48 protein-coding genes and 1 tRNA gene (1 of these 49 running past the window's edge) are annotated in these 57,671 nt (G+C 46.0%); 12 read left to right on the top strand and 37 right to left on the bottom strand.

Annotated elements, in window-relative coordinates:
• The 13 genes from flgL to CWI78_RS09870 form a co-directional block, all read right to left on the bottom strand.
• Window positions 1–523, bottom strand: partial view of a flagellar hook-associated protein FlgL gene (gene flgL / locus CWI78_RS09930; protein ID WP_126782650.1) — the 5' portion only. Its footprint begins 689 nt before the window's first position; 523 of the gene's 1,212 nt are visible here — the first part of the coding sequence; it begins with the start codon at window positions 521–523; its stop codon lies beyond the left edge, outside the window.
• Between the two features lie 5 nt (window positions 524–528).
• The gene (gene flgK / locus CWI78_RS09925; protein ID WP_126782649.1) at window positions 529–2,544 is read right to left on the bottom strand and encodes a flagellar hook-associated protein FlgK; all 2,016 of its coding nucleotides are present in this window, start codon (window positions 2,542–2,544) and stop codon (window positions 529–531) included.
• An 89-nt stretch (window positions 2,545–2,633) separates the two neighbouring features.
• Window positions 2,634–3,611 carry a flagellar assembly peptidoglycan hydrolase FlgJ gene (flgJ, locus tag CWI78_RS09920; protein ID WP_126782648.1) on the bottom strand — a complete coding sequence of 326 codons (978 nt, stop codon included), beginning with the start codon at window positions 3,609–3,611 and terminating at the stop codon, window positions 2,634–2,636.
• A 14-nt stretch (window positions 3,612–3,625) separates the two neighbouring features.
• Entirely contained in the window at window positions 3,626–4,726 is a 1,101-nt protein-coding gene (locus CWI78_RS09915; RefSeq protein ID WP_126782647.1) for a flagellar basal body P-ring protein FlgI, read from the bottom strand.
• Between the two features lie 10 nt (window positions 4,727–4,736).
• On the bottom strand, window positions 4,737–5,411 hold the full coding sequence (gene flgH / locus CWI78_RS09910) for a flagellar basal body L-ring protein FlgH (protein ID WP_126782646.1): 675 nt from the start codon (window positions 5,409–5,411) through the stop codon (window positions 4,737–4,739).
• Window positions 5,412–5,434: 23 nt separating this feature from the next.
• Window positions 5,435–6,223: a flagellar basal-body rod protein FlgG gene (flgG, locus tag CWI78_RS09905; protein ID WP_126782645.1), complete on the bottom strand. Its 789-nt coding sequence runs from the start codon at window positions 6,221–6,223 to the stop codon at window positions 5,435–5,437.
• A gap of 22 nt (window positions 6,224–6,245) precedes the next feature.
• Window positions 6,246–6,989, bottom strand: coding sequence for a flagellar basal-body rod protein FlgF (gene flgF, locus CWI78_RS09900; RefSeq protein ID WP_126782644.1), 744 nt, complete (start codon window positions 6,987–6,989; stop codon window positions 6,246–6,248).
• A 109-nt stretch (window positions 6,990–7,098) separates the two neighbouring features.
• Window positions 7,099–8,445 carry a flagellar hook protein FlgE gene (gene flgE, locus CWI78_RS09895; RefSeq protein WP_126782643.1) on the bottom strand — a complete coding sequence of 449 codons (1,347 nt, stop codon included), beginning with the start codon at window positions 8,443–8,445 and terminating at the stop codon, window positions 7,099–7,101.
• Window positions 8,446–8,460: 15 nt separating this feature from the next.
• On the bottom strand, window positions 8,461–9,144 hold the full coding sequence (flgD, locus tag CWI78_RS09890; protein WP_126782642.1) for a flagellar hook assembly protein FlgD: 684 nt from the start codon (window positions 9,142–9,144) through the stop codon (window positions 8,461–8,463).
• 14 nt (window positions 9,145–9,158) lie between these two features.
• Window positions 9,159–9,611 (bottom strand): flagellar basal body rod protein FlgC, encoded by a 453-nt coding sequence (gene flgC, locus CWI78_RS09885; protein WP_126782641.1) that lies wholly within the window; start codon window positions 9,609–9,611, stop codon window positions 9,159–9,161.
• Between the two features lie 6 nt (window positions 9,612–9,617).
• The gene (flgB, locus tag CWI78_RS09880) at window positions 9,618–10,022 is read right to left on the bottom strand and encodes a flagellar basal body rod protein FlgB (RefSeq protein WP_126782640.1); all 405 of its coding nucleotides are present in this window, start codon (window positions 10,020–10,022) and stop codon (window positions 9,618–9,620) included.
• Between the two features lie 101 nt (window positions 10,023–10,123).
• The gene (locus CWI78_RS09875) at window positions 10,124–10,960 is read right to left on the bottom strand and encodes a CheR family methyltransferase (protein ID WP_126782639.1); all 837 of its coding nucleotides are present in this window, start codon (window positions 10,958–10,960) and stop codon (window positions 10,124–10,126) included.
• 13 nt (window positions 10,961–10,973) lie between these two features.
• Window positions 10,974–11,915, bottom strand: coding sequence for a chemotaxis protein CheV (locus tag CWI78_RS09870; protein WP_126782638.1), 942 nt, complete (start codon window positions 11,913–11,915; stop codon window positions 10,974–10,976).
• 162 nt (window positions 11,916–12,077) lie between these two features.
• On the opposite strand from CWI78_RS09870, the gene flgA reads away from it, so the two are divergent.
• From flgA to CWI78_RS09840, 6 genes are all read left to right on the top strand, one after another.
• Window positions 12,078–12,809, top strand: a complete 732-nt coding sequence (gene flgA / locus CWI78_RS09865; protein ID WP_126782637.1) for a flagellar basal body P-ring formation chaperone FlgA — start codon at window positions 12,078–12,080, stop codon at window positions 12,807–12,809.
• A gap of 92 nt (window positions 12,810–12,901) precedes the next feature.
• A complete protein-coding gene (gene flgM / locus CWI78_RS09860; RefSeq protein ID WP_126782636.1) occupies window positions 12,902–13,225 on the top strand; it encodes a flagellar biosynthesis anti-sigma factor FlgM in 324 nt (107 codons plus the stop codon).
• Complete coding sequence (flgN, locus tag CWI78_RS09855; protein ID WP_126782635.1) at window positions 13,225–13,626, top strand: flagellar export chaperone FlgN; 402 nt, start codon at window positions 13,225–13,227, stop codon at window positions 13,624–13,626. Before flgM ends, flgN begins: the two co-directional genes overlap by 1 nt.
• 57 nt (window positions 13,627–13,683) lie before the next feature.
• Window positions 13,684–14,163 carry an LPP20 family lipoprotein gene (locus tag CWI78_RS09850; RefSeq protein ID WP_126782634.1) on the top strand — a complete coding sequence of 160 codons (480 nt, stop codon included), beginning with the start codon at window positions 13,684–13,686 and terminating at the stop codon, window positions 14,161–14,163.
• Between the two features lie 94 nt (window positions 14,164–14,257).
• The gene (locus CWI78_RS09845) at window positions 14,258–15,421 is read left to right on the top strand and encodes a flagellar assembly protein FlgT (RefSeq protein WP_126782633.1); all 1,164 of its coding nucleotides are present in this window, start codon (window positions 14,258–14,260) and stop codon (window positions 15,419–15,421) included.
• 40 nt (window positions 15,422–15,461) lie between these two features.
• Window positions 15,462–15,535: transfer RNA gene (locus CWI78_RS09840), tRNA-Arg, on the top strand.
• Here the strand turns inward: CWI78_RS09840 and CWI78_RS13040 are convergent.
• The 11 genes from CWI78_RS13040 to CWI78_RS09775 all read right to left on the bottom strand — a co-directional run bounded on the left by CWI78_RS13040 (window position 15,497) and on the right by CWI78_RS09775 (window position 30,983).
• On the bottom strand, window positions 15,497–17,944 hold the full coding sequence (locus tag CWI78_RS13040) for an EAL domain-containing protein (protein ID WP_420809844.1): 2,448 nt from the start codon (window positions 17,942–17,944) through the stop codon (window positions 15,497–15,499). The two genes, CWI78_RS09840 and CWI78_RS13040, sit on opposite strands and share 39 nt — an antisense overlap.
• A 19-nt stretch (window positions 17,945–17,963) precedes the next feature.
• Window positions 17,964–19,625, bottom strand: coding sequence for a sensor histidine kinase (locus CWI78_RS09820; RefSeq protein WP_167468607.1), 1,662 nt, complete (start codon window positions 19,623–19,625; stop codon window positions 17,964–17,966).
• Window positions 19,615–20,859 carry a sensor histidine kinase gene (locus tag CWI78_RS09815; protein WP_126782631.1) on the bottom strand — a complete coding sequence of 415 codons (1,245 nt, stop codon included), beginning with the start codon at window positions 20,857–20,859 and terminating at the stop codon, window positions 19,615–19,617. The genes CWI78_RS09820 and CWI78_RS09815 overlap by 11 nt, the downstream gene beginning before the upstream one ends.
• 12 nt (window positions 20,860–20,871) lie before the next feature.
• Window positions 20,872–21,672, bottom strand: coding sequence for an alpha/beta fold hydrolase (locus CWI78_RS09810; RefSeq protein WP_126782630.1), 801 nt, complete (start codon window positions 21,670–21,672; stop codon window positions 20,872–20,874).
• Between the two features lie 83 nt (window positions 21,673–21,755).
• Window positions 21,756–22,559 (bottom strand): sterol desaturase family protein, encoded by an 804-nt coding sequence (locus tag CWI78_RS09805; RefSeq protein WP_126782629.1) that lies wholly within the window; start codon window positions 22,557–22,559, stop codon window positions 21,756–21,758.
• A complete protein-coding gene (locus tag CWI78_RS09800; protein WP_126782628.1) occupies window positions 22,552–23,187 on the bottom strand; it encodes a CDP-alcohol phosphatidyltransferase family protein in 636 nt (211 codons plus the stop codon). The genes CWI78_RS09805 and CWI78_RS09800 overlap by 8 nt, the downstream gene beginning before the upstream one ends.
• Entirely contained in the window at window positions 23,180–23,848 is a 669-nt protein-coding gene (locus CWI78_RS09795) for an ATP-binding cassette domain-containing protein (RefSeq protein WP_126782627.1), read from the bottom strand. Before CWI78_RS09795 ends, CWI78_RS09800 begins: the two co-directional genes overlap by 8 nt.
• Complete coding sequence (locus tag CWI78_RS09790; protein ID WP_126782626.1) at window positions 23,832–25,451, bottom strand: ABC transporter permease family protein; 1,620 nt, start codon at window positions 25,449–25,451, stop codon at window positions 23,832–23,834. Before CWI78_RS09790 ends, CWI78_RS09795 begins: the two co-directional genes overlap by 17 nt.
• Window positions 25,430–26,509 carry an ABC transporter substrate-binding protein gene (locus tag CWI78_RS09785; RefSeq protein WP_126782625.1) on the bottom strand — a complete coding sequence of 360 codons (1,080 nt, stop codon included), beginning with the start codon at window positions 26,507–26,509 and terminating at the stop codon, window positions 25,430–25,432. The genes CWI78_RS09790 and CWI78_RS09785 overlap by 22 nt, the downstream gene beginning before the upstream one ends.
• Before the next feature lies 1 nt (window position 26,510).
• Entirely contained in the window at window positions 26,511–28,664 is a 2,154-nt protein-coding gene (locus CWI78_RS09780) for an FAD-dependent oxidoreductase (RefSeq protein ID WP_126782624.1), read from the bottom strand.
• Window positions 28,665–28,673: 9 nt separating this feature from the next.
• A complete protein-coding gene (locus tag CWI78_RS09775; RefSeq protein WP_126782623.1) occupies window positions 28,674–30,983 on the bottom strand; it encodes a TonB-dependent receptor in 2,310 nt (769 codons plus the stop codon).
• Between the two features lie 206 nt (window positions 30,984–31,189).
• Here CWI78_RS09775 and CWI78_RS09770 point away from each other — a divergent pair, with 206 nt between their 5' ends.
• From CWI78_RS09770 to CWI78_RS09755, 4 genes are all read left to right on the top strand, one after another.
• Window positions 31,190–32,113 (top strand): AraC family transcriptional regulator, encoded by a 924-nt coding sequence (locus CWI78_RS09770; RefSeq protein ID WP_126782622.1) that lies wholly within the window; start codon window positions 31,190–31,192, stop codon window positions 32,111–32,113.
• A 130-nt stretch (window positions 32,114–32,243) separates the two neighbouring features.
• Complete coding sequence (locus tag CWI78_RS09765; protein ID WP_126782621.1) at window positions 32,244–32,783, top strand: carboxymuconolactone decarboxylase family protein; 540 nt, start codon at window positions 32,244–32,246, stop codon at window positions 32,781–32,783.
• A gap of 9 nt (window positions 32,784–32,792) precedes the next feature.
• A complete protein-coding gene (locus CWI78_RS09760) occupies window positions 32,793–33,191 on the top strand; it encodes a hypothetical protein (protein WP_126782620.1) in 399 nt (132 codons plus the stop codon).
• Between the two features lie 12 nt (window positions 33,192–33,203).
• Window positions 33,204–33,992, top strand: coding sequence for a DUF547 domain-containing protein (locus CWI78_RS09755; RefSeq protein ID WP_126782619.1), 789 nt, complete (start codon window positions 33,204–33,206; stop codon window positions 33,990–33,992).
• A gap of 207 nt (window positions 33,993–34,199) precedes the next feature.
• Here the strand turns inward: CWI78_RS09755 and CWI78_RS09750 are convergent, their stop codons facing one another.
• Window positions 34,200–37,163, bottom strand: coding sequence for a TonB-dependent receptor plug domain-containing protein (locus CWI78_RS09750; protein ID WP_126782618.1), 2,964 nt, complete (start codon window positions 37,161–37,163; stop codon window positions 34,200–34,202).
• A 394-nt stretch (window positions 37,164–37,557) separates the two neighbouring features.
• Complete coding sequence (locus CWI78_RS09745; RefSeq protein ID WP_126782617.1) at window positions 37,558–38,394, bottom strand: hypothetical protein; 837 nt, start codon at window positions 38,392–38,394, stop codon at window positions 37,558–37,560.
• A 260-nt stretch (window positions 38,395–38,654) separates the two neighbouring features.
• Between CWI78_RS09745 and CWI78_RS09740 the strand changes: the two genes are divergently transcribed.
• Window positions 38,655–39,377 carry a DUF1499 domain-containing protein gene (locus CWI78_RS09740; protein WP_126782616.1) on the top strand — a complete coding sequence of 241 codons (723 nt, stop codon included), beginning with the start codon at window positions 38,655–38,657 and terminating at the stop codon, window positions 39,375–39,377.
• A gap of 39 nt (window positions 39,378–39,416) precedes the next feature.
• Here CWI78_RS09740 and CWI78_RS09735 read toward each other — a convergent pair whose 3' ends face one another.
• The 3 genes from CWI78_RS09735 to CWI78_RS09725 all read right to left on the bottom strand — a co-directional run bounded on the left by CWI78_RS09735 (window position 39,417) and on the right by CWI78_RS09725 (window position 41,357).
• Window positions 39,417–40,001 (bottom strand): FlgO family outer membrane protein, encoded by a 585-nt coding sequence (locus CWI78_RS09735; RefSeq protein WP_244213111.1) that lies wholly within the window; start codon window positions 39,999–40,001, stop codon window positions 39,417–39,419.
• 9 nt (window positions 40,002–40,010) lie between these two features.
• Window positions 40,011–40,577, bottom strand: coding sequence for a FlgO family outer membrane protein (locus CWI78_RS09730; protein ID WP_126782615.1), 567 nt, complete (start codon window positions 40,575–40,577; stop codon window positions 40,011–40,013).
• 72 nt (window positions 40,578–40,649) lie between these two features.
• Window positions 40,650–41,357, bottom strand: coding sequence for a LytR/AlgR family response regulator transcription factor (locus CWI78_RS09725; RefSeq protein ID WP_157982705.1), 708 nt, complete (start codon window positions 41,355–41,357; stop codon window positions 40,650–40,652).
• A gap of 308 nt (window positions 41,358–41,665) precedes the next feature.
• Between CWI78_RS09725 and CWI78_RS09720 the strand changes: the two genes are divergently transcribed.
• A complete protein-coding gene (locus CWI78_RS09720; RefSeq protein WP_126782613.1) occupies window positions 41,666–42,640 on the top strand; it encodes a class I SAM-dependent methyltransferase in 975 nt (324 codons plus the stop codon).
• Window positions 42,641–42,715: 75 nt separating this feature from the next.
• Here the strand turns inward: CWI78_RS09720 and CWI78_RS09715 are convergent, their stop codons facing one another.
• From CWI78_RS09715 to CWI78_RS09680, 8 genes are all read right to left on the bottom strand, one after another.
• Window positions 42,716–45,442, bottom strand: coding sequence for a TonB-dependent receptor plug domain-containing protein (locus CWI78_RS09715; protein ID WP_126782612.1), 2,727 nt, complete (start codon window positions 45,440–45,442; stop codon window positions 42,716–42,718).
• A 218-nt stretch (window positions 45,443–45,660) separates the two neighbouring features.
• Window positions 45,661–46,575: an SAM-dependent methyltransferase gene (locus tag CWI78_RS09710; RefSeq protein ID WP_126782611.1), complete on the bottom strand. Its 915-nt coding sequence runs from the start codon at window positions 46,573–46,575 to the stop codon at window positions 45,661–45,663.
• A gap of 156 nt (window positions 46,576–46,731) precedes the next feature.
• Entirely contained in the window at window positions 46,732–49,545 is a 2,814-nt protein-coding gene (locus tag CWI78_RS09705) for a TonB-dependent receptor plug domain-containing protein (RefSeq protein ID WP_126782610.1), read from the bottom strand.
• A gap of 315 nt (window positions 49,546–49,860) precedes the next feature.
• Entirely contained in the window at window positions 49,861–52,770 is a 2,910-nt protein-coding gene (locus CWI78_RS09700; RefSeq protein ID WP_126782609.1) for a TonB-dependent receptor plug domain-containing protein, read from the bottom strand.
• 177 nt (window positions 52,771–52,947) lie between these two features.
• Complete coding sequence (locus CWI78_RS09695) at window positions 52,948–53,580, bottom strand: 3'-5' exonuclease (protein WP_126782608.1); 633 nt, start codon at window positions 53,578–53,580, stop codon at window positions 52,948–52,950.
• 2 nt (window positions 53,581–53,582) lie between these two features.
• Window positions 53,583–55,415 carry a DUF294 nucleotidyltransferase-like domain-containing protein gene (locus tag CWI78_RS09690; protein WP_126782607.1) on the bottom strand — a complete coding sequence of 611 codons (1,833 nt, stop codon included), beginning with the start codon at window positions 55,413–55,415 and terminating at the stop codon, window positions 53,583–53,585.
• Window positions 55,416–55,526: 111 nt separating this feature from the next.
• The gene (locus CWI78_RS09685; RefSeq protein ID WP_126782606.1) at window positions 55,527–57,242 is read right to left on the bottom strand and encodes a sodium:solute symporter family protein; all 1,716 of its coding nucleotides are present in this window, start codon (window positions 57,240–57,242) and stop codon (window positions 55,527–55,529) included.
• 6 nt (window positions 57,243–57,248) lie between these two features.
• Window positions 57,249–57,515, bottom strand: coding sequence for a DUF4212 domain-containing protein (locus CWI78_RS09680; RefSeq protein ID WP_126782604.1), 267 nt, complete (start codon window positions 57,513–57,515; stop codon window positions 57,249–57,251).
• Window positions 57,516–57,671: the final 156 nt, after the last annotated feature.

Below are 57,671 nucleotides of genomic sequence, written 5' to 3'. Positions count from 1 at the left end.
GCAGGTATAAGGTCGGTGACAACTGAATAGTTCGCTGCCCCTGGTCGCCTACATATTGATATGACTGCGTGGCGTCATCAAACTCCATCGGTTGCGTACGGTTTTGGTACCCGGCAAAAATATACTCCCCGGACTCATCTTGTGCATTGGTTAAGTCAAAGATCGAGGTTTCAATATTTCGCAACTCTGAGGCTATCGCTTTTCGGTTGGTTTGATCATAACTTCCGTTACCCGCTTGCACAGCCAGACTACGTGCTTTCTGAATCGCATCAGTAATACTACTTAAAACGCTTTCTTCCCGGCGTAAATTGTTTTCAAGCGTTACCGAGTTACGTTCAAACTGTTCGTTCTGGCCAATTTTTTCATTCAGTGCCAGCACCTGGGAGTTACCAATTGGGTCATCCGCAGGACTTAAAATTTTGGTTTGCTTAGTCAGCATTTGCTGAATTTTATCCAGCTGACCTTGAGAGGTTTGCAGACTGTCCAGACCACGCTGGAAAAATAAGTTGGTACTTAAGCGCATAATAATTACCTCAGTGAATTCAGCAGCGTGTCAAAAACAGTTTGCGACGTGGTGATAATTCTGGCCGACGCCGTATACGCTTGTTGGTACTGAATTAGGTTCGCAGCCTCTTCTTCCAGGTTCACTCCGGCTTGTGAGTCATACAGCGCCTCGGTTTGTGATTTAATGGCTTCAGCTGAATCACGTAACACACGGTTTTGACTCACCCGACTGCCAACATCCGATACCAGACGACCGTAACTTTCGTTAAAAGTCATAGTCGGCTCTGCTTCTTCCCCACCAGAGCGGCGGACCAACTGCTGACGTTGCAAGTCAGCCATAGACTGTCCGTTACTGTTGTCATCAAAACCGTTGGTGTTGTATTCAATCAAATACTCATCACCTACAGCTGGTTCGCCATTAATGTCAACTTCGTAGTCTGGGTTGGCTAAGCTGGCTTGATCTAAAATACCGTTTAAATCGGTCGTGCCGGTAATAGTTCCTAAGCTGGTTCCGTCTTTAGCAAAGACCTCCAGGTCATAAGCATTACCTGTCTGCCCTGTTACTTCGATACGGGCGGGAGCACTGTCTAACAGTGTGTTGTTAGTAGTATCATAATAACTATCTGGCGTATTAATAGCCGCTATTTCAATGGCGGCTGCGCCTTGGTTATCCATACCGTCTTTAACCCGAATAGGGTTTGCTAATGCAATATCTTCCGGGCGGCGAATGGCCAAACTGATTTCTGACGCAGCACTTTCCGCTGGTTTTGCTAAGAACTGATCCCCCGCATTAGCAGTACCGGTTAAGTCGAGAGAAATACCCAGCTCCACAATATCAACCGTACCCGGGGATGCCTGAGTAACCGTAATGGTATCGGCACCACTGACAACCGTACCGTCACTGTTTATGGGTACAATTTCATATTCATCAGGGTTTCCGGTTTTAGTAATACGCAGGTTTTCTGACGGAAACGACTTACTATCGCCTTCTAAAACACTTACGCTAATTTCTCCAGTGCCACCGTTATCAGAATAAGGAATAGCTTCCGACTCGGTTTTAGTCAGATCAAAAATTTTCCGGCCTAACTGATTGTCTAAGTCCATACCTTTTTGGTTCTGCGTATTCATTGAATCCGCGATGCGTATAGCCAATTGCCCTAAACGCTTTTGCGTTGGCATTAACACTTCGTCCCGATACTCGAGATAACCACCCACAGAACCACCGACTTCATCCGTTGGCACATAAAACTCACTTTTCTTACCGTCGCCATGCTCTTTTTGAAGCACCATTTCTAAACGCTCGGTATCAGGATTACTTTTTACCGCAACCGCATTAAACCGACCGTCTTCTAAAACCAATGGTTGCCCATTTTTTAAGTTAACCGTAACAGCACCACTTTTCTGCTCAACCGTGCTGAACTGAACCAACTCTGCTAGTTGACGCAATTGTTCATCACGTTTATTCAGTAAAGCGTTGATATCGCCGTTATCACTGTTCTTACCTGCTGAGGACTGAATTTTTGAATTCAATTCAGCTAAATTTTCCGAAATAGAATTTATACGATCAGTCGATAATGTCAGACGATCATTAATAATATCTTTTTGCTGATCTAAGTATTGGGAAAAGTCATTAAACTTAGTCGTCATGGCATCAGCTTCAGCCAAAACCAACTGGCGAGCAGTGACCGATCCAGGATCATTATTCGCATCTTGCAGCGTATTGAAGAAACTTTCTACGGAAGACGCCACATTGGTCGTGCTATCACCTAATAAAGTATCTAACTGTTCAGCTTGCTGCAGATTCGCTTCGTAATAGCTGACTTTTGAAATATCAGTACGTAACTGACGATTGGAGAATTCATCGATCATCCGCTGCACACGAACACGCTCAAGCCCGCCATAGGACGATTCGAAGTATTCGGTGCGCTCACGAACGTAACTGTCCGTGTTCGTATTATTAATATTCTTACCGGTTGTCTGCAGGCTTTGCTGGTGTGCCAGTATCCCGTTCTTACCGATATTTAATAAGTCGAAACTCATCGATGATTCTCCAGTTACTCTGTGACTGTTATCGGCACCGAGCGAATATTATTTAGCCAGCCGGCAATTTTTTGCCGCCTGCCGCATCCCTACATTTCTTTATCAACAAAAGCCGGGTTATTTAATACCGACTGAACCTTTTGTGCATAATGAGGATCCGTTGCGTAACCAGCGTCCTGCAAAGCTTGCATATACTGTTTCGGGTCATCAGCGACTTTCAGTGCCTGCTGGTAACGCGGGTGCTCTTTTATAAAACTCACGTAGTCCTGCAAGCTCTGTTCCACATTAGCGTAGGAACGAAACGCTGCGCGTTCTTTGCGGGCTACCTCACCATCAAATTCCAGGGTGCTGACATGCGATTTATCGCCGTCCCAACGCGTATCGGCTTTAATGTTGAACAGGTTATTGCTGGAACCACCATGGCGCCCTGGTACAAGGCGCTTACCCCAGCCGGTTTCCAGTGCCGCCTGCGCCATCAGTACATCCGGGTTTAAACCGGCTTCTTTCGCTACTTTCTCAGCATGAGGCTTCAATGCCGTAATAAAGCTTTGCGGGGAGTTAAAGGTGGCATCACCATCGCTCAGCTTAGCCGTATTGACCCGCTGATTACCGTAGTACAGACCGGCATCAATACCGCCCTGATCACTCACTTTCTGCGAGGCATTGTTCATATCCACGCGGTTTTTCATACGCGGGTCGTCAAGGTTCGCGCCATTGCGATTCATTGATGCAGGAACGTAGCTGTCGTCCCCACCTAACTGCTTTACCATCAGCTCAGCCAAACCGAGGCTTCCCTGACTGGATAGCTCTGAGGTCAGTTGCTGGTCATACATATCGCGGTACATATTGGTGTAACGGTTATCCAGCAAGTTATCTTTTTCAAACACGGCGTTGGCTTTACGCATGCTGCCCATCACCATATTCAGAAATATGGCTTCAAACTGCTGCGCGGCTTCCATCAGCGCTTCTTTGTCATCAGGTTTAAACGCACGCTTCCGCAACCCATCCAGGCTATGGGTATCCATCGCGTGTTGCGCTTGTTTTAGATGCGAGTCTGAAACCGTCATAGCTTAAGCTGCCGTTAAATGACTATTAACTCACCGGATAACGCACCGGCTTGCTTTAGTGCTTCCAACACAGCAATCATATCGCTGGGAGCAGCCCCAATTTGATTCACCGCGCGAACCAAATCATTCAATGTGGTACCTGGCTGAAAAACAAACATACGTGCATCATCCTGGTCTATATCCACTATCGATTGCGTTGTAATTGCCGTTTCCCCTTCACCGAAAGGGTTTGGCTGATCCACATTCACGTCCTCAGCAATGGTGACCTGCATATTGCCATGCGCCACCGCTGCCGGACGCAGCTCGACATTCTGTCCAACCACTATGGTTCCGGTGCGGGAGTTCACAATAATCTTAGCCGCCGCCGATGCTTGTTGTACTTCCAAGTTTTCCAGCGTGGACATGTAACTCACGCGCTGGCTCATATCCCGCGGAGCTCGTACCCGAACAGAGGTGGCATCAACCGCTTCAGCCGCGCCTTCGCCCACTAAGTTATTTATGGTCTCGGCCATCCGTTTAGCCGTTGTGAAGTCGGACTGGTGCAGGTTAAAGGTAAAGTAATCTGACGAACCAAAGCCGGAGCGAACCTCGCGTTCAACAACCCCGCCATTAGGAATTCTTCCAACCGTCGGCGTATTAATCACGATACGTGAACCGTCATTGCCTTCGGCCCCTAAACCACCAACGACCAGGCTTCCTTGCGCGACGGCGTAGACTTCACCATTGGCGCCTTTCAAAAAGGTTTGCAGTAAGGTACCGCCGGTCAAGCTATCTGCACTACCTACAGAAGAAACCGTCACATCAATCTTTTGCCCGGGTTTAGCAAAAGCCGGTAAGTCGGCATGCACGGCAACCGCCGCCACGTTATCAATTTTAGGACGCTCATTCGCCGGAATATTAATCCCGAAGTTGCCCAGCATGGTACGGAAGGTTTGATCGGTAAATGGCGTTTGTTCACCCGTTCCGGGTAAGCCGACGACCAAACCATAGCCAATAAGCTGGTTATCGCGAATGCCCTGTACCGAGGCAATATCTTTTATACGCGAAGCTTGCACTGGCGCTACCAGCATTGAGAATAAACTCAGTAACAGCGCCAAAAGTTTAACCGTTCTCATACCATACTCCTTAGAATGGCCATATCGGGCTGTTAAAGAAACGGGTTAACCAACCCTGTTCCTGAACTTGCGCCAAACTGCCGGTACCCGAGTATTCAATGCGTGCATTAGCAACACGATTTGACGGGATTTGGTTAGCTGCGGTGATGTCCTGTGGACGGATCATGCCGGTTAGACGAATGTATTCATCACCCGTATTAATGCGCATCCATTTTTCACCACGAACAATTAGGTTACCGTTTGGTAAAACTTTGATGACCGTTACGGTAATTTCACCATTGAGTTGATTGCTTTGATCGGAGCTACCATCACCACTGAATTCTCTGGTGCCATTAACCCCGGCAGATAAAGGATTGCCACCGACGGTAATGTCACGTCCGAACATCGTTGGGGCACCAAGCTCCGCCGAACTCTCTTTAGAGGTTTCAGTGGTTGCGGTTTTACTGGCCGTTGTTTGTTCCTGCAAGGTCACCGTAATAATGTCACCCAACCGACGCGCTTTTATATCGGAATACATATTGTCCGCGTAGGCGTCTTGAAATAGGGACCCGGTTGGTACAACGGGTTGCGCACGCTCTTCCGGTAATACGGGTGCGTAATATGGGTCATTTGGCATCGGTTTATGCGGCGTTTGTGCACAACCAATCAAAACCAATGCTGTTAAGGAAAAAAGTAAGAAACGCATAAACTCACCCGCCATTAATTCAATTAAAGCTGCTGATTCACATAGCTCAGCATCTGGTCCACGGACGAAATCACTTTAGAGTTCATCTCGTAACCACGCTGACTTTCAATCAAATTCACCAACTCTTCAGTTACATTCACATTTGACGTTTCCAGTGCACCCTGAATGGTATTACCCATTCCATCAACACCAGGAACCGCTTCTAGAGGCGCACCACTCACGGCCGTCTCTTTATACAAATTCTGACCCATAGGTTGTAACCCGGCCGGATTAATGAAGTTCACCAGGTTTAACTGTCCAACAACGACGTTATCCGGGTTTCCAGGCTGGGTGACCGTCACTTCACCTTCTTGCGAAATGCTTACCGACATAGCGTCTTCCGGAATCTGAATAGCCGGTTCTATGGTATAGCCGTTACCTGACGTCACCATTTCACCTTCTTCATTCAGTGAAAACTGGCCGTTGCGGGTATAGGAAATATTGCCATCCGGCATCAACACCTGGAAAAAGCCTTTGCCATCAATCATCACATCCAGCGAGTTGTCCGTTGTCTGAACATTACCCTGAGTATGCGCTTTTTGCGTAGCGACGACTTTAGTACCGGCACCGAGCATCAAACCGTTTGGTAACTCAGTATCCTGTGCCGACTGCCCGCCAGGTTGGTTTATATTCTGGTACAGCAAGTCTTCAAATACGGCACGACTCTTCTTAAAACCAACCGTACTGGAGTTCGCCAGGTTGTTGGAAATGACTGAAATATCGCGTTGTTGCGCATCCAGTCCGGTTTTACTTATCCATAATGCTGGGTTCATGCTATTTCTCCTCGGGCTCGGATTAGCTCATTCTCATCAGCGATTCAGAACGCTGGGCGTTCTCATCTGCTGTTTTCATTAGTTTGACGTTCATTTCGTACTGCCGCTGCAGCGCAATCATATGCGTCATTTCTTCGACACTGTTCACATTGCTGCTTTCCAGCGCACCAATTTGTAGTTTCACATTGGCGTCAGCAAAAGCCTGTTGATCATCTTTTAATTTAAACAGACCATCATTACCTTTCTCTATATTGCCGTTCGGCGGGTTAACTAACTTGATCCGATCAATCACTTCCATTGCGTCAGCCGGAGCCCCCATAGGACGTATGGATACATTGCCGTTAGAGCCTATGACCAGATTATCGATTGGCATGGGCACAAAAATCGGTCCATTGTCACCCAAAACCGTTTGTCCATTGGAGTTCTTCAACATGCCATCGGTGCCAACTTCCAGACTGCCGTTTCGGGTGTAGCGCTCATTGCCATTACCGTCATCGACCGCAATCCAGCCCTGATCCTTAATAGCAACATCCAAGTTGCGTCCGGTCGTCTGTATTGCCCCACTGGCAAAGTTTTGCCCTGGGCTTTCTGTCATAGAAAAAACACGGGTCGGCAACCCTTCACCAAAGGCCTGCATTGCCCGCGCTTGTTGCAAGTCGGCTTTAAACGCCGTGGTATTGGCGTTAGCTAAGTTATTGGCACGTACGGCAACGGAGTTCATATTCTCCTTTGCGCCGCTCATCGCTACCCACAGCATCTTGTCCATAGCTGACCTCCAGCCAAAATTTTGTCATCTGGGTTTGATAATGCAGATTTCATGCCAGAAACAAAAAAAGACGCCCGGAGGCGTCTTTTTAATCGACAGATAAAAACGATTAACGAATCTGAAGAATGGTCTGATTAATGGTGTTATTAACTTCTAGTGAACGGGAGTTCGCCTGGAAGTTACGCTGTGCAGAAATCAAATCAACCAGCTCTTTGGTCAGGTTTACGTTTGAGTTTTCAAGCGCAGAGGCTTCAATGGCGCCAAAAGTGCCCGTATTCGCTTCGCCAGCCAAAGGTTCACCAGAGTCAATACTTTCACGCCACTTGGTACCACCAATTTGCGTCAGGCCCTGTTCGTTGGCAAAGCGTACTGTCGCAACCTGCCCTAAATACTGTACATCACCGTTAGAGTAAGTTGCTGCAATAAGGCCATCTTTCTCGATATCAACGTTGGTCAAACGACCAACCGTGCTACCATCCTGATCCAGGTTAGTGACTTCAAAGTCGGAGGCGAACTGTGTTGGGCTCGTGGTGCCAGTCAGATCCTGAAAGTTAAATTGTACGGTTTGGGCGTCAGCTCCATTATCTAAATACGGACCATCTTCACCACTACCGGATAAATCAATTGAGCCAGGATCAAATGTTAATTGACCAGCCCCTACTGCTGGGTCACCACTGCCTTCAAACTCTAACTCTAGGCCACTGTAACCGTTTACAGAGTTAGTTGCCGAAGCCGTACCACCGCCAGTCGTGTCCATATCAATCTCTTGACCATCGAAGGTTGAATAAACATCCCACTGGTTACTGCCTCGTTTCACATAATAAGTCGACAAAGTGTGAGACTCCCCAAGAGAGTCATAAACGGTTGCAGAAGTTGAGCTGTGATAAGTGCTTGGAGTCTCTGGATCAAACGGATTTGCTGCACCATCAATAGGTGAACGACGTGCGTCAACATTAAATGCTGTAAACACGTTATCAGTACTTTGTGGGGCACCCGCAACGTCCGGAACCCGAATTGGCTGTGTTGTTGCCAGGGCTGTCGAAGACGTTGTCCCACTATTGCGATCAACCTGGTAACCTTGCAGGTAGTTTCCTTGATTATCGACAATAAATTTATCGTCATTTAACTTGAACGCTCCTGAACGCGTATATGTCATATCCCGCGACCCCAAACCATCGGTCGTTGCAAAAAAGCCATTACCTGAAATAGCCATATCGAGTGAGTTTTCAGTAAAGTCCAGAGTTCCCTGACTAAATTGTTGCGCAACACTCGAAGTTAGAACACCGTCACCTACTTTACTATTACCGGCATTAAAAATGCTGCTGGCATAAACGTCCGCAAACTCCGCGCGAGACTGTTTAAAACCCGTTGTTTTCACGTTTGAAATGTTATTCGCGGTTGTATCCAGATCTTTCTGCGATGCATTGATTCCGCTGAGTGCAATATTAAATGACATAAGTCACCTCACCTGTTAGCTAATTTCAGAGACATCAGAAAGCTTGATGCCGCCTAAACCTTTAAGATTCAAAACCACACCGCGGTCACCGCCGGTGCTGACGCTTTGCACGCGAGCGTGCATCTGTATCGGTAACTCTTCAGTCTGACCGCCCACATTGGCGTTTACTGAAAAGCTATAGTTTCCGGCAGGCGCTTCTTCGCCGTTAGACATCACGCCGTCCCACTCAAACTCTTTTGTTCCCTGAGCCATATCACCGACATCAATGGTCTTAACCGTTGCGCCCGTTGAGTCTTTAATACTAATTTTGACATTTTGTGCCGTCTGCGGTGTCGCGATCATGCCAGTGACTCCAGCCCCGGTCTCCAGGTTAGCCTGGTCAGTCGGTACCAGCACTTTGCGCCCCACCATAGTTGAAGCCTGCAAAGCCTGGTTTGATGTCATGTCTGTCGCAAATTGATCGAACCGATCTGACAAGCCGCTAATGCCTTCCGCCATAGTGAAGCTAGTCATCTGAGCAATCATCTGATCATTCTCGACCGGCTTCGAAGGGTCCTGCATGTTCAGTTGTTCCGTTAGCAGCTTGAAAAAATCTTCCTGCTCTAACTTTCCCTGCTCCTCTGGATCAACATACTCTGCGCCCTCATCTTTCTTCCATTTCATGCCGTCGATGTAGGAATTATTGCTTACGCCTTCCATTTGTTATCTCCTGCTTACCCTTGACCCAGACGCAATAAACGCTGTGTCATTGTTTTGGCAGTGTCCGCTACCTGCACATTTGTCTGGTAGGAACGCGAAGCCGAAATCATATTAGCCATTTCTTCCATTGTGTTGACGTTTGGACGGTAGATATAACCGCTCTCGTCAGCCATTGGATGATTTGGCGCATACTCAATTTGCAACGGGTCCTGGCTTTCAACGATGCCCATTACTTTAACGCCCGCTTCCTGCCCTGCCTGAGTCTGGTTGGTCAGGCTGTTGCCTCGGTAATCACCCTTTGCGTCAGCTAAAGCTGTTGCAAATACCGGATTTCTGGCTCGGTAGGTTTCATCAATACTGCTACTGACCGAGTTGGCATTCGCCAGGTTGCTTGCCGTTGTGTTCAGTCGTACTGACTGCGCACTCATGGCAGAACCGGTCACATTAAAGATATTAAATAGACTCATGACGTGTTATCTCCCTTGTCCACCCAAGGCTTTCTTCACTCCGCTGATGCGGCCATCAAGAAAGTTCATGGTCATTTCATATTCCAGTGCATTTTGTGCATACAAGTTTTGTTCCAACTGCACATCAACGGTATTACCGTCACCGGTATCCGGTTGCGATGGAGTACGAAACTTCTCAGTTCCCTGCGGTTTTATTTCAACACTGAAGTGTTTTTCGTGAGTACGTGCCATTTTATGATTTTCCATACCGCGCTGCGCTTGTTGCAAGGCTTGCTGGAAGTCCAGACCTTTAGCTTTGTAACCCGGAGTGTCGGCGTTGGCGATGTTATTGGCAATAAGCTCCGCGCGCTGGGTGCGTACGCCCAACGTGTGTTGCTGTATTCCCATAAGCTTGTCCATGGAAAGTGCCATATTTTTGTCTCCACAGTGTTCGATGGTGAAGACAATGCAGGAAGCGTGCCAGTTTAAATGAGCGGATTATTCAACAGGAGCAGATTATTTTCTTCGGAGAGCTACTTTCTTCTATAAATAATGCCGGGCTGGCAGCGGATCATCTCGAAATCGTCGGTGAGTCCGGAGATAGACTCTGAGGCACCGAGAAAAAGATAACCACCCGGGTTTAGTGATTGCCGGAATTGGGCAATAATTTTCCGCTTCACTTCCGGGGCAAAATAAATAAGGACATTGCGGCAAAAAATAACATCAAACTTACCCAACAACGAATAGCTGTCCAGTAAATTCAAATGACGAAAATGAATGAACTGCTTAAGCTCATCTTTGATTTTCATCGAGCCTGCTTTACTGGCGGCATCGGTGAAGAACTTCTTTCGCCGTTCCGCGGATAAACCACGAGCCAAAGCAAGACTGTCGTATTCACCAGTGGCGCACTGTTCCAGAACCTTATTTGAAATATCCGTTGCAGTGACTTTTATACCAGCCCTGAGCACGCCCGGGTTTTTCGCCTTATGCTCTAAATACGTCATTGCAATAGAGTATGGCTCTTGCCCGGATGAACATGCTGCAGACCATATTTTCAAAGGTCCCGGGTGTTTTTTGTATTCGGGGAGAATTCGATCATTCAAAATTTCAAACGGGTAGGTGTCGCGAAACCACAACGTTTCGTTGGTCGTCATCGCATCAATAACTGCAGCACGTAAAGCTCGCTCACTAATTTTCATTGAGCGTTTCACAAGCTCAGCCAAAGAGTCGACATTAAACCGTCCCATTAGAGGACTCAGCCGACTCTTAACCAGGTAGAGCTTACTCTCACCCAGTACAATTCCGCACTGATGTTCCAGGAACTGACGAAACTCTTGATATTCCGATAAACTTAATTCGCGATTCAACACGTTATATAAACAACTACTCTTTGATGGTTATTTCTGTATTAAGCCATTTTTGAACAGCTGTCGCTAGTTCATCTGGATGAAATTTTGCAATAAAATCATCGGCTCCAACTTTCTTCACCATAGCCTGATTAAAGACCCCACTCAATGATGTATGCAAAATAACGTGAATATCACGTAAATTAGGATCAGCCTTTATCTCGGCGGTTAAGGTATATCCATCCATCACCGGCATCTCAACATCCGAAACTAACACAGGGACATGAGGATGAACCAGACCATCGACTTCTTTAGATTTCTCTTTCAGATAATCTAAAGCTTCTTTGCCATTCTTCTTTACTTCCAGAGTAATTCCCAAAGACTGCAAAGCCCGCTTTATTTGGTTGCGGGCAACAGAGGAGTCATCGGTAATTAGAATGGTTAGGTCTTCTTTTGCAACGTTGATGGGTGCGTTGGCAACTTCTTCACTCACATCCATGTTGGCAGGCATAATATCAGCTAAGATTCTTTCAACATCGATAATTTCAACCAGCTCATTCTCAATCTGGGTGACCGCAGTCAAATACGCCCCCCGCCCTGTACCCTTCGGCGGCGGCATCACGTCCTCCCAGTTAATGTTCATAATGCGGTCAACGCCACCGACTAAAAATCCCTGAATAGTCCGGTTGTATTCGGCAATAATCACAAAGCGATTTTCAATACCCGTAAGCTCAGGTCCGCCAGTCGCCATGCTGAGATCAATAATAGAAATGGCTTGCCCCCGAATATGAGCAACACCACGAATAAGGGGGTTTCGCCGAGGCATGGAAGTCAGTTTGGGACAAGGCAACACCTCACGTACTTTAAACACGTTAATCCCAAAGCGTTGTCTACCGTTTAGCTGAAATAACAATAGTTCCAGTCGGTTTTGTCCGACCATTTGTGTGCGCTGATTCACTGAATCAAGAATGCTGGCCATTGTTCACTCCTGTTATATGGCAGGCTACCTCTACTTCGGCACGGTATTTGCTTATTCCAACAATAACCATACTGAAACTATCGAACTGCCGAACTTTTGACGTTATACCTTTTTTTTCGGCACTCGACCAGAGAACCTTAACGGATTACATCAGGATATTTTATGATAGTACGTAAATCGCTACTGATCAGTTCGCTTTTTTTTGTCGGTGTATTTTTTTCCAGTATTAATGTCGTTAACGCCAATTCGAACAAGCAAGATGACAGCTTACGCTTTAATTACAAAGCATTACAGGAAATGGCCCATAACTATGTGGAGCAGCGCGTTTCAGCACCCGACAACGGCCGCGTAGAGGTGGTTGCCAATAACCTTGATCCTCGAATGGCGCCCAAAATGTGCTCGCAACGACCCAAAGTTGAACTGGCGACGAACGCAACTCTCGACAGTTATACCACCATAGAGATTGAGTGTTCAGCCGCCTCTGGCTGGCGCACCTATGTGCCCGTCCGCATCTACCGTTACAAAAATGTCGTCGCAGCGGCGGGGCCGATGTCCCCCGGGCAAATGATTGGCGAAAGCGACTTAGTGTTTTCTGAAGTTGATCTCAATCGTGTCCGCTCCAATGTATTCACAGATATGAGCGTCTTAGTGGGGGCCCGTATAAAAAAACGCATTGCAGCTGGTCAGGCAATTAGCGCCAGCGATACTTGTCTTGTATGTGAAGGACAAAGCGTTACAATAGTCGCCCAAGATAAAACATTGCGAATTACTGCTGCCGGAAGGGCATTGGCTGATGGTCTCAAAGGTGAATCGGTTGTTGTTGAGAACGAGCGTTCGAACAAATCATTGCAAGCCGTTGTCACAGGACTGAATGAAGTGACCGTCAATTTATAAAAACTTTTATAAAATTCTGAAATTTTTTCTTAAGTTTATTCAGATATGGTCGATAAGTAACCGAGACATACTATCTAGCGAGGCTAAAAACAATGCCAATTAACATTAACAATACCGGCCTGAAAAACGCCAACATTGACAGCAAATCCAGTAATCGCCAAGTACAAGGTGAGACTCAGCAAAAACCTGCGTCTGTATCGCAAAAAGGCGGAGACGCTGTTTCTCTGACAAGCGAAGCGCAACAGCTTGGCGGCTTACAGGAAAAAGCGATGAACAGCAGCGGTATTGACCAAGCCAAAGTTGACAAAATCAAAGCAGATATCGAAAGCGGCTCTTACAAAATTAATGTTGAGCAGCTGGCAAATAAACTGGCTCAGTTCGAGTCTGATTTATTCAGCAACGGTAATAACGAGTAATGACCGTGTTGGCGCCTGTCAATGACCTGTTGCAGGAAATGGCGGACTCGCTAGATACTCTTGCGTTGTTACAACAACGTGAGCTAAACGCCATAGTTGACCGCCAACACGCCGATGTTAACCTTATTACAGCGGATAAAGATAAAGTTCTGACTCGCATTAATGAGCTTGATCAGCAGCTTAATCAACACCCTGATAAAGAACAGTTAAAAGACGATCCAGAATTGTCCGAAGCGGTTGCTGTCATTCAAAAAAACCTGAAAGAAGTTCAACACCAAAGTCAGGTTAATGAACACGTCGTTCAATCGACTTTGAATAGCATTGAGCAATTGAAACAGACCATTTTACAGTCCGCACGAAAAGATAGCCTCACCTACAATAGCAAAGGCAAAATCCGCTAAAGATTTTGACAGTTCAGCCGCTATAACCATAAGTACTTTGTTCAATCAGAGGTCATTATGGCTAAGCATCTACTCTCTTTCGCTTTACTCGCATCTACACTGTTATTAAGCGGCTGTAGTGCCTACAACAACTTAGCGTATGATCAAAAGCACGTTGAGTGGGAAACTCAGACCCCAGACGAATTTCCGGTTTTGAATGCGGTTGGCTACGCCCCTATTGAAACTCAACAAGGCGAAAACTCAAAACTAAAAGACTTGAACGCGATGCGCGCCTCCAAACTGGCTGCGTACCGGGAGCTTGCCGAACAAGTCTATGGCCAGCGCATTGCCGGCGGCAGTTCAGTTGAAGACTGGGCATTAAACCAGGATAGCTTCCAGGCTTCTGTTGACGGTGTGATCCGTGGCGCAGAAGTTGTCAAAACCTACACGGTTGGTGATTACTATGCTACCGAGCTACGACTTGATTTCGAGAAAGTACACCGCTTGTATCAAAGCACCAACCGCCAGCAAAAAGTAAAACGTGTTGTTTATTACTAAGTCAAAATTTTTTAGATAAACATGGCAGGGTTTTTGCAGTTAATCTCAATAGTAACGTAACGACGAAACACTGACACTTGGGATGCATGACACCATGAACTGGAAAATCCTGCTGCTAATCACCTCTGTTTTCTTTATCGCTATGCCAAGCGAAGCACGTTGGGTGGAAGCTCAAGGCACCGCACGCATCATCAATGGCGATATCGATAAAGCACGCCAAAAAGCGATAGAAAATGCTTTGCAGCAAGCACTGCTAACGTCCGGTGGAAACATTTCCAGCATTCAACAAGTAGTTGATGGCGTTCTACAAAATACTGAAACCCAATGGAACAGTCAGGGTAATGTTGATCAAGTCACTATTGTTCGAGAAGAAGTTCGTGACGACCGCGTCATCGTCCGGCTCCGTGCCGATATATGGAATCGTGAGGGCGACTGCACCCGCAGCAGTTACAAAAATTCAGTCACGGTTATTCCATTTGAATTACGCGATAGAGCCCACGGTACCTGGGGACAAATCTGGGAAATTGGTGAGGTCGCATCAGAACGTCTTGCACGTGAATTGGGGGGCGTTGGCAGCCAGTTGCATATTGCCCACACTTTACAGCGTCATGCCGGCTTAAATAACGCGCTCAGTGGTCTGAATCTGGAAGAACTAGGCCGCATGGCTCGTAGCCTTGGTTTAGCGAATGACAGTCAGTTTGTTATTTTTGGTATGTTTGACGACTTGGCCATGATGGACACCAGCTCTAACTGGTTTTGGTCCAGCGACCCGAACCGCCATTACGCTTTAACACTTTACCTTCTTGATGCAACCACAGGACAACTGGTTACCAGAGCCAGAGTTGAAGACACCCAGCCCTGGACTTTTGGTCGCACGACAGACGTAGATGTGGCAACGGCACAGTTCTGGAATGAGCCTTTCGGCGCGGCACTTGATAGTGGCTTGCGAGACTTAGCGTCCGGAGTAAAAGAACAGGTTGTCTGCAAACCTGTACGAGCCAGAATAATAGCGGTCGATGAGAACACGGTTCAGTTCAATTTAGGTGAAAAGCACGGTGTTAACAGAGGCGACAAGCTTAAAATTGTTCAACCCAGTCATTTTACTGATGACCAGGGTCGTTACCGTCAAAAGTGGCAGGTCAGTGAGTTTGAGGTGGAAGTTTCTCAAGTACAGCAATCTACAGCTGTCGCTGAGCTGACCAAAGGAAATATGTTACACAATATTCAGGTGAACGACTGGGTGGTGCCGGTTAACTGAGGGTGAAACCCGCGTCAGCTTCTGGCATAATCGCGGGCACGTCCTCGTAGCTCAGCTGGATAGAGCATTCGCCTCCTAAGTGAAAGGTCGCAGGTTCGACTCCTGCCGGGGACGCAAACTGTTTCTCACCGTTTGCCGCAAGACCTCATCATCCCAGGGCTTATCTAAAAATCGATACACTTCACTTTCGTTAATTGCCTGAGTCAGATTCTCTTCATTACGATAAGCCGTTAGTACAATTCGTGCCGCGTCCGGGTACATTGAACGCACATTGGATAAAAACTCCAGTCCTTGCATGTTACGCATCCGTTGATCAGAAATAACCACATCCACCGGTTGATGTGCCAGCACATTAAATGCTTCGTCGGCATTGGTCGCGGTAAAAATATGATAACCGTCACGCCTCAGCAGGCGTTTCAACGACTTCAGTACATTTTCTTCATCATCAACAATAAGAACCACCTGATGCTCTTGCTGATTAAGATTTTCATTTATGGTGCTGCGATAATCACTCAGAAAACTCAGTGCTTGCTCTTTCGGCATTGGTTTAGCGAGTAAGAAGCCTTGCATCGCATCACAATGACAGCGACGTAAGTATTCTTGTTGCGCTGTCGTTTCGACCCCTTCAGCCAATACTTTCAGGCCCAGATGATGAGCCATAGAAATAATGCCTTCAATAATGGCTGAGTCATGGCTGTTTGAGACCATGTCACTCACAAAGCTTCGATCGATTTTTAGTAAATGTACCGGTAAGTTTTTCAAATAACTTAAGCTTGAATAACCCGTTCCAAAATCATCTAAAGCAATCTTAACACCGAGCTCAGAGAGTTCATGAAGTTTGCTAATCGCAACCTCCGGGTTACGCATGAACACCGATTCCGTAATTTCTAAAACCAGTTGGGCGGGTTTAATTCCAGTTTCATTAATCACGTCACGCACCGTATCAACAAACTCAGCTCGCAGAATATGCAGCGTAGAGATATTCACAGACACCGTGGTGAGAGTTTCTCTTTTCGCTGACAACACAAGGAAATCTTTACAGGCCTGCCGAAGTATCCAGCCACTTAACGGCACAATTTGACCGGTGTTCTCAGCCACTTTAATAAAGTCGCCGGGTGAAACCATACCCAACTCAGGATGATTCCAACGAATGAGAGCTTCAACTCCCGTCATTTCACCATTATTGAGATAAAACTGTGGCTGATAAAACAGTTCAAATTCTTTCTTTTCTATGCCGGCTTGCAACGAGTTCCGTATTTTTAGATCCTTTGAAACTTGGTTGTCCAACTTTTGATCAAACCACTGGTAACTCCCTATGCCAAAGCGCTTGGCTTCATACATCGCAATATCAGCCTGCTGAACAAGCTTAAGCGGGTCGTCCTTGTAGCTGCTGGTAATGGTAAGCCCTGCTGTTGCTGACAGGTGTAATTCAGTATCATCAATGACAAAAGGATTTTGTATTGCTTTTATTAAGCGCTCCGCCACTACCACAGCGTCACTTGAATGGGTAAGCTCAGGCAGAACCGCAACAAATTCATCGCCGTCCATACGGGCCAGCGTGTCTCCCGGACGTAAACACTCGTTTAATCGCTCTGCTGCAGTCTGTAGCAGTTTATCACCAACCTTGTGTCCAATGGTGTCATTAATGGGTTTAAAACCATCAAGACCGATAAACACCACGGCCAGTTCAACGTCGTTACGCCGACATAAAGTGAGACTTTGTTGCAGCCGGTCAGCAAGAAGAACTCGGTTAGGCAGTCCCGTCAACGTGTCGTGGTTAGCAAAAAACGCCACCTTTTGCTCAAGTTCAATGCGATTGGTTATGTCTTCAAAATGCACTAAACGAACCGCCTGACCCTGCCAGTGAGTTTGAATGCTGTAGTGACGTACGAGTTTTTGTTTACCGTCAGGCAAATTTAAAGTGGCTTCATGGCTAAAGGCATAATTACTACTGTATTCTAACGGCAACTTACGTCCGCGCAGTTCTGCGTTGGTTTGCAAAAGAAGCTTTTCAGCCGCCGGGTTGGCATACATAATCACCCGTTTTTGATCGGCCAAAATAACCGGCTGTAAGCTGTCTTCAAGTAAATATTCAAACGTCAGCTGGCTATCTAATAAGTCTCGCTGATAATTACGCCGCTCCAGTGTGTAATAAATACTTTTCTTTAATGCCGACGGAGTGACTTCTGATTTCTCCAGATAATCCTCAGCTCCCAGCTGAATCGCTCTTTTACTCAAGTCATCCGTGCCCTGCCCCGTCAGAAATATAACTGGGGTTTCAACATGGTGCTCTCGTAAGTACTTTATGATGGTTTGTCCGTCATCCGCGCCCAAATGGAAATCACATAAAATAAGATCGAAGTCTTCTTGCCTTACCTTATCCAAAGCTTCTTGTTTCGATTTTACCCAACTGAGCTGGTACTCAGGCGCACCTTTGAGCAAGAGATCCCGAGTCAAAATGTAGTCGTCTGCGTCATCTTCAATCAGCAGAATATTCAATGCTTCTGTTACTGATAAATTCATAGGTATCCCAGCGCAAAAGTTACTTCGGTAAAACCAACTTAAAGGTTGAACCCTGGCCAATATGACTCGTTAAACTGACTTCGCCGTGATGTAAATCGACGATTTTCTTAATAATAGCTAATCCCATTCCGGTGCCGGATACTTCGCTGCGTGAATGCAGCCGCTTGAATGGGCGGAAAACGGCTTGATGATAAGTTGCTTCAATACCAATACCGTTGTCTGAACATGCAATCGTCACTCTATCGGCAGCCGTTGAACTGGAGTTTAACTCTATTTTCAACTTTCTGTCTTTCCGTGCGTACTTCATTGCGTTTGTCAGCAAGTTTTCAAACACTCTGGCAAGCAATTTAGCATCTGCTGTTAGTTCATGCCTAAGATTTATTTCAACCTGGGCCCCCATAGCAGAGAGTTTCGCTTGATGCTCGCCCAGCACTTGACTGGCAATTTTTTGCAAATCAACGGGTTCCAGCTGTAAGGAGTCCCGCCCTAATTTTGCCAGCTCGAGTACCTCTGCAATGAGTTGCTGCATACGACGTGAGGCTGAAACCATCCGCTCCAGATAATCTCTTTCCTGCTCTTTTAAGTGAGACTGCTTTAGTAACTCACCAAAGCTGACAATTTTCCTCAACGGTTCCTGTAAGTCATGCGAAGCAACGGTTGCAAAATTTTCTAATTCATCGTTAACCTGTTCCAGTTCATGATAGGTTTGCTTAATTGCCGTAATATCCTGAGCTATACCGAATACACCAACCACTTTGCCATCTTCTTGCATTGGAATATTACTGACACTTAAGTTGAGTCTTTCGCCAGAGTGCCGTTGTATGATGGTTTCATAATGCATTGGCTCGCCCTTTAAGGCTTTGTCAAAAAACAACGCGACACGAGGCAATTCATTTGAAACCAGCACATTCTCGTAATGCTGGCCTATCACTTTATCTTTTTTTCTTTCCAGAAAGGTTTCGCCCGACTTATTTAAGTCGGTAAAACGGCCGGATAAATCCAGCGAAAAAGCAGCATTGGGGTTATGATCGAACAAGGAACGATAGTGTTGCTCTGAACGGTGGAGCCCTTCTAACGCTTTATCACGCTGTGTTGTCAGCTCATGGAAGTCCAAAATAACATCTCGACTGATGTACAACAGGGTTAACATGACAAAGTGTCCGACCAGAATGATCCCGGGCACTGAATTCTGTAAAATGCTCATGCCGTGCAAAGGCTGATTTAAGGCGTATAGCCACCAAATACCAGCCAGGATATAGAGCAACAACATAATCCATAACCCGTTGCCGTCGTTCTTCTGACTGTTAGAAACGGTGAAAAAAGGCAGACAAATGAGTCCGGTTCCTGTTACTGCGGCTAAAACACCGGGGAAAATGTACAAATCGGTTTGAAAAGCAAAGTACAGTTGCCAACCACTTAAGAGAAAACACGCCAAAGCCACTAACCAGCAAAGTGCCTGCTGACGATTAATAAGAAGACGCAGACGACGATGATACAAGAGTACAGCGCCCAAAGCACCGACGCCAAATGAAAATAAAGCGTCCACTAACGACATACGGAAACTCACGCTGACCAAACCCACACTAATAACGAAGCAGCCGATACTCCCCCACAACAAGCACGCCAGAGTTAAAGAGCGCCAATAGCTGCGGGCAACCAGACGTAACCAACTATATTCCATTCTCATTCTCTAAGTTATTTACTGGTACGGGAAAGGTCAGATAAATTCGAGTTCCCTCGCCTAACTGGCTGGATATCGTCAAATTTCCGCCAAGGCTTATCATAATGCTGTAACTAATTGACAAACCGAGACCCGTTCCCTCTCCCTCTGCCTTTGTAGTATAAAAAGGTTCAAGTGATTTTTTTACGGTCTCTTTGCTCATGCCACAACCGTTGTCTTCAATAATCACTTCAACTTGTTCGTGATTGTATTTTGTGGTTATGCGAATAACGCCAAAACGCTCAATTGCATCTATAGCGTTTAGCAGGACATTCATCAGAACCTGATTGACCTTGGCGGGGTCACAATACACAAGCGGTAAATCCGGAAGATAGTTTCGGTTAACATCCACTTTACTCCGTAGCTCGCCACGCATGACTTGTAACGTCGTATCAATTTGCTTGTGAATGTCACACCAGTCCTGTAGCCCTGAACTGCGCGTAAACTGAGTAAGGGCTTTGGTTATCTGAGTAATGCGTTGCACGCCTTCACTGGTTTCATTGAGTAAAGACCGCAAATCTTGCTGTAAAAAAGACAAATTAGCAGACGCTCTTTGCTCATCGGTAATAACCGGGTTCTCATTCACTAATTCCAATAGTTGCTGGCTATACTGACTTAACGTGTTCAGATTTGAGCGTATATAGCCAATAGGGTTGTTAATCTCATGAGCAATACCGGCCGCTAACTGACCCAAAGCAGCCAGTTTCTCCGTTTGCAATAACTCCGAACTGACCGATTCCATTCGGCTTAGCAACTCGGATTTACGCTCCCTTTGCTCCAGCAGTTCTTTTTCTCTACGCTCCAATTCCCGGTTAAGTTCTTGCGTCTGATCACGCTCAAGAATCAGTTGCCTTTCTAAGGTTAAGTGTCGGTCGGCCTGAACTAAAATAAGAGAAAAACGGTTTCCATTACCGGCAACCGCATTTACTATAAACATGCAGGAGCCTCCGGCCGCTTTTAAGTAGAGCGTCACTTGTTCGCAGTCTTTGCCCCGCCTTAGATTAGGTTCAATTGCGGCTAGAAAGTAGAGCTTTGATGCCGGCGTTAATAATTCATCCAGCGCTTTGCCGACCATATCTTTCGGAGTGAGCTGAAGGCACAGGCAAAGTCGCTCAGTAACCTCTGTAACAATAAGCTGCTCAAGTTTGCATTCCAATGCCAAAACCGGCCACTGCCCCTTTCCATAGTCCGCCATTCCATCTACCGTCTAAACAAATTCATTAATGTGCTGCGCCACTAATTGCGGTGCGCTAAGTTGTGGGTAATGCCCACGAGCATCCATAACCACAAGCTTAGCTAAAGACAGCTTTTTCGCCATATACTCTGATACTTGCAGTGGTACAACAATATCCGCTTTAGCTTGTAAAATGAGTATCGGACATTTGAGGTTGGGTAAGGTATCCCGCACATCAGAATAGAACGTTGCTTTAGCAAAATTACGGGTTAACTGGGCATCACCGGCAATAAAGTAATTTTCTAAAGTATCAGCCAGTTTTGGGTTATCATTGTTCTCCATAACCTTAGGGCTCATATATTCAGCCCATTGAAAAAAGTTCTGCTCCATCAAAACCATAAGCTCATCAACATCGCTGCGACTAAAGCCACTCTCATAAGAGGGTAAATCATGAATGTAGCGCGGGGACGGATTTAACATGACAATTTTTGTGACTTTTTCGGCAAGCTCCGGGTAAGCGAGAGAGGCGATGCTTCCACTAACCGAGTGTGCAATCAAAGTAATATCAGTTAGACCAAGGGTTTGGACAATTTCAATAAGGTCTTGTGCGTAACCTTCAAGTGATTGATACCGTTTACTGAGGTAATTGCTGAAGTCAGACTCCCCACAGCCGACATAATCAAAGGTCACTATCTTGTAACCTTCCGGAAGTGCTTTAATAACCGGCTCCCAAATACGCTGCTCACAGCCGAAGCCATGAGCAAAGAGTAGTGTCTTACTCCCATCTCCGCGGATCCGAACGTTATTTCGAATCGCTATTTGTCGCCGATCCATAATCTTCACAATCTCTTAACATACAGTGTAAGCGTTGATAGCAAAGTTTATTGGGTAAGGCAAGGTAAGTCTGAAGCCGCAGGCTAGTTACGGAAAGGAATTTTTAACAGCCCCCAGAGTCTGGTCGTGATACTGGCATCTCGGTACTCTGTTAAACCAATGTCTATTTGGTCAGAACCCGATCGGGGTTTTGCGGTAAAACTGCCAAACAGATGATCCCACCAACTGACACTAAAGCCGTAGTTGCTGTTGGTCTCTTCCTTCTCCACACTGTGATGAATTCGGTGTAACTCCTGGGTAATCAGCACCTTACGGACAGCTCGCTCCAGAGGTTTCGGCAATGCGACATTGCCATGATTAAACAAGGAGCAGGCGTTGAGAATTACTTCGAACACAACAACCGCCAGTGCCGGTGCACCTAACGCGAGAATGGCTGCGGCTTTGATAAAAAAGCTGAGAACAATTTCTGCAGGATGAAAGCGTAAACCCGTGGTCACATCAAAATCGGGGTCGGCATGGTGCACCCGATGCATCCGCCATAAAACAGGAATGCGATGAAACAGTCGGTGTTGCCAATAAAGAACAATGTCCAGCACCACAAGGCTTGCCAGAAAAACTAACCCAAACGGCAGTTCATTGTCTGTTGCCCTGCTGAAATAATGAAACAGCCCCCACTCCTTTTCGCTCGCCCACACGGCAACTCCCGTTAGACCGATAGGTGCAATCATTCTCAGCAACACGGTATCAACCGCAACAATAGCCAGATTAGCAGGCCAACGTTGTTTACGACTGTACCGGGGCTTTCGTTTTGGAGAAAGAAACTCCCACAAAGCCATAACCAGTAAAACACCAATAAAGACGCTTAGACGCCATGTGACTTCAGACATTTGAGCGCCCCGATGTCACCGGCTGTTTCAGTGTTCGGTAACCGGCGATGATACGTGTTATCGCCGTAATCCAGCATGCCACAGCAAAGACATAAGCCAGAACAGCAAAGTGCTGCGGCCACAGACAAAACACCACAAACGCCAGAATGGTTTCAAAACCCTCAGTTAAACCACCCATATAATGCAGAGATTTATTAGGGTACGCCGGATTTTCAATGCCACGCTTGCCGGCCACACTAGCAAAAGCCAAAAAGGTCGCACCGGTTCCCATAAAAGTAACAAGCAAGACCCCGGCCGCTATTGCATTTTGCTCTGGCGCAGCCAGTAAAAAACCGAAGGCTACAGCGCTATAAAAAATAAAGTCGAGCACAATATCAAGGAAGCCACCAGCATCGGTTAATTGCGTGCGCCTCGCCACTGCTCCGTCCAGACCGTCTGCTAAACGATTCAGTAAAATAACGACCAATGCCGCCGTGTAGTATTCAAGTGCCAACAAAGGCACAGCCAGCAAACCGATAAGAAAACCCGCTACAGTAACCTGATCTGCACTAACCCCCAAACGAACCAAAAAGCGAGCCGGAATATCCACGACTTTGCGGGTTATCGGTAGCAGCTTAGGATCAAACATTCTCAGTTTCTCCTGTTACCTCAGAATCTTTCACTTCGAGTACCCGCCCAAAAGCATCCGCACGATCATGAGTCACTAACAAGGTCGGTACCTCTTTTCTTTGTAACTGTGCAAAAGTCCACTGCCTGACCTCTTCACGCAAACTGGCATCTAAGGATGAGAACGGCTCATCTAACAGCATCGCCCGTGGCTCTGCCAACAATGAGCACAACAAGGCCGTTCGGGCATATTGCCCGCCACTTAAACTCTCCGGATACGCTGTCCATTTATCTTCCAGGCCCAAGGCTTTTAGCATTTCCAGGGCTTTTTCTTTTTGTTGTTTACGGGTTAATGCTGATCTTGGCTTTTGTGCAAAATAACAGTTTTCCTCTATGGTTAAATGAGGGAACAAACCACCTTTTTGAAACAACATCCCTAATTGGCGCTTGGCAATTGAGTGCTCACTGATATCCTCACCGTTTAAGCCTAACTGCCCCTGAATACGAAAGTTCGGCAATGATTCACCTAAAAGCCACCGCAGGAAAGTTGATTTACCCGTCCCGCTTGGACCCATTAACGTCACAATTTCGGACTTCTTTATTGTCAACTCTTTCAGGCTGAGCAGTGGCTCTGCACCGCCACCGGTTAACCTTTCAATAGTCAGGTTACGAATATTCAGCATAGCTTTTTGTCCTGATCAGTCCGACCAAAATGAACACCACCAATGGCAGCAACGTCTGTAACAAGGCATAAAGGCTCCCCATACGCCAATCGCCACCACTGGCAACACTAACAGCTTCAGTGGTTAAAGTGGGTGTTAAGCCCTGCCCCAACCATTGCGTTGTCAGATACTGGGCGATACTGACTGAAAAAGCGACCGCAAAAGCCACGGCTATAGGTTGCTTTAACATTGGCAGCATAACTCTCCACCAGGCTCCCCGTGCAGAGTAGCCGAGGCTTTGAGCGCGAACTAACCATTGACCGTTGAAGCGGGTATACGCTCCGTGCAAAACCAAATACGCATAAGGCAGTGTATAAACTGTGTGGGACCAACAGACCCACCACAACAGCCAACCATCTGTGAGCTGCTCTCCAAGCGCCTGTTGCCAACCCAATACCAGAGGCACCTGCGGAACAAATAAAGCCATCAGCACAGGCCAGTAAAAAGACTGTCTCGCTTTTTGTCTCTGTCTTTGCAGTAAAACAATGGCAGCCACGGTACCGATAACAGCACTGAGTATAGCCAACCATAAACTATGAGTAGCAGGCTCAAATAAATAATGCGACTCTGTTTGCCAGCGCTCCAGGCTCAAAGACGCAGGCCAAAGAGACGGATAAAACCAATGCGATGACAGACTCTGCAAAATTAGAACAACAAGAACCCCTAATGAGAGGGCCGCCAGAATCAGCCAAGCATAACCTCCGGCTCTCGTCGAATTGAATCTTCCCGGCCTAATCACTTTTTTATTCAGTGCCAGCCGACGATAAAGTGCAGAATGGCCAGAGTTCATTAGCAATAACAGCAAAGCCATTGCCAGTAAAATCCAGGCACCGGTTATCGCTTTAACCTGACTCTCGACGGAGAACTGAAAAGTCCATTCATACACCCTCTGTGCCAGCAAACCCGGCGTGTTATTACCAACCAGAAGCGGAATGTCTACCACAGATAATGAGTAGATGATGACTGCCGCCATCGGAAGTGTCAGTCGCCGCAGTAATTCCGGCGTAACGATACGCCACCAGGCCTGACGGTTGCTATAACCATAACTTTGCGCTCGGATCAGCCAGGAGTTAACGGGTAACTGTTTTAACTGAGCCGATATCATCAGTAACAAAAACGGCAACTCTTTTACTATCAAAACCACCATCACGGTCACTAACGACTTTTCTGGTAAAGGCCAGCCTGCCGGAGGCGTCGGGAAAAGTCCGGTCATGGTCTCAACCAACCGAATCAGCCATCCGGAAGGGCTCATTAACAACATAAAGCCAACCGCAAAAGCTACATGCGGAATAGACAATAAAGGAGACAAAAGCTGCTGCAAACGCGGCTTCCGTAATAGCCCGGGAGCCATCCACAGTGCCAGATAGCAGGCTACCAGAGGCGCCACAATTGCCAGCAAAAAGCTCGACAGTATCGATTCGTAATCCAGTAATAGGTCACTAAAGACCGCTAAGCTAACCCCTGCTTTCGTATCAAATGATGTCAACAACAGAACAAGCACACCGCTGCCAACCGGCAGAAGAATCAGCAATAACCAGACTGTTATTGATAACGTGCGGACCATTCCTGCTCCAGGTAACTCTGCCAGCTGGCATGAAAATCATCGGTAGGCGCTAATAAAGCAGAGCTTTTATCACCTTTTTGCGTGCGTTTTAAAACGGACGGATCGCCCCAGCGGTTGGTATCGGCTTTTCTTTGCTGAGCTTTTTCAGACAGCAGGAATTCGATAACGGCTTTTGCGGCTTCGGCATTATTCGAGCTGACCGGAATGGCCAGATAATGGTTATTGGTTATGGCTTTATCTGACAATGTATGGCGCTGAACGCCCGCTGGCAAGCGCCCATGGTTTACCAGGGTTTTGTAATCATTGGGATTAAAACTGACGGCCATCAGTAGTTGCCCATTTGCCAGATAAGAAATTTGTTCACCGGCTGACGACGGGAAGCTTTCACCCTGCTGCCATAATAAGGGATGCAGTTTGTTCAGATAGTCCCATAATGGCTCAGTCAGCTTTTTTGCATTGGCTGTCTTCACGGGCTGCTGAAAAACTTCACTCTGTTGTGGATGCAATGACAACAACAGTGATTTTAAGAAGGTGGTGCCATGAAAGTCCGGCGGTTTAGGATAGCTGATACGGCCTTTATTTTCCCACGCAGCGTCCAGTAAAGCCTCGGCACTCACTGCTTTTTGGCTGAAAAGCCCAGGGCGGCTAATAAGATTAAACTGCCCGACACCCCAGGGCACTTCCAGTCCATCAACCGGTTCGCCAAAGTCACTCTGCCAGTTAAGTTCAGGGCTGATGTTATTTAGCGCTTTAATTTCATCGGCGATGGGACGTAAGGCTCCGGCTTTTTTCAACGCGTGAAAGTTCTCGCCGTTTACCCAGATAATGTCAGCATTGGAGCGTCCATCAATTAATTGCTTAACCACTTCAGATGCATCGGCCACTTTATTGTGGCGAAGTTGAATGCCTTCAGCTCTGAGTTCTTTCTGAGCCCAACGTAAGTAATTGTTTACTTCCGGCGAGCCACCCCAGGCATAAAAGTTCACCTCACTCGCTTTTAGCGGTAAGGCAAAACAAAGGGTCGCTAACAATAAACTGATGGCTGCTATAAAACGCATTTCAACTCCGGCGCCAGCGATGAAACTTCTCAACCCATGTTAGCAGCTTCTGCGGGGCGTTGGCGCGCTTCCACTCTCCGGCAACGTATTTATTGGCTTCTGCCAGTGTCGGATAGCTGTGTATCGTTCCCAGTATTTTATTCAGGCCAATGCCGTGTTTCATTGCCAGCACATATTCTGCCAGCAACTCTCCGGCTTGCGGTCCGACGATGTTCACACCCAGCAATTGATCTTTACCAGGTTTGGTCAGCACTTTCACCCGACCAAAAGCATTATCATCAGCAATAGCACGGTCCAAATCGCCAATGTCGTATTCAGTCACCTCGTACGCCGTACCGGCTTTCTCGGCCTGCTGCTCAGTTAGGCCCACATTGGCTACCTGAGGTGACGTATAAGTCACCCAGGGGATAACAGAATAGTCAGCACGGAATGTCTTAAAGGGGTCAAATAACGCGTTCACTGAAGCATACCAGGCCTGATGCGATGCCACATGGGTAAACTGGTAAGGCCCGGCAACATCACCACAGGCGTATATGTTTGGGAAGTTAGTCTGAAGCAGTTCATTGGTACTGACTGTTTTATTGGTCTGTACCCCCAGTTCCTCTAACCCAAAGCCGGAGATATTAGGTTGCCGACCCAGTGCAATAATCACTTTGTCGAACGGCAACTGAGTCTCCTGCCCCTCATGCTCAGCAATTAGAATCGATTCGCCATCGTGTTGCTCGAATCGTAGCGCCTTATGGTTCAATTTAATATCGATACCTTCAGCATTTAAACGCTCGCTCAGCAGTCTGGCTGTATCGTCGTCTTCCGGACCCATAAGCCGATCAGCCATTTCCACCTGAGTGACTTGAGAGCCTAAACGCTGAAACGCTTGTGACAATTCGCAGCCAATGGGCCCGCCCCCCAGTACCAATAAGCGTTTAGGCAGCTCTTCTAACTCCCATAGCGTATCCGACGTTAAATAATCAACTTTATCCAAGCCTTCAAATTTGGGTACTAACGGCTTAGCTCCAGTCGCAATAATAATACTGCGGGTGGTAATACGCTTTGTTTCTTTCTTACCGTCGACATCGCTGGTTACGTCGACTTCCCAGGGCGAGACAATGCGTGCTTCTCCTTGCTCGACATCCACACCCAGCTTGGTATAACGTTCAACCGAGTCGTGCGGTTCAATGTCCTTAATGACCGACTTCACTTGCTGCATCACTTGTTTAAAATCGACCGACACCTCGCCAACATTCACACCGACACGAGAGGCATTGCGTGCGTTGTGAGCGAGCTCCGCTACGTGCAACAAAGCCTTGGAGGGCACACACCCGGTATTAAGGCAGTCGCCGCCCATTTTATGCTTTTCTATTAACGTAACCTTTGCTTTTACCGCTGACGCTATGTAAGCACTGACTAACCCAGCTGAACCGGCACCAATAACCACCATGTTGTTGTCAAAAGAGCTGGGCTTTTTATAACCTTTAAATGCCTTACGACGTTTCAAAAAGGCCAGTACAGCTTTAGCAATTAGCGGGAATATGCCCAGTAAAACAAAGGCACCAATTAAGTCTGCAGAAACAACATCCCCCAGACTGGATATCTGGGCCAGTTGGGTTCCTGCATTAACGTACACAGCAGTACCCAGTAGCATGCCCACTTGACTGACCCAGTAAAAAGTCCACGCCTTGATTTTGGTCAGGCCCATAACCAGATTAATAACGAAGAACGGGAACAGCGGAACCAGACGCAGACTCAGTAAGTAAAACGCGCCGTCTCGCTCCATTCCGCGGTTGATAGCGGTTAGACGATCACCGAATCTTTCCTGCACCCAGTCATGCAAAATAAAGCGGGCGCTTAAAAAAGCCAGAAAGGCACCAAAAGACGCAGCAAAACTTGCCAGAAGTAAGCCCCAGCCGAGCCCGAATATAGCACCAGCCCCCAGCGTCAAAATAGTCGCGCCGGGCAGTGATAACGCCGTTGTCACCACATAAATAACAAAATAAATTGCAAAGACAGTAAAGGGGTAATCAACGAAAAGCTGATTAAGCTGCTGCTGCTTTTCTTTTAATACGTCCAGTGACAAATATTGCGTTAAGTCGAACGCAAATGCACTGACAAACAGCGTAATAATAACGAGTAATAGCAACAGCTTCTTGGCTGACATAAGGCTTCCTTAAAATCTGTAATTAACGCTTAAACGGGCATGTCTTGGCTGCGATGGAAACGCCAGGGTTGCACCAAAATAGCCGCCTTCAAATACCGGAGACCAGTTATCCTGATCGGTTGCATTAAACACATCAATACGTGCGCTTAACTGCGGGGTAAACCGATACCGCGCGTTCAGGTTTAAGGTATGCTGATCACGTATAAATACGGTCTGTAGATAATCCAACGGATAGTGCTTGGTATAGCTGAAATCGCCTCCAACTGACCACTTAGACGTAATTTGCCAGCCGGCAACAGCCGACGCCTGCACTTCCGGAATACCCTGCAATTGCTGATTAGAAGCCGGGAACAAAGTAAAGCTCGGAGAGCCTACCCCCGTACCATCTATAATATCGGGCCGAGAGTCGTCAAACACATCGGCAACCTGACCTGTTCCCTGTGAGGCAGCCGAATCGTCCCAGCGCGCATCAATATAGCTAGCCGCGAGAGTTAACCAGTAACCCGCTTCATGACTGTAATGCCACTGAGTTTCAAAACCCTCGGTGCGAATACCGCTATTAGAGCCATCGCGATTTCGCAGACTGCGTTTTTGGTCAAAAACCACGGCGTCGGCGTACCAGCGCGTATCACTCGGAGCGTATTTCACGCCCAGTTCATAAAGCGAATTCTCTGTCGCGAAGTTTTGCGCGTCAATGTCGCCGGAAGCATTAAGCACAGTGCCTCCGGCCATCGAGTTTGATGTCGAGTCACTTTCATAAGCTGTAGCATAAAACGTAAGCTCAGGCGTCCAGTTGTACTGAGTTGATAAACTAACTGCCGTCAACCAGTCAGTATAGGTATCATTAGCCGCTTCAACACCCTGCGGAGCGATAGGATCTTCAGCTTCTACATCATAGTAATCGGCTCTTACTCCACCGGTAATGCGCCACTTGTCTGTAATCTCCAACTCGTGTTGAGCGAAAACGCCCCATTGGTAACTGGTTGAATCGGTGGTGTCCGACAAATTGAAGTCACCGGCTCCATCACCGTCAAGATCGTACTGTCCACCCGGCGACACAAATAACCCGGGTCGTAGCTCAATTAAACGCGCTTGCTGCTCACTGGTTAAAGGGATTCGGCGGTTACTGAGCGGTCCGGTTAAGTCTATAGGGTTATCCGCCTCAGTCGTAAACTGGCTATAACCAAGCACATCGTTAACGCGTAAATTCACACCCACCACTGTTTTCTTATTAATGTGAAGTTCGGTACGGTTTTCGAAAGTATGCGCGTCATCAATAATCTCGACAAAACTATTCTGGTTAATGCCTTCGCGAGTCAGGTATTGGTAGTAGGTTCGGTTAACCAGAACCATATCGTCGTTCAGCCAATGCTGAAGTTTCGCATGCAGTAACGTTGTTTCAGCGGTATTCGTATCCTGAGGATCGGTCAGTGTGGTGCTGCGATCAATTTCCACCTCTCCGGTTGGACTGACAACCGCGCCGGCCCCCGGAACCCGGGAACCATTAGGCTGAACACCCTGCCCGGTAATGTATAAGTTATTGTCTATGAGATTCTGCGTTGGCCGGTTGATACCGGCATTATCCGTCCACTCGACATCGTAGTACTCGAGCGAGACATCCAACTGTGTGTCATCGTTCGGGGCAAATTTATAAGCCACCAGAATATCGTCACTGCGATGATGGTGGTAATCGTAAAAGCTGTCTTCCTCCACATACTCAGCGCTAATGCGCAGACCCTGTTCGTTGTCTTCTAACACCCAGTTGTGATCAAGCTGCAAGCGGTGCTGACTCCATTCGCCAAACTGTGCTTTTAATGTCGAGTCTGACTCCGTCACGCGGGCGGTCTTAGGCTGCAGATTCACAAAGCCTCCGACACGTTGCGAAGTACCCAGCATAACCGGCGGCGCGCCTTTAACCACAGCGATACTTTCAATGGCGTTAAATGACATAGGAATTCCCAGGCCATTATTGCCGGCCTGACGGCGCATACCGGCTTCATAGAGCTCACCCAGCTGACCACGGATTGTGGGTAATGATGGGTTACCAAAGCCAGCGGCGGCAAAACTGTTGGGTGCGAAACGCGCAATATCATGTAAGTCATTAATTGCGGCTTCTTCCATTAAGGAACCACTAATTGCGGTGGCAGCGCGCGGAATGTCCTGCAAGCTTTCGGCCAGACCGAATAAACCGTCGGTTTCTTCTTCCGACGGTAAGACCACGCTACCGTCATCGCGACCAATCACCTCAATTACTTCCATGGGCTTTTCTTGTGCAACCGCCGTTAAAGGTAACAACCCGAGCCACAACCATTTTTTCATTCTTGTTTTCCTTATTAACACAGTGTCTTTAGCAAACAGTACGAAAAGCTTTTTATTAGCCGCGCCAGTCGATTACGCCTTTAATTAACAATAAGATCGTTTTTTCTCTATTAAGTCACCAGAATCAATAGCAAAACCGCTAAATGTTTACTCCTGGCGGCCATTAAGCATAATAGTTAGTATCAACTAATTGAATTGATAACGGAATGACAAAAACAACAGAACACACAACTCAAACAACGAAAGCCCTAAACGAACTACTAGAGCAAGTCGCACAAGGTACCGAGCTTCACTTCGAATCTGGTCTTTGCGGAGACTGGACTTTGATGGCAAAAAGCCCTGAAAAAGTTGCGTTCCATATTGTGACCAAGGGCGTCTGCTGGTTTGGAGTTCCGGACTCTTCTATTGCACCAATAAAATTAAATACGTCCGACATTATCTTTGTTAACAAAGGCGTTTCGCATTTTTTAAGTGAAACCCAAATACCATCCGATGTTAATCAGTCTGACATCCCTAAATACTGTCAGCAACGTCATCAGCAAGCGGGTGTTGTTTGTTATGATGTCAATTCAGCGCCCGGCGCAAACGATACCTTATTTCAGTTACTTCCAAGCTGGCTGGTTCTGAAACAAGGAAACCAGTCTCAGCAACTCTCTCACATCATTGAACTCATTAGGGCAGAAACAACAGAACAGTCCCCAGGTTACCAAACCGTCATTAGTCGATTAAGTGATGTACTTGCGCTTCATTTACTAAGGCAGGTTATCGGTCAGGGTGAGAAGCTCAGCGGCCCTCTCGCCGCACTTAACGACAAACAGCTGCGCTCCGTTGTTATTGCCGTCATTGCAGATCCTGGGGCAGATTGGTCAGTAGAACACCTAGCCGAACAGGCTTATTTGTCCGTCAGTGCCTTTGCCGAACGATGCATAAAGAAAACCGGTCTAACACCCAAAAAGCTGATCGACCAACTTCGACTTCAAAGAGCGTGTAAGCTGCTCAATGAGTCACAGCTAGCGCTAGATTTAATTGCAGATCAACTCGGTTATCAATCAGCTACAGCCTTCAGCCGATTCTTCAAAAAGAATACAGGAGTTTCTCCTGCTAATTATCGTAGCAAAAATCATTCGTAGCCTACCGTGCATCACCACACAACAAAACACCTGTCCTTATTACCAAAACAGGGGAGTTGCCGTTACTCGCTTTTATTTTTGAGTTTTTATTCTATATTAAAAATCACAACTTTAACGGACAGGAGCCACTATGAGCGATTTTAAACTGCATGATAAAGAGTCAGCACCGGAGAGCAGTAAAAAGCTGCTAGACGCGTCGGAAAAAGCCTTCGGTATGGTACCGAACTTACACGCCGTTATGGCCGAAGCCCCTGGAATTCTTGAAGCTTACCAGCAAGAGCACGAGCTTTTTGTGAACAGTAGCTTCAATGAGAATGAGCTTACTGTGGTTTGGCAAACGATAAATATTTATCACAGCTGCCACTATTGTGTACCCGCACACACTGCCATTGCAAAACAGATGGGAGCCGATGATTCGATTACTGAGCAGTTAAAAAAGGGGGCTTCCCTTAGTGATAGTAAGTTACAGGCACTGAGACTATTTACTGAGGCTATGCTGGAAAAACGCGGCCAAGTGTCTGAAACCGACTTGAAAGACTTTTTTGATGCGGGCTATGGCAACCGTCAAGTGTTGGAAGTGATTTTAGGTATTAGTCAAAAAACCATGAGTAATTACACTAATGCCGTTGCTGACACACCCATCGACAAACCCTTTAAGAAGTTCGCTTAGGATAAAATAATGGAAAAATCACTTGAACAAAAACTCCCGTGGGCACTCCTGGTGCTGCGGGTCGGCATTTTTATCGTCATGTTTGTGTGGGCGTTGGATAAGTTTGTTAACCCCGGACACACTGCCGTCGTATTCGAAGGTTTTTATGGTATTAGCGGACTTTCTGCAACCATTGCCGCCGTTTTAGGCGCCACCCAAGTGCTACTATGCCTGGCATTTTTGTTAGGCCTATGGAAAACCATCACTTACGGTATCATTCTGGTATTGCATGGTGTATCGACATTATCGTCTTTCCCCCAGTATATAGATGCCTTTAGTAACTTATTGTTTTTTGCCGCCTGGCCTATGTTGGCTGCTTGTATCGCGTTATTTCTATTACGCGACTACGACACTAAGTTAAGTTTTTAAGGTGAAAAGACAATGCGATTAACACTGGCTATTTTTGGCTTATGCTTTCAGATGGCTGCGTTCGCGCAGTCATTTGATCATGCACACAACGCCTTCAACAAAGTTTTAGAAAAGTATGTTGTTGTCTATGACAATAACTTAAAGTCAGCCGTTGATTACAAACAGCTAAGTCAAGACAGACAGAGGCTTGATGGCTACTTAACATCGCTATCTCAGGTTGAGCAAGCCCAATATCAAAACTGGACTCAAAACCAACAGTTAAGCTTCTTAATCAACGCTTATAACGCCTTCACCTTACAATTAATTATCGACAATATCGCTCAGTTTGAATCTGGCAATGCCGAGTCCATACGAGATTTAGGCGGCCTTTTTACCAGCCCCTGGGAGCGAGCGTTTTTCACCTTGCTGGGCAAGAAGCGCACGCTAGACTGGGTTGAGCACGAAAAAATCCGCGTAGATTTTGATGAACCACGTATACACGCAGCACTTGTCTGTGCAGCCGTCAGTTGTCCTAAACTTCGGGCAGAGGCTTTTACTGCAGAAAAGCTCGACTCACAATTAGAAGATCAAATGCTGACCTTTTTAAGTGACCGCGATACAAATGGTGTAGATGAAAAAGGTCTTTATTTATCCAGGATTTTTGATTGGTATAGTGAGGATTTTGGCAATATCCGTGACTACATGCGTCATTATGACGATGCTTTAGCCAACACCGCTGAAGAGAAAGAACAACTCAATCAGGAAATTTCCATCCGCTACGTTAATTATAACTGGCAACTCAATAGTTTAAATTATCGCTGATAATTGCAACGGAGTAAGCTCCACCCGTTGATTTTTAAATAACCGCATCGACAATTAGCCTAATATGAGGCTGCATGACCCAGACACACATGCCTCCGAACTTACTCTTGCGATCCAAAATAAAAAGCCCTTCTAAAAATAGAAGGGCTTTACTTACTTAACTCCAATTTTCTACATCTCTATCGTTCCAGGGAAGAAATATATAAATTAGAAGTTAAATGATGCACGCAAGTACGCAAAACGACCAATGTTGTCGTAAATTGCAGAGCCTGCTCCAGTACCTGTAGTAGTACCTGGTAATCCTCGGTTGAAGAAGTTATCAACACCTAACGTCAAACCCAGACCATTATCGAAGGTATAGCCAGCAGTTACGTCAGTTACAGCATAGCTACCATATTCCATATAGTTACTTGGGTTCGGGTTATTCTCTAAAGAGGTTGGCGTATAAAGGTCAACTCCATCTAAGAAACGAGTCCGCGTGCCAAACGCCCAGTTATCAATCGAATAGTTGACGTTAAACTGGATTTGAAGCTCCTGGTCACCTATAACACCCGCGTAGTCGGTGAAGTTTTCAGGCTCGTCCGCGAAAGGAAAGTCTTTTGCTTCAATCAGTTTCGTACCAATTAAGTTCGTATTAAACTGACCACCCAACGCTTCGAAGTCATAGCTCATTTCGAAGTCAACACCAGAATTCAGTGAACGTGCAATGTTAAGTGCAAAACCGCGGATTAGAGTGATTTCGCCTGTCGCAGGGTCACGAGTTACCAGATCACAGAACTGGTTATTGACAGATTCAGCATCAACACAGCGATCCAGAACGGTCTGGAATCCAATGCTACTGATGGTGTCTTCAATATCAATTTCCCAGTAGTCAACTGTGGCACTGAAACCTTCAAACCAAGATGGCGAGTAGACAATACCGGCGGTAATAGATTCAGATGTCTCTTCCATCAAGTCAGGGTTGCCGCCAACTAAGGTTTCTAGTGTCGCCGAGTCATAAGCCGAGTCAAAACCAGCAGGCACACCTAACGCAGCACAATTCGCTTCACGTTGAGCACGACTGTCTGCAGTTTGGTCAGCCAGATTCGAGACTTTACAAGGATCGTCAACGTCAGCGAATGACTGGCTTTGGCCAGAGAACAGCTCATCAATGTTTGGTGCACGAATCGCTTCAGAATAAGTAAAGCGCGAGCGTAACTCATCGTTGATTGTCCAGTCTAAGCCCAGTTTCCATGCGGTCGCACCACCAATGGTCGAGTAGTCTGCATAACGTACCGCAGCATCCAGGTTCAATTGTTGAACCAGTGGCGCATTCGCCAGTAACGGAACCGTTACCTCACCAAAGATTTCTGACACATCATAAGAACCGTCGGTTTCACCTAGCGCGTTAAAGAAAGTCGCGCCTGTTTTTGCGAAATCGTCTTCTACGGTTACGCTTGACTCATCACGATACTCAACACCACCAGCGAAGCCGATGAAGCCTGCAGGTAATTCGTATAAGAATGAGTTGCTGAATGTGGCATTAAATACCACTTGCTCAATTTCAGACGTACCAATAGATGTGGTGGTTACGTAATCTTGAGCCGCATCGCTGGCCATACCCTGTCCAAACGGGTTGTAAGGTGCACAACCATCAGCCTGGGCTTCTTCGCTACGACAGACGATATTACCGTTACCATCATCAACCGCATCCAGTGCCCATTCCATATTCTGAAGAATAACGTTAGCACCATTAACACGTTCAATTTCAGATTTGCCCCAAACTAATGAAACATCATATGACCAGTCTTGGTTTAACATTCCCTCTAAACCAGTGACTGCACGAGTAGTTTCACGCGTGTTTTCTTCAATACGTCGGCCTGCATCGTTATACATCCGGCTCAAACCAAGGAACGGAACGCCAAGTTCGTCCATTTGATTTGCCAAGCCTTCAGGCAAAAATGCGTTATCACGCTTAAATGCGTAGGGGTAGTTGTCTGCTGCTGCCCCAAGTGCAAAGAAGCGGAAGAATGGCTGACCAATGTTCTGACCTTCACTCTTAACGTATTTAGCGTCGTAGTAGAAGTTCATGTCATTGTTGATTTCGTAATTACCTTTAACGTTGTAATTTACGCGTGAAAATTCCGGCTGAACCTCACTGAATTGACGCAAGTTAATGTAATCACAGTCCTGACAGTATAAAGCAGACGGATCAACAACATCTCCGGTGTAAACATCGCGATAACTGCCATCAGGGTTAAACGTACCAAGTACGCCGCCTGTGAACGGGTTCCATGTTGTACCTGCTGTTGAAATTGCGTAATAACCCGCGTTAGGAAGCGTTACTACGTCAGGATATGCCGGATCATCCATTTGATCGGCAGTACGCGGTTCATAAAGCGTATCCCAGGCAAAACCAGCATATGAAGTTGCAGTCCAGGGATTATCTAAAGCATTCAACGATTCCTGAGCATTGTACTCAGCTGAGAATGCAATGTTACCGCGACCGCCAGCAAAGTTAGTACCGTACGAGAACGTATACTTTTCGTTGCTGTAGTCACTGTTTTCAGCGTAACCGCGAGTCGCCGAAACATCTAACCCTTCAATGTTTTTCTTCAGGATGAAGTTAACAACACCCGTTACTGCGTCAGCACCATAAACGGCTGAAGCACCACCGGTGATAATCTCAACTCGTTCAATCCACGCACTAGGGATTGTGTTGGTATCTACCGCAGACGAACCTGGAGTTGACGCTACATGGCGTTTGCCATCCACTAACACCAAGGTACGGTCAGTTCCCATGTTACGAAGGTTTAGCGAGCTGATACCGGCAGTACCGATAAAGCGACCGGAGTTAGCCAAAGTAAAGGTGGTTGCCAATGCTGGTAAGCGACTCAGCACCTCACCAATGTTCATAGCGCCGGTTTCAACCAGGTCATCACCACTAATAACGGTAACCGGTGATGGCGCGCTTGCGCCGATACGCGCAATGCGTGAACCTGTTACCTGAATTTTTTCAACGTCCTGATTCTCAGCTTGACGTTGCTCTGATGCAGAGTTAACGACTTCTTCTTCAGAACCCGAAGTAACATCTGCCTGCTGAGCCATCGCTGGTACTGCTAAAAGTGCAGAGCCAACACCCGCCATCAAAATGTTTCTGATAGAGCGAGCCAATAATGACTGTTCGTTCATGTTCAGTCTCCCTGAATTTATCTTATTTTAGTTGTATAGCCTAAGGCGAAAAATGAAAGTCTCCGCTCAAACGGCAAGGCCTTTTAATAATAGCCTTACCTAGAAGTAGACTACATTATATTTACAATTACAACATTTTATTAACCTAAAAAATCGAAATTGTATAGTTCCCTTGGAAGGCACTCTGCAGGTTCTGCTACATTAAAATCACTAAGGTTAGAATTTTGTGATAGTACGATAAGGAGATTGAATAACGATGTGGTCAATAGGACGGATTAGTAAGTGAGTTTTTAATTAAACGAAAATGACGCTGTAGGAGGTTTCTTGCTCAGCCTCTACTCAAAGACTGAACAAGGCGTTTACTTTAAGAGACAAAAATAGCAAGCTACTGCATTCAGCACGAGGATTTGTGATAAGCAACGGTGCAACTCTCGCCCTCGCACGATATAGACGCTTCATCACTTGTAGTACAGTCAATACTGACCGAAAAACCGATTTGGGACATTAAGTTTTTGTAATGGTTAATATAGTCTTCATTCCCTGAAAATTGATGATCTCTATAGAACATTTTTGTTTCACCAACCAAACGATCTTCAGAATCCATGAGGCGGAGTATTTCAAACTTCAGATCCACCTCGTCGTAATCATATATAATCGCATCAGATAATACTAAAAGAGCATAACTACCATCTTCAAATGTTATGCGCTTTCCTTTTTTAACCTTTCCTACCAACAACTGAGAAACTTGTCCTGCGTATCGAGCCCGAGACAATAGAAACTGAATGTCTGCTCTGATCGTCGACTGCGTTGCTTTGCTAATCTCGAGACTTAACTGGCCCTGCGCTCTTAACCGTCCCGCTAAGTCAAGCACCGACTCCATACCTTTCAGGGAGTCAAAGTCACCGGCCTCTTGAGTTGTTTTAACTTTAGGAATTACTTTTAACACAGAGGTTAATGCCGATACCACTTGCTGGTCGGGGTTGTTAATTTCAATAACATCAACAGAAGGCTTTCCGTCTTCACGATCTTTTATTACCTGAAAGGCCTTCACACCATCCTCAGGCTTATTATAGATATAAACTTTTCCTTCATCAGCCTTATATGCTTCAAACGCAAAGTCTTCAGGTTCGCAATAGCAAGCCAATAACTGAATTTTTTCAGTTTCACCGTAAGCAAAGCTCGCCATAAATAGCAAACTTGAGAAAAATACTAGTTTAAACAATGATTTCATAAAACAGTCACTCCGTCGCTGAAAAATCAGTTATTAACAGGACACTAAACCATATGTTGCAAAAATGTCAAAAATGCAGAAGTATTGTAGTCAGATCGGATCATTATTAAAGCGAGACAAATTTCGAACGATTACAAGCCATGTATTTAGAGTTTGGACCCTATCGTTGTTCGTTATCGGTCCACGATCAATAAATTCTCATTGACCCAAAACCGGTATAGTGACGTAATATCAGGCAACATTATTCTGAGGATAACTTTATGAAAGCATTACACGGTCTGTTTATTATCCTGGGCTTTTTGTCTGTTTTGTTACTGGCGGTTGCAGGGCCTTTATACAAAAGCGGGACAGCGGAGCTTGGCACGGCGTTTTTATTGCTTCGCTGGGCTGCGTATATTGGTGCTGCGGCCTTCGTTCTGAATATTATTTGGTATTTAATTCGTCGACCGCAGGGCCTTGTTGCCGGCCTCAGTGGGTTAGCCATTATTGCCGGAGGCTTTGCTTTCTATATGCCTTTCAGTCAGTATCTGAAAGCACAGAATGTACCCGCAATCCACGACATTTCGACAGATACCCAGAACCCACCTGAGTTTATTGCTATTGCCCCGCTACGCGCTGATGCGTCCAACCCAGTAGAATACGCTGGCGAAGACACCGCTAAGCAGCAGCGTAAAGCTTACCCGGAGCTGACAACGTTCGAGTCTTTAGAGTCACCGGATGAGTTATTTTCAGCAGCTTTAGTCGCCGTGGATAAAATGGGCTGGGAGTTAGTCGAGAGTTCAGAAACGGAAGGCCGTATAGAAGCTACAGCAACGACCACTTGGTTTGGCTTTAAAGACGACGTGGTGATTCGTGTGCGTGGAACCGCAGATGGCAGCGCGCTGGATATTCGCAGTAAATCGCGAGTGGGTCGCAGCGATGTGGGTAAGAACGCTGAAAGGATCCGCGAATTTCTGTCACTACTGAAACCTGAATTGCGATAAACAATGAGCGGCCTGACGCTATTTCGTCAGGCCGTACCCTTATGGGGATTTTCTAAGAACCGGTTGCCCGTCATTCTCATCTAACTGGCGAATCACAGCATCAGGAATAAATACCTGAGCAACACTGGCGACGCTTTTAGAGTTAATATCAACTAACCGCGTGTTAACCATCACTCCGTTGCGATGGTTTGAAAGTGTTCCCACCACAACATGCGAAATAGGCATAATTTCATCCAGTTCCAGGTAGTCGCGCGTTAACGCAAAGTCACCGCTCTCGGTTACCCGAATAAAGTCGGTCGTTTTAAAATCCATAACGTTCCAGTCCCGACGATGTAGCTCCAGCATCAGTTGTTCTGACAAAACCTGACTTAATGCCGAGCTCTTATCGTACTGACTGGTAACACCGACCATGTGAGTCACACCCACTTTCGCATCTTTCGTTTCAATACTGGCGTTATCCACCAATTGCTGTGCGAGTGCTGCTGTAAAGCTGGCACTATAAGGTTGCTGATAAGGTGTTGGCTCTTGTTCTTCTGGCTGATGAGCAGCCTGCTTAGCCGGTAAAATTGTGCAGGCGGTTGATAAGGTTACTGTCAGTAATGTGGCTACGAATAATTTCATCATCAAAACCTCTTAATTGCGCTGCAAACGGCCATTGACCAACTCAGCCTGCTTATTTGGCCAATATAGGTGTTTAGGAACATACCGATTGGCAGCAGCCAATACTTGTTGACTGCGACGATCGACAACCCGTAGATTCACCATCGCGCCCCCGTCTTTACGAGACAGCGTTCCGACTAAAATCCAGTCTAAGTTTGGTTCGTCGTTGAGATTATCAGCGTCCCGGCTTAATGCCAGAGCCCCGGTTTGACTCAGACTGACATAGCTCTGAGATCTGAACTCAACCAATGCAACGTTTCGCTCTTCAAGGTGTGCGTATATCCCTTCGCTCAACTGATGACTTAAATCATATAACGAATCGCCTTGTTCCGGTTGTGTCAGGCTTTCGGCTAAAACCCAGCGAGTGACTCCCAACTGAGATTGAGGGTACTCTCTCATTTTAGCACTCAGCTGCTCTGCTAATTGTGCGGCCAAATCATCCGCGATGACTTCATGTGGATTAGATACATGGGCTTGTCCTCTAAGAGGAAAAAATATCAGTGTACAGAGCGCCATAATGGCGATAAACCGATAAAGCATAGCACTTACCTTAATTAGTTTCGTTCATACTTTGTTATCGGCCAGTTCTAGTTAAGGTTTAGTGAGATTTAATTAGAGCGATGCAGAAACGCCTAGCTGCTCGAACAGATTATTGCGGTAAGCATGCCCTATCTTAAGTTCGGTTCCGTCGGTTAACTGAACCAGTGTAAAGCGCCCCAGCTCACTGCTAAGTTCCTTTATCTTTAACAGGTTAACAATGGTCGAACGGTGGATGCGTGCAAATTTTGTGGTATCTAACTGCTTAACCAAGGTATGCAATGTGGTGCGATGTAAATATTTATCGTCTTCTGTATAAACTTCAACGTAGTTTCCGGCCCCCTTTATCCACAACACATCCTGCACGGGTAAAAGCTCAATACGCCCAACATTCTTGATGGGAAAGACATGGGTGAAAACACGCTGCGAACGGGACTCCTGAATCAACTCTGTCAGGCTTAGAATATCGTCGGGCAACAACTGAAACGGGATAAACAGCAGTTTTTTATTGTCATACTGCAATTGATGCTGATGATTAAAGTGGCCCAGGACAGCATAATTTTCAGCATTAAAGAAAGTTATCCGCTCGAAAGTCTCTTCAAACGATTCTCTTTCTCCCACAGCATCATAAATAAGCCAGTCGATACTTTCCGCATCGGAACTTAACTCATTGGTAGTCGTTAAATGCTTAAAGCTGACTTTAAACTCTTTAAAGGTGGTACTTAGCGAGCTGGCCAGATCCTTCCGTTGGCTTATCAATACCACCTTTGGCTCGTGCTGCACCTGCAGTCCCTTTTCCATCGCATAATAAGACTGATGGTAAGGAAGCCAGACGAGATAAGGATTTTTTGTGATTAAAAGAACATTATAGTGAGTTTCCTGCTCATTTTTAGGGATAAAAACCATAATACGTAGAAGAAGTCGTTTTCCTGGAGTTTAGCCTAACTCAGTAAAAAACTCGCTGATCAATAGACTCTCCTTTTGTAATCTATAGACTAAAACTTCGAAACCTCAATTAGCCCCTCCCCCCTAGTTTCAGGTATCATTAATACACTTTATTAACACAATTCATTTCACGTAAAGAGGTAATAATGGATCATTGGAATCAATACTGGAATTCTCCGGGTGTTCTTAACAGTTTCGCTGAAGGCGAAAGTAATGAAGGCTATAGAGGTACGGTACATAAAACCTGGCAGTCATTACTTTCAGACCTAAACAAAGGCTCCCGAATTTTAGATCTCGGTTGTGGTAATGGCGGTCTGGCTTTACTTGCAACAGAAGTTAGTGACGCCGAGAACAAAAGCTTCAAAATAGAAGCTGCCGATGCCGCTTCAATTGATCCTGTTCAACAGTTCCAACAGCAACCCGCTATTGCCAAAAAACTGGAAAAAATAACCTTTCATAGTGACATGCCGGCAGAGCAGCTTAAGTTCGAGGACGGCTCACTGGACGCGGTGGTTAGCCAGTTTGGTTTTGAATATTCTGATAGTAAAAAGTCTATAACAGAAATTAACCGGGTGCTAAAAAAAGGCGGCGTGTTCGGTGCTGTTTGCCATAATTCAAATAGTGCCATTACTGAGGAGTGTCGTGCGGGCGCTGAATTTATCGACCACTTGCTCAATCACACCCCCGTTTTCCCTTTAACAGAAGTGATTCTTACACTGGCTGAACAGGCGATTCCTCAACTTGGTGACAAAGGCTTTCAGGAATACAAAATCTATCGTGTGCAGCGCAATAGCGTCATGTGGATTATTCAAACTTTAAGAAAGCAGTTTAATAGTGCGGGCCATAAAGTTTGGCTAGATGAAGTAGAAGGCCGCATTCAAACGGTATTCAATAATTTGGATAGTAAGCACTTAACTGATATTCGTCGTTTTCTAGGCTTTCATTATGAACAACTGAATGGCCAACAAAAACGAATTCAAGAACAGGCCAATGTTGCGCTGTCGGAAAAAGACATTGAGCAGTTAACGTCAGAATTCAAAACACACGGATTGAACTTGAATGCGACTGAAATTGCGTTAGAAGAAGGCGTCACGGGCTGGTTGTTAACCGCAACGAAATAAATTAATAAATTTATGCAGCAGCCATAAAAAAACCCAGCCATAGGCTGGGTTTTTTATTACTCAATAACTTAACTATTAGAAGTTTTGAGTATAGCTAACCTGGAATTGACGACCTGTAAATGGATACAGACTTGTATCAAATTCATAGTTGTCATCCAATACTGGGTCACGGTCAAATACGTTATTTACACCCAGAGTCACTTTACCATCCCATGGTGTGTTGTAGTTGTACTGAACGTTTGAATGCGCCCAACCACCTGTTATACGTTTATTTCCATCACCATCGGTGGTGCATTTCGCCTGGAAAGTTGCGTCTTCAAGTGTGTCGGTATCAAGCGTAGTACTGTGACAACGGCTTGGGATGAAATACGTGTGCCAGTTTACTGAGTGGTTACCCAACTGATAGCCAACCGTAATGTCTGCACGGTACTCGTTTAACGTCAGCTCAGTGTAATCCTGTTGTGCTGAAGCAGGAGTAAACTGGCCGTTGTATTCAAGTACATAGCTCATTGTGAAATCAGCATTTAACACGCCAGGGCCAATGCCTTGTGCATAGTTAGCACTGACATCAAAACCTGATGTATCGAATGACTGATAGTTAGTAGGCTGAACTACGTGGTTACCACCAGCACTTACGTCATATTCAAGACCTTCATAGGTATCGATGGTTTCCATAAACTGCAACCACATGACGTCTTGCGCTACGATTGATGTAATAGTGTCATCAATTTCAGTGTAGTAGTAATCGACAGAGAAGTTTAAGTCAAAGTCTTGACCTGCTCCAAAGTCATAAACCGCACCAAGAGCGTATTGAGTTGACTCTTCAGGACCTAAGTTCTCGTTAGAACCAATGTAAGTGTCATACTGCTGCTCTGGTTGTGCTAAACACGCTGCAATATCGTCAGCGAAGTTAGGATCGTTCTGAACCTGAGAAATGGTTCCACCCATACAAGTTGGGATATCACGACCAAACGACGCACTGAATGCTGGCTGTTGATACAACATGTCCAGTGACGGAGCACGGAAACCGGTACCTGCTGATGCACGAACAATTAAGTTATCCAGAGGCTGGTAACGAGTCGAGATTTTGTACGAGTCCGCATCACCAAAGTCTGAATAATCATCTAAGCGAGCTGCCAGATCCATATCCCAGTTGTCAGCTAATGGAATTGACCACTCGGTGAAAATCGCTTTCATTTCACGGTCACCACCAGATGTACCACCAGAGGTACCAATGATATTACCCGCTTCGTTCTGTGCCTGAGCCTGGTCACGGTATTGTTCACGGCGAACTTCACCACCGACAAACCATTGGCTCATGCCTGGGCCATCACCCTGTAAACCGAAATCGATACGGTCAACAATCATTGACGCGCGACGGTTTGAGTTTTCACGCATTTGAGCAACTAAGTCTGAGTATTCGCTTTGGTCTGGCTGGCGAGGATCCCAACCGTTCGCAGCGGCATAGTCAAGACCACGAGTGTTGACATAGCCGTCACCCCACTCATGCATTTCATAAATACTGCGGTTATAAGCAACTTCATAGTCAACATTCATTGAGCCAATGTAGCCTTCAAAACCAACAGTGTAGTCATTCAGGTAGTCATACTGGTTAGTATCACGACCCGGACCGGTGTTATCAAAGCGGTAGTAAACGTAGTCACCTGGATTCATCTCGGTAAGCGTCTGACCGTCGCTTAGTGTTTCTTCTGGTAAGGTTTCACCAGACCAAACGAAGAAACCGGCTGCTGGTGCATAACGACCAAAACTTTTAGTACGCGAAGATAGCGCACGAGTAAAGAAGCGGTGGTCATCGCTGATGTTGTACTTACCATCTACAAACAGGCTGTAGCGATCCAAAGATGCTGATGCAGCAGATGATAATGTATGCTCGTAACCACAAGTGGTATCACCCGGGTACGCGCTATCAGACCAAACACCTGAGTACTCTTCGCCATAAACGGAGCAGTCATCACTGACCATTGAGCTCAGTACGCCAGTGCTAGGGTCAACAATGTTACGCGCATACTGCGAGAAACCAGTTGTTTCACGGTAGTCTGGACGACCTTCGAACATAGTCGACTCATCGTTGAAGTTATAGCTTTCAAAGAAGAAACGATCACGTGAGAAGATGATGTCTTTACGGTCGTGCTCTAAACCAACAGTGATGCTACCAGATTTACCTGCGATGCCGCCGACGATGCTAACAGATTTTTCGTCACCGCCTTCGCGGTCACTGATGGTTTTATCAGCAGTGATCTGTAGACCGTTGTAATCTTCTTTCATGATGATGTTAACAACACCACCAATAGCATCAGAACCATAAACCGCTGATGCGCCATCAGACAGAATTTCAATACGTTCTACCGCAGCGAAAGGAATGGTGTTCAAGTTCTGAGACTGACCATCACCTACCGGAGAACCTGGCAGACGGCGACCGTTCAAAAGAATCAGCGTACGGTTTGAACCTAAACCGCGTAAGCTCATCTGAGCTTGGCCCTGAGCGGTGTTACCCGATTCTTCACGAATTGAGCCCTGAACGTTGAAACTGTTGTTACGCAGAACGTCAGAAACGGATTGGAAACCAGTTGCATCAATGTCAGCACGGTCAATGACCATAACTGGTGTTGCGCCTTCAACGTCAGTACGGTTTAGACGTGAACCAGTAACCTGGATGCGTTCTACTTCTTCTTCTGCCTGCACGTCAGTTTGCGCGTCTTGCGCAATGGCTAACGTTGGAAAACCTAAAGACGCAGCTACTGCTGCAGCCGTTAAGCTTTTGCGAAATGTCATATTTTTCATGAGTAAAAACTCCCTGGAACGTTTTTTTTATATCGCTTCTTTTGTTAGAAGCTGGTTAGAATCTAACAGGAAGTTAAATGCTTGTAAACTTTTCGTATCGAATTTGTTGAGGATGTTTGTTCAATGTAACGAATCCGCTACCTAAGTCTTAATGAGCCCTTGAGTTCAACGGTACCCGATAAACCCAATCCCATTTCAGGACCTTGGGTTGACAGAAACTATTTGGTTGCCTGTATACAGTTCCCGACAATACCCGTTTCAGGAAACTGCACCTGCTGTACCTTGACCTGTTTAAAACCTGCCTGCTCTACACGCTTTTGGATGGCGTCGATGCCTTCCAATTCGTCTGTCGCTTTTAAGAGCGTGGTTAATCGTCCTTTATGTTCTGTAATATTGTTCAGATAGTCTTCGAATACCTTCAGCGACTCGTCTTTTTGACCAGAAGCTGCGGCCTGCAATAAATGCTTAGTCGCAGGAACAAAGTTCATTGCATGAAAAGCCGGGCTACGCTGATGCTTGCGGGCAAACTCATTTAGCCGCTGCTGTGCTTCCAGCGCAGACTTTGGCAGGTTACCGGGACCATGTTTCAACAGAGCTTCTTGCAATACTTGTACAGACTTTCGTAACTGCTTGATTGCAGATGGAATAAAGTCGTAGATTGCCAGGCTTTTAAGGTAGATAACCGATTCTTTAGAGTGAACCAAAGCGACTAAAGACCCGCCACGCTTTAGTTGCGCAAACAGATTGTTAAGGCCAGCATCGACGTCACCATACTCCAACCCAAAATGGGACACGAAAGTACCCACTTTTTTATTAGAAGGGAGCCTGAACGTTTCATAAGGCGTGTTACCAGAAAGCTTTAAGTCTTTGTTCGGTGGGTTAATATCAGCTGAATCGATGCCCATCAGGGTCAACTTTTTCGTCTTTTCCCCAGCATACTCAGTGAGCCATTCCACAACGATGCCATTACCCGTTCCGACATCGACAATGGGTTGCTTGGGCTCAAACTCTTCCATCCGCTCAAACCAGAACTTTCTCATTTGATAGATTTGTAAACGAGACTTCTCATCTAAAAAGCTGGCTTTAGCGCCTTTTTGCCAATAACTATTCCACGGATTTTTTGTTGTTGTCATGGATACTCCACTCTTCATCAGCATAATTGTTATCTGAGCATACTATGCAGCAAATTTTATGTCAGCCAACTTTCAATCAATAATCCGGCATAAAAAAAGCCAGTCGATGAAAACATCGACTGGCTTTAGCTGGTTTAAAACTTTAAGGAAAGTTTTTTAGAAACGCATTGTTACGCCGGCAAAGTAGTAACGACCAGTAACATCATAGGCTTCTGACGCCGTATTAATGCCTGTTCCGCCACTCACAGTACCTTGCGGTAACATAGGTGGTTTCTTATCAAAGGCATTACGAACACCAACGCTGAATTCATAGTTATCGTTCATGAAATAGCGAGCGGAAATGTCATGATAAGTTACCGAACCCACGTTATTAAACTCTTCCAACGGCGCATAATTCGTGAAGTTATAGTTATAACCGTTCATTGAATCTTTAGCGCTGTCCCAATAACGCATTCTCCAGGAGAATGACAAGTCATTCAGAGAATAAGCCAAGTTCAAGTTGGCTCTATGATTTGGTGTTGTAATCTCACCTTCATAATTTTCAACACTGCCATCATAAATTGACTCGATTGAGTATTCGTCGATGTAGTTCCAGATAAGGTCCGCTGAAAACTGACCATCAGCAATAGTTTTACGGTAGTTCAACTCAAGATCAACACCAGAAGTGCTGATGATATTTTCGTTTGAAGAGCTGCTGTCAACATCAACCAAAACACCGTCAGAGCTGCGGAAAACTTGATCATTACAGCTTGCATCGAAGTTATCCGGGTTAACTGAGTAGCAACGTTGAAGTACAGTAGAACGACCTGTAATTGCAATCGCGTCTTCTACTTCAATGTTGTAGTAATCAACTGTTGCTGATAATTCATCAGTCACCTGCCAGATTGCACCTAAGCTGTAAGTGTCAGCAGTTTCTTCTTTGACATTCGGATTACCGCCGATCATACCACCGGTACCCTGAGCTTCAGCTTGCGTCAACGTGAAAGAACCATCATTTTGAATACGATTATCAACCGAAGCAATAGAACGGCAGTTTTCGGCTATGTTGCCTGTGGTGCTGGCAGTAACATCGACACAAGGATCAGAAACCGCAGCAAAAGTTTCGCCGGCACCCGAGTACAGGTCAGAGATATTCGGTGTACGGATAGCGGTCGCAGCTGACGCACGAAGTTTAAAGCCATCAACCGGCTCATATTCCGTACCTAAGTTCCAGGTCGTTGCAGACCCAGTCGCTGAATGATCAGAGTAACGCGCAGCCAAATCAACCGATAGGTTCATTAGGACAGGAAGGCGAGTTTCCACGAAAATATCTTTTGTATCGTAACGACCATCAGTTGGTTCAGAAAGGTTCGTGCTTGATGCGCCTGTCTGAGCCAAGTCCCCCGGGCTATAGGTACCCTTCTCTTCGCGATACTCAAGACCACCGGCTAATCCGACAAAGCCACCAGCCATTTCGATTGGCAGATCACCAGAAACAACGCTCTGTACGACAAACTGTTCCGCCGTACCCGTTGCTTTAGCTGGAGTTGAGATATAGTCAACTGCTTCTGGAGAAACGGAGTTTTCTCCAAATAAGTTCAAAGGAACACAGCCTTGCATGCGCGCAATTGGATCAGCACAAACCAAATTGCCGTTACCATCTTCGACAACATCCAACGCTAAACGAGCACGATCGGTATTAACTTGACCGCCGTTTAACTGTTCTTGGTTGGTACGTCCCCAGGTCATGTAAGTGTCCCAGGTCCAATTGTAGTTAATGTCATAATTGAAACCCGTGGCAATACGTAACGTATCACGAGTCACATCGGTAGAGCGTTGACCGAACTCGCTCATACGACGCACAAATGTGGTTTCATTTAAATTTTCAATACCTTCAGCTTGTAAGTTCTGGCGTAGCAGATCAGGTACTAAAGGAGAGTTCACACTCAGGCCATCGATAGGTTGTTCTACACGATGGTTCATCCATAAGTCTTCACCAATGTTGAAAGGCGTTGGTTCAATGGTTGAGCCTTGAGTTTCAGCCGAGTTCCAGTGGACAGAACCGAAGACACTTAAATCACTTTCCAGGTCCTGGCGAATTTCAGCAGCAACGTACCGGCGTTCCAGTGGAGTCACTAACTGACGCGCACTAGCGCGGTTGAAACCACCTGAGTATTCCGTACCGTCACCATTATAGCTATTATTGTCAGTAGTGATGCGTCCCTGAGATGGATAAGACGACAGCACATCACCGACGTACTCGTTACCGTCATCGTCAAGCAGAATAGCGCGATCAACAGCAGAGAATGAACGGTCAGTAGATTTTAATCCTTCGTCATTATCAATACCGAAAGAAAACCACGCATTACCGTCAGCCCAGTCTTTACCTGTGGTTAGGTTAATATTCTGAGTCTGGCGATCGTGTTGTCCGGAAATACCCGTTTGAGCGTTAACCTCGACTCCGTCGAAATCTTTACGAGTAATGATGTTCACAACACCCGCTACCGCATCTGAACCGTAAACCGCAGAAGAAGCGCTTTTCAGTATCTCAATGCGTTCGATCATTACGGTAGGGATAGCATTTAAGTCAACAGCGTAACCGGTTGATGGATCAACACCTGAAACAAAACGCTGACCGTTAACCAAAACTAAGGTGCGGGCCGCACCCATGTTACGCAATTCCGTTGTATTCAAACCAACGGTTGTTGTACTGAATGCAGAGTTCGACTGATCAGAGCCAGCAATAGCAACGGGTGACATATTCAGTACTTGAGCCACATTAATTGCCCCTGTCTGAACGATATCGTCACGTCCGAGAACAGTCACAGGTACTGGGGTTTCCATACTCGCTCTGCTCAGACGAGAACCTGTGACTTCAATTTGTTCAATTTTATTCTGATCATCAGTATTGTCTTGCGCTAACGCAGGAAACGCAAGCGTAGACGCAACTGCAACCGCAGTTACGCTGCGGCGAAACAGTTTGTTATTCATGAGATTACTCCCTGGAACATTATTTTTTTAACGTTGCTTGATTGGCGAAAAGCAACATGAAACCGATGGTGTAAATAGTCATTTTTGAATTGACACACGACATTCGGTGACAACCTTTTAACGCTGTAGTAATTAGATTTCAAGAGTAAATAGAGGGGTTTCTTTACGCGGAGAATTTGATCGAACAAATCATAGACAATTAGCGCGATTATTAAACTTAAACGTTAAAATATAAAACAAAGGTTAAGCCCATTGTATACAAAAAAGCCAGCTGCAAGCAGCTGGCTTTAACAAGTTAATACTTAGTTCAAACTGTTACATGAATTCGTAAGAAATGCTTGCGAATACATAACGACCTAACGCATCAAAATAACCTGGGTAAGTGTTACCATTACTACCATTTGCACCAGTCAGGTAAGGAGGATCATTAGCCAGGATGTTGTTAACACCAATGCTAACCGTTGCGCCTTCTGCAAACATGTAACGACCTGTCAGATCTAAGTAGCTTTCGTTACTGATGTCACGTGACGTGCCGGTCAAATGCTCAGTTGCACCCAGAGAACGCAAGTTGGCTGACACTGATACGCCATCATTGTTCATCCATGTTGCACGTAGGTTATGCTGCCACTCAGGGTTTGGTGAACCACAAGTACCACCCCATTTACCAGCACACTCAGTTGTCGCAAGACCAACAACAGGCTGTGTATCAAACTTAGTAAAGTAAGTACCCACTAAGTTAAATTTCAAACGACCCCAGTCATTGTTCAGCTCATGAGTATACGTTGAGTTGATATCAAAACCTGAACGCTGTTCAAAGCCAATGTTTACGTTGGTTTCGACAATACTGTCCTGACCTAACCAAAGTGAACCACTGCTTTCACCTCGACTGATTAAGTCACAGAAAGTTGGATCACCCGTTTCAAGACACAAGTCTAGTGTTGTTTCTGAAGCAACCGTACCGATAGCGTCTTCTACTTTAATATCAAAGTAATCGACCGATATATCGAAGTTGCCATCTAACGAGCGATAAACAAAACCAGCAGATATCGTGTCAGAAGTTTCAGGTTCCAAATCCGGGTTACCACCAAAGATAGCGTTATACTGACTCGCAGGGCTTTGTGGAATTGAACCATACTGAGCAGGAGTTACCCCAGAGTTCTGACATGCTTCCAGAGTCGCTTCAGGGTTTGTGCCGGCACATGGGTCACTATCCATGTCGTACAAGCCTAAGCTTTGCGGATCGAACAATTCACGAATGTTCGCATGACGGGCCGCGCGCTGGAAACTACCACGTAATTTAATTTCCTGGTTAACATCCCAACCAACAGCCACTTTGTAAGTATCCGTTGTTTTGTCTGTTGTGTAATCTGAATAACGATAACCCAAGTCAACAACAAAACTATCAGCCCAGTCAGCGTCATCCACAACATAGATTTTCGCTTCGGTGAAGAACTCTTCAACACCTAATGAACCTTCAGTACCAATAGTCGGACCACCTTGTCCTGCACCATCACCAGATTCAAAGTTGCTATCCGGACGGAATATGAGCTTCTCATCGCGACTTGTAACACCCGCAAGCAGCTCTACGCCACCGTATGACCAAGGCGTTCTGACGCCATAATCACCTAAGTTACCAATCACGTAACCAGTAATATCGCGTAAGTTTGTTTCACCTGTCGCATACAATGGAAGGGTCAAATAACTTAACGCTTCATCAGAGATGTTAGGGCCAAAAATATCCCACGGCACACAGCTTGGGTCGACGCCACTGAGTGCTGCACTACAAACGGCTTCACCGGTATCCGGATCCGTTGTCACATCGAGAGCACGGCCAATATTAGTGATACTAAAGTCATTTTCGTATACCGAAGTCAAACTGACGTTACCAAAGTTGGCTGATAAGTCGTAACTCCAGGTATCGTTTAGGAAACCGCGAATACCAAATACGCCGCGATGTGAAATGTGTTGAAGATCCTGTTGGCGAGGACCACCTTCTACATTTCGCTTGCCAATATAAACACCTTCCCAGACATTAGGATCGCCTGAGGCTTGTGCTGGTCCGCCGGCACCACAGATAGTATCTCTTTGCTGATCTGAGAAAAGCGGATTATCACAGTTTAAATCAACTTGAGGGAAGAAAGCGCCTGACTCGGCTATTTGAGAAACGCTACGGTCTTTCACGTAACCAAGTTCGGCAAAGAACTCAATATTGTCATTTAATTCATATTTACCGAAAGCGCCTAAAGTCACTCGTTCATCCGGGCGTTGGTAGTAATTTACCGGACCAAAGTTATATAAACGTCCGTCATACTCTTGTAAAGTCCCTTCATCAATATAGTAGTCATAGCCGCCTGCAGTAAAGTCAGTTAAACGACCATCCGGAATAGTACCGGAACCACCACAGAAATACTCGCCGGTATCAGGGTCGCGGTCATAAGCACAAATACTGTAATCGCGGTTATCCTGAGTGATTGGTTTAATATCGCGAACAGTCGCGTAAGCTGTAATATTGCCTTTCCCATTATCAGCGTTAGAGCCAATGATGATTGAAAAGTCGTTCATGTGACCATCTCGGCCAGAACCGGGGGCTAGAGGAAATCCGGCTTCTTCGGCTGCTTGTGCTACTCCGTTGTCATTATCATTATCATACTGATAAAAACTGTGTTGATAATCGAGCTTAACGCCTTCGAAATCGTCTTTCATGATGAAGTTAACAACACCAGCTACTGCGTCTGAACCATAAGTTGCAGATGCACCACCTGTGAGCAACTCCACATTTTCAACTAAAGCACTTGGAATTTGGTTTAAGTCAGGAGAAATACCCCCCACTAATGGAGACCCCATAACCAGACGGCGACCATTCATTAAAACCAAGGTGCGTTGAGGTCCCAAACCACGCAGAGAAACCGTTGCTGTACCAGTAGCGCCGTTTGAATCTGTTGATGTTTGACCCGGGAAGACTTGAGGTAAATCATTCACCAAATCTTCAGCGCGGACGTTACCACTGAATTCAAACTCTTCAGAAGTAACCTGGGAAATAGGACTAGAGCTAACGACGTTAGCAGACTGCGGAATACGTGAGCCCGTAACCTGAATTCGCTCAACCGATTCTTCTACCGCAGCATCAGTAGACTCTTGATCTTGGTCTTGAGCCAGAACAGGAAAACTGATGGTTCCCGCCACTGCTGCCGCAATTAAACTTTTGCGAAACTTGATGTTATTCATAAGTTAAATCCCCCGGAGATTTATTATTATTGGTCAGAGATTAACCTCTAACAGTATAGAATTTAGCAACAAGTTATTTTTATGTAAACAAAATGTATTAGATCTTTTGATTTAATTACTATATCAATTGTTTAAAAAAAGGTTATAAAAGGAATATCCGGGGTTAAAATGACGATCTTAAAAAGTTAATAACCGCTCATTTTTCTGACGAGCCTGATAGCATTGAGCTAAGAACAGTTCTGCACAGGCAACAGTGTCAGTTAACGCGTGGTGAGCATGGTAGTCTGGTAAGTTATAGCGTTGTCGGCAGGCACTGAGCGTCAGTTGTCCACCTTGAATAGGTTGTTGAGGGTCCTTTTCCAGCTTTTTCTTCTCAAAGGCTAGCGTATCGAAAATTGCCAGAGGCTTAAAAGAAGTTCCGTACTGCGACTCAATGTACTTCAGAAATCGCCAGTCCATCCCTTTATGGTGACACACCAGTACAGCATCGTTCAGGGCCCGGCTTAGCATGCCAAATGTCTGCTTAGGTTCTGAGCTATGCAAAAAATCCTGCTCAGTTAAACCGTGTATTGTCGGGCTCTGACCTAACTCAAGTTCCTGACCATGGGAGAAAACATGATATTGGGCATTACCATAATGCATTACCGGCGGATGGATAGTCATCCAGGCTATTGATAATATTTGATGCTTTTTAGGATCCAACCCAGTGCTTTCGATATCAACAGCAACATATCGCAAATTTTGCCACGGCTGTTTCAGCTTTTGGCGTCTATCATACCAATGCGCGAGTCTCTGCAACCATTGAGCCATAGCTAGTAACCTTGCCGGCTAAACTTAAGGCCAACACCTTGCTGCGCTTCTTTTATGATCTTGAATGCAGTTTTAAGCTGACGTCTAGACAATGTGCTCAATTCATCAGGATCGATCGCGTTCTTGGGTTTATCACTTCCCCACACTTTTAACTGATGGTTTAACCTAAGTTGCGTTAAAAATTGCCAGGCTTCCAGCAACGATTGATTATCCTGTCGATTCAGCAGTCGGCTCCCTTTTAACGCAGATAAACGCGCTGGCGTACCGGGAGAGGTGATTCCAGCCTGTAATGAGTAAATGCGTGCTATATCATTAATCAACGCAATACCGTAACGTTTAATATCAATGGTATCACCATCAGTGGTGTCCTCTGTACGTAATCGATTAAACAGACCTAGAGGCACGCTTATCCGATTCACCAAAATAGCCAAGTTGCCTAAAAACATCTCATTTTTGGCGAGATCTGCAATCGCCGAACGGTACTGCTGATAGAATCGTCCAGGACCAACGACCGGTCGACTATCAAAGAATATCTGACAATACATCAAGGCTTTAGGTGTCGGACTCTCAACCCACCCCTGAAAGCGCTCTTTCCACTGATCAATCGTTCCTCGACAGTCTGGATTCGAGGCCATAATATTGCCCGGGCACGAAGGAATGCCACACTCATTTAACCCCTCGCAGACATAGTCCCCCAATCCTGCAAACCAATCTTTCTGTTTATCTGTTAAACCATTACTGAGTAAAAGACCATTATCCTGGTCCGAACTTAGTGTTTGATCTTCCCGTCCCTGAGAACCAAAGGCCAACCAGCTATATGCGGCAGGCGCTGCACCGTGTTCCTGTTCGTATAACTGTATAAGCTGACGCGTCATTCCGTCAGTAACTGACGCCATAAGTCGACCGAGCATCGAGGTTTGCTTCACTCTACTGGCGAACGTTTGCAGATAATCAGGCAGCTTTTGCGCCTCTTCTATCAACTGCGACTTACTACTGGCTTTACGAATGGCACTAATAAGAAACACTGGGTCACTGCGTTGCTGACGAATTAAATCAGTTGCCGTTACCATTCCCACGGGTTGATTTTGATCATTCACCACAGGCAGATGGTGAATGTTGCTGGAGGTCATTGTGGTTAATGCATCCATTAAAGAGCGATTCTCATAAACCGACTCCGGTAGCTGTGTCATTACAGCCGAAACCCGAATATCCAAAGGTAAGCCTTCTGCCACAACCCGATTCCGCAGATCTCTATCCGTTAAAATGCCGACCAGTTGGGTATCGTCGACAACCAAAACTGACGATATACCGTGCTTTGCCATTAACTTAGCCGCTTCCTGAACAGAGGTATCACTCGGTAAACTGACAGGAGGCATTGTCACTACGCTGCCAATCGTCTGCTCGCTCCAGTCACTGCCCGTCTCGTCATCACCTTGTTGCTCTGTTAATAATCTCTGACCATGGGCTCGAATAAAATACTGCTCGAAGGTTCTGGAGACATTGCGGAGTCGATCAAATGCCGATTGTGGCAGAACGTAAACAATACCGTCTTCTATGGTTTGAAGTTTATTTACCACCTCACGACCGGAGAGTAATGACGGATAACCAAACAAATCACCGTTTTCCAGCCTTTCAACGAGTCGCCCATCGGCACCTCTTAAATCGAAAACACCAGAGCGCACGATAAACAGTGCTGGCCGCATATCCCTTAGTATCTCATTGCAATTTTGTTCGTTCATATAAACAGATTGCAATTGCGACACCGCCCAACTTCGTTGCTCTTCGGACAAGGTGTCAAAAGGAGGGCAGTCCTTTAAAAATGAATTAACTTCCATGGGGCTAATCCCTGTTTGTAGAAACAGTCGATTTCAGTCTTGTGTATTAACCTGACTTAGTCAATAAAAAGCCCAGCACAAAGGCTGGGCTTTAAGTACACTACTTTTTCTTTAGTGAGATTGAGCTTCACCTGAGCCTTTCGGATAACGAATTGACTCCACCAGTTCCTGAATATGTTCCGGAGCATCACCAGTAAACTTATGTACGATAACAGCAACAACAAAGTTGATGATCATACCTAAGGTACCAATACCCTCAGGAGAAATACCAAATAACCAATTGTCTGGAGTATTCAATTCCGGAGCAACGAACTTGAAGTACACAATGTAGCAGAAGGTAAACAGTATACCGACAACCATGCCTGCTACCGCACCTGCACGGTTCATGCGTTTATGGAATACACCCATGATGATCGCAGGGAAGAAGCTTGCTGCGGCTAAGCCGAACGCGAAGGCGACCACCTGCGCCACGAAGCCGGGCGGATAGATACCAAAGTAAACGGAGATAAATATTGCTACGGCAGCTGCAAGCCGCGCATACAACAGCTCCTGTTTATCCGTAATATTTGGCGCCAAATTTCGTTTCAGTAAGTCGTGTGATACCGATGTCGAAATAACCAATAATAGACCTGCGGAAGTAGACAATGCAGCGGCAACACCGCCCGCAGCGACCAGTGCAACGACCCAAGCAGGCAAATCCGCAATTTCAGGGTTGGCCAATACCATGATGTCACGGTCAATGGTCATTTCGTTACGCTCATCACCTGAGTAGAACATTTTGCCGTCATCGTTCTTATCTTCCCAAGTGATCAAACCGGTTTTTTCCCAGTTCTTAATCCAGCTCGGGGCGTTCTCATATTCAACACCGGTCAGCTCTGGGCCGTTAATGGTATTAAACATATTCACCTTCGCAAACGCAGCGATAGCTGGAGCCGTTAGGTAAACAATCGAAATGAAGGTCAATGCCCAGAACGCAGAGCGGCGTGCATCACGTACTTTAGGTACCGTGAAAAAGCGTACAATGACGTGAGGTAGACCTGCAGTACCAACCATTAGTGCGGCAGTAATGAAGAATACGTCAACCTTACTACGCACACCTTCAGTATATGCGGCAAAACCAAGCTCCTGAGACAAACCATCTAACCTGTCTAGTAGATAGTTTCCTCCGCCAGGAACGTCTTGAGCGATAGTCGCGCCAAAACCTGTTTGCGGTAAAATATGATCTGTCATTAATAAAGAAATGAAAACGGCAGGTACAACATAGGCGAACATTAATACAATGTATTGTGCCACCTGTGTGTAGGTAATCCCTTTCATGCCACCAAGTACGGTATAGAAGAAAACAATGATTGCACCAATGATAACACCTGTTGCAATGTCAACTTCAAGGAATCGCGAGAACACGACACCAACACCACGCATTTGTCCGGCAATGTAAGTAAAGCAGATCAAGATAGCGCAGATTACGGCAATAGTACGTGCCGTTTGTGAGTAGTAGCGGTCGCCAATAAAGTCCGGCACAGTGAATTTACCAAACTTACGTAAGTAAGGTGCAAGACACATTGCCAACAGTACATAACCACCGGTCCAACCCATGAGGTAAACGGAGCCATCATAACCGGCGAAAGCGACGATACCCGCCATTGAGATAAAAGAAGCAGCTGACATCCAGTCTGCGGCTGTTGCCATACCATTGGCAATAGGGTTAACCCCGCCGCTTGCTACATAAAAGTCATTCGTTGAGCCAGCACGTGACCAAATTGCGATACCAATGTATAGCGCGAAGGTCAGGCCGACGATTATAAAGGTGAGCGTTTGAATATCCATAGCGCCTTAGTCCTCGTGTACATTGTATTTGTTATCTAATGCGGCCATGCCCCTCACATAAATAAAGATGAGCACGATGAAAGTCAGAATGGAGCCTTGCTGTGCGAACCAAAATCCCAGCTTAAAGCCAAAGAAAGTGATTTCGTTAAGCACGTCCACTAATATAATTCCAAAGCCATAGGAAACGATAAACCAGACGACTAGCAGCTTGAGCATCAAGCTGAGGTTTTCTTTCCAATACGCTTTGGCATGGGATTCGCTTTCGAATGCCATAACGTCCCCTCCAGTTGTTCAACATTATTGTTTTTGGGTCGTTAACAAATGTAAGTGGGATTGTTAACAGGGGAAATTGGACTTTGGTCGTAGCCTGAGGTAATTAAGTCAAATCACTTTTGTTGCAGACATAAAAAAACCCCGGCGCGTTAGCAC

The sequence above is a fragment of the Idiomarina ramblicola genome, from assembly GCF_003987255.1.
Lineage (GTDB): Bacteria > Pseudomonadota > Gammaproteobacteria > Enterobacterales > Alteromonadaceae > Idiomarina > Idiomarina ramblicola.
Note: the sequence above shows the minus strand (reverse complement) of the source record. Positions and strands in the feature narration are given on the sequence as shown.

Excerpts from the sequence above, each read along its gene's own strand:
- flgK (WP_126782649.1), bottom strand. The coding sequence starts at position 2,544 with ATGAGTTTCGACTTATTAAATATCGGTAAGAACGGGATACTGGCACAC.
- flgJ (WP_126782648.1), bottom strand. The coding sequence starts at position 3,611 with ATGACGGTTTCAGACTCGCATCTAAAACAAGCGCAACACGCGATGGAT.
- CWI78_RS09915 (WP_126782647.1), bottom strand. The coding sequence starts at position 4,726 with ATGAGAACGGTTAAACTTTTGGCGCTGTTACTGAGTTTATTCTCAATG.
- flgH (WP_126782646.1), bottom strand. The coding sequence starts at position 5,411 with ATGCGTTTCTTACTTTTTTCCTTAACAGCATTGGTTTTGATTGGTTGT.
- flgG (WP_126782645.1), bottom strand. The coding sequence starts at position 6,223 with ATGAACCCAGCATTATGGATAAGTAAAACCGGACTGGATGCGCAACAA.
- flgF (WP_126782644.1), bottom strand. The coding sequence starts at position 6,989 with ATGGACAAGATGCTGTGGGTAGCGATGAGCGGCGCAAAGGAGAATATG.
- flgE (WP_126782643.1), bottom strand. The coding sequence starts at position 8,445 with ATGTCATTTAATATTGCACTCAGCGGAATCAATGCATCGCAGAAAGAT.
- flgD (WP_126782642.1), bottom strand. The coding sequence starts at position 9,144 with ATGGAAGGCGTAAGCAATAATTCCTACATCGACGGCATGAAATGGAAG.
- flgC (WP_126782641.1), bottom strand. The coding sequence starts at position 9,611 with ATGAGTCTATTTAATATCTTTAATGTGACCGGTTCTGCCATGAGTGCG.
- flgB (WP_126782640.1), bottom strand. The coding sequence starts at position 10,022 with ATGGCACTTTCCATGGACAAGCTTATGGGAATACAGCAACACACGTTG.
- CWI78_RS09870 (WP_126782638.1), bottom strand. The coding sequence starts at position 11,915 with ATGGCCAGCATTCTTGATTCAGTGAATCAGCGCACACAAATGGTCGGA.
- flgA (WP_126782637.1), top strand. The coding sequence starts at position 12,078 with ATGATAGTACGTAAATCGCTACTGATCAGTTCGCTTTTTTTTGTCGGT.
- flgM (WP_126782636.1), top strand. The coding sequence starts at position 12,902 with ATGCCAATTAACATTAACAATACCGGCCTGAAAAACGCCAACATTGAC.
- flgN (WP_126782635.1), top strand. The coding sequence starts at position 13,225 with ATGACCGTGTTGGCGCCTGTCAATGACCTGTTGCAGGAAATGGCGGAC.
- CWI78_RS09850 (WP_126782634.1), top strand. The coding sequence starts at position 13,684 with ATGGCTAAGCATCTACTCTCTTTCGCTTTACTCGCATCTACACTGTTA.
- CWI78_RS09845 (WP_126782633.1), top strand. The coding sequence starts at position 14,258 with ATGAACTGGAAAATCCTGCTGCTAATCACCTCTGTTTTCTTTATCGCT.
- CWI78_RS13040 (WP_420809844.1), bottom strand. The coding sequence starts at position 17,944 with ATGAATTTATCAGTAACAGAAGCATTGAATATTCTGCTGATTGAAGAT.
- CWI78_RS09820 (WP_167468607.1), bottom strand. The coding sequence starts at position 19,625 with ATGGAATATAGTTGGTTACGTCTGGTTGCCCGCAGCTATTGGCGCTCT.
- CWI78_RS09815 (WP_126782631.1), bottom strand. The coding sequence starts at position 20,859 with ATGGCGGACTATGGAAAGGGGCAGTGGCCGGTTTTGGCATTGGAATGC.
- CWI78_RS09810 (WP_126782630.1), bottom strand. The coding sequence starts at position 21,672 with ATGGATCGGCGACAAATAGCGATTCGAAATAACGTTCGGATCCGCGGA.
- CWI78_RS09805 (WP_126782629.1), bottom strand. The coding sequence starts at position 22,559 with ATGTCTGAAGTCACATGGCGTCTAAGCGTCTTTATTGGTGTTTTACTG.
- CWI78_RS09800 (WP_126782628.1), bottom strand. The coding sequence starts at position 23,187 with ATGTTTGATCCTAAGCTGCTACCGATAACCCGCAAAGTCGTGGATATT.
- CWI78_RS09795 (WP_126782627.1), bottom strand. The coding sequence starts at position 23,848 with ATGCTGAATATTCGTAACCTGACTATTGAAAGGTTAACCGGTGGCGGT.
- CWI78_RS09790 (WP_126782626.1), bottom strand. The coding sequence starts at position 25,451 with ATGGTCCGCACGTTATCAATAACAGTCTGGTTATTGCTGATTCTTCTG.
- CWI78_RS09785 (WP_126782625.1), bottom strand. The coding sequence starts at position 26,509 with ATGCGTTTTATAGCAGCCATCAGTTTATTGTTAGCGACCCTTTGTTTT.
- CWI78_RS09780 (WP_126782624.1), bottom strand. The coding sequence starts at position 28,664 with ATGTCAGCCAAGAAGCTGTTGCTATTACTCGTTATTATTACGCTGTTT.
- CWI78_RS09775 (WP_126782623.1), bottom strand. The coding sequence starts at position 30,983 with ATGAAAAAATGGTTGTGGCTCGGGTTGTTACCTTTAACGGCGGTTGCA.
- CWI78_RS09770 (WP_126782622.1), top strand. The coding sequence starts at position 31,190 with ATGACAAAAACAACAGAACACACAACTCAAACAACGAAAGCCCTAAAC.
- CWI78_RS09765 (WP_126782621.1), top strand. The coding sequence starts at position 32,244 with ATGAGCGATTTTAAACTGCATGATAAAGAGTCAGCACCGGAGAGCAGT.
- CWI78_RS09760 (WP_126782620.1), top strand. The coding sequence starts at position 32,793 with ATGGAAAAATCACTTGAACAAAAACTCCCGTGGGCACTCCTGGTGCTG.
- CWI78_RS09755 (WP_126782619.1), top strand. The coding sequence starts at position 33,204 with ATGCGATTAACACTGGCTATTTTTGGCTTATGCTTTCAGATGGCTGCG.
- CWI78_RS09750 (WP_126782618.1), bottom strand. The coding sequence starts at position 37,163 with ATGAACGAACAGTCATTATTGGCTCGCTCTATCAGAAACATTTTGATG.
- CWI78_RS09745 (WP_126782617.1), bottom strand. The coding sequence starts at position 38,394 with ATGAAATCATTGTTTAAACTAGTATTTTTCTCAAGTTTGCTATTTATG.
- CWI78_RS09740 (WP_126782616.1), top strand. The coding sequence starts at position 38,655 with ATGAAAGCATTACACGGTCTGTTTATTATCCTGGGCTTTTTGTCTGTT.
- CWI78_RS09735 (WP_244213111.1), bottom strand. The coding sequence starts at position 40,001 with ATGATGAAATTATTCGTAGCCACATTACTGACAGTAACCTTATCAACC.
- CWI78_RS09730 (WP_126782615.1), bottom strand. The coding sequence starts at position 40,577 with ATGCTTTATCGGTTTATCGCCATTATGGCGCTCTGTACACTGATATTT.
- CWI78_RS09720 (WP_126782613.1), top strand. The coding sequence starts at position 41,666 with ATGGATCATTGGAATCAATACTGGAATTCTCCGGGTGTTCTTAACAGT.
- CWI78_RS09715 (WP_126782612.1), bottom strand. The coding sequence starts at position 45,442 with ATGAAAAATATGACATTTCGCAAAAGCTTAACGGCTGCAGCAGTAGCT.
- CWI78_RS09710 (WP_126782611.1), bottom strand. The coding sequence starts at position 46,575 with ATGACAACAACAAAAAATCCGTGGAATAGTTATTGGCAAAAAGGCGCT.
- CWI78_RS09705 (WP_126782610.1), bottom strand. The coding sequence starts at position 49,545 with ATGAATAACAAACTGTTTCGCCGCAGCGTAACTGCGGTTGCAGTTGCG.
- CWI78_RS09700 (WP_126782609.1), bottom strand. The coding sequence starts at position 52,770 with ATGAATAACATCAAGTTTCGCAAAAGTTTAATTGCGGCAGCAGTGGCG.
- CWI78_RS09695 (WP_126782608.1), bottom strand. The coding sequence starts at position 53,580 with ATGGCTCAATGGTTGCAGAGACTCGCGCATTGGTATGATAGACGCCAA.
- CWI78_RS09690 (WP_126782607.1), bottom strand. The coding sequence starts at position 55,415 with ATGGAAGTTAATTCATTTTTAAAGGACTGCCCTCCTTTTGACACCTTG.
- CWI78_RS09685 (WP_126782606.1), bottom strand. The coding sequence starts at position 57,242 with ATGGATATTCAAACGCTCACCTTTATAATCGTCGGCCTGACCTTCGCG.
- CWI78_RS09680 (WP_126782604.1), bottom strand. The coding sequence starts at position 57,515 with ATGGCATTCGAAAGCGAATCCCATGCCAAAGCGTATTGGAAAGAAAAC.